The organism is Pseudonocardia sp. ICBG1034 (assembly GCF_020131375.1).
Lineage (GTDB): Bacteria > Actinomycetota > Actinomycetes > Mycobacteriales > Pseudonocardiaceae > Pseudonocardia > Pseudonocardia alni.
Window position 1 is genome coordinate 56305 of the sequence record NZ_JAHLEK010000017.1, and the last position, 56502, is coordinate 112806.

The following is a 56502-nucleotide window of genomic DNA, read 5'->3' on the forward strand; positions in this document are numbered from 1 at the left end:
TGAACGTGGCCGCGGCGCGGCTGGCCCGCGAGGCCGCCGACGAGGCCGAGAAGGCCACCGGCGAGCCCAAGTGGGTGGCCGGCTCCATCGGTCCGCTGAACGTCACGCTGTCGCTGTCGCCGAAGGTCGACGACCCCGCCTACCGGGCGGTGTCCTACGAGCAGGTCTACGACTCCTACGCCCAGCAGATCGCCGCGCTGGACGACGGCGGCGTCGACATCCTGCTGATCGAGACCATCTTCGACACGCTGAACTCGAAGGCCGCGCTGCAGGCCGCGCACGACGTCGCCCCGCACCTCCCCGTGTGGATCTCGGTGACCATCGTCGACCGCTCCGGGCGCACCCTGTCCGGGCAGACCGTCGACGCGTTCTGGACCTCGGTGCGCCACGCCGCGCCGCTCGTCGTCGGGCTGAACTGCGCACTGGGCGCCGACGAGATGCGCCCGCACGCCGTCGCGCTGGCCGAGATCAGCGACGCGTTCGTCGCCACCTACCCCAACGCGGGCCTGCCGAACGCCTTCGGCGGCTACGACGAGACCCCCGAGCAGACCGCGGACTTCCTGAAGGAGTTCGCCGAGTCCGGGCTGGTCAACATCGTCGGCGGCTGCTGCGGCACCGGCCCGGAGCACATCCGCCACATCGCCGACCGGGTCAAGGGGCTGCCGCCGCGGGTGCCGGCGCAGGCCCCGCAGCGCACCCGCTTCTCCGGCCTGGAGCGCTTCGAGATCGGCCCCGACACCGGGTTCGTGATGATCGGTGAGCGGACCAACGTCACCGGCTCCAAGCGGTTCCGCAGGCTCATCGAGTCGAAGGACTACAACGGCGCGCTCGACGTCGCGCTGGACATGGTCCGCGGCGGCGCGAACATGCTCGACGTCAACATGGACGCCGACCTGCTCGAGTCCGCCGACGAGATGCGCACCTTCCTCAACCTGCTGGCCACCGAGCCCGAGGTCGCCCGGCTGCCGATCATGATCGACAGCTCGCGGTGGTCGGTGATCGAGGCGGGCCTGCAGTGCGTGCAGGGCAAGGGCGTCGTCAACTCGATCAGCCTCAAGGAGGGCGAGGAGCCCTTCCTGGAGCAGGCCCGCAAGGTCAAGGCCTACGGCGCGGGCGTGGTGGTCATGGCCTTCGACGAGACCGGCCAGGCCGACACCGCCGACCGCAAGGTCGAGATCTGCGGCCGCGCCTACGACCTGCTCGTCGAGAAGGCCGGGCTCGACCCGCACGACATCATCTTCGACCCGAACATCCTCGCCATCGCCACCGGCATGGAGGAGCACAACGACTACGCGAAGGACTTCATCGAGGCCTGCCCACGGATCAAGGAGCGCTGCCCCGGCGCCCACATCTCCGGTGGTGTCTCGAACCTGTCCTTCGCCTTCCGCGGCAACAACGTCGTCCGCGAGGCCATGGACTCGGCCTTCCTGTTCCACGCCATCAAGGCCGGTCTGGACATGGGGATCGTCAACGCCGGTCAGCTCGCGGTCTACCAGGACATCCCGGCCGACCTGCTCGAGATGGTCGAGGACGTCCTGTTCAACCGCCGCCCCGACGCCACCGACCGGCTCGTGGAGAACGCCGACCGGTTCAAGGGCGAGGGCACCCAGCGCAAGGTCGACCTGTCCTGGCGGGAGGCCGACGTCCGCGCCCGCCTGTCGCACGCGCTCGTGCACGGCATCGTCGACTTCGTCGAGGCCGACACCGAGGAGGCCCGCGCGCAGGCCGCGCGGCCGCTCGACGTCATCGAGGGCCCGCTGATGGACGGCATGAAGGTCGTCGGCGACCTGTTCGGCGACGGCAAGATGTTCCTGCCCCAGGTCGTGAAGTCCGCCCGCGTGATGAAGCGCGCCGTCGCCTACCTCGAGCCCTTCATGGAGAAGGAGAAGGAGGAGGCCAAGGCCCGCGGCGAGATCGACGCCCGCGGCCACGGCAAGGTCGTCATGGCCACGGTCAAGGGCGACGTGCACGACATCGGGAAGAACATCGTCGGGGTCGTGCTGGGCTGCAACAGCTACGAGGTCATCGACCTCGGCGTGATGGTGCCCGCGCAGACCATCCTCGACACCGCCGTCGCCGAGGGCGCCGACGTCGTCGGGCTGTCCGGCCTGATCACCCCCTCGCTCGACGAGATGGTGAACGTGGCCACCGAGATGGAGCGGCGCGGCCTGAAGCTGCCGCTGCTGATCGGCGGGGCCACGACCTCCCGCCAGCACACCGCGGTGAAGATCGCCCAGCAGTACCAGGGCGACGTCCTGCACGTCCTGGACGCCTCCCGGGTCGTGGGGGTCGTGTCGGACCTGCTCGACGACGACCGCGCCGAGGCCCTGTCCCGGCGCAACGACGCCGACCAGCAGCGGCTGCGCGAGCAGCACGAGGGCCGGCAGGCCAAGCCGCTGCTGCCCTTCGCCGACGCCGTCGCCAACCGCGAGAGCATCGACTTCGGCGAGCTGCCCGTCCCGGAGTTCACCGGGGTCCGCCCGTGCGAGCCCACGATCGCCGAGCTCCGCGAGCTGATCGACTGGCAGTTCCTGTTCCTGGCCTGGGAGCTGAAGGGCAAGTTCCCGCAGATCCTGAACTCGCCGGTCGCCAAGGAGCTCTACGACGACGCCAACGCGATGCTCGACCAGATCATCGCCGAGGACCGGTTCACCGCCCGCGGCGTCTACGGCTTCTGGCCGGCCCGCGCCGAGGGCGAGGACATCGTGATCTCACCCGACGGCGGCGACGTGCGGCTGCCGATGCTGCGCCAGCAGACGGTCAAGCCGCAGGGGCGGGCCAACCGCAGCCTCGTCGACTACGTGGCGCCCGACGGGGACCACCTCGGCGCGTTCGCGGTGTCCATCCACGGCGCCGAGGACATGGCGGCCGAGTTCGAGACCGCGCTCGACGACTACAAGGCGATCATGGTGAAGGCGCTGGCCGACCGGCTCGCCGAGGCCTTCGCCGAGTACGCCCACCGGCAGGCCCGCCGCGAGTGGTTCGAGCCCGACGCGAACCAGGCCGTCGAGGACCTGCACGCCGAGCGGTTCCGGGGCATCCGGCCCGCGTTCGGCTACCCGGCCTGCCCGGACCACACGCTCAAGCGGCCGCTGTTCGACCTGCTGGGCGCCGAGGAGACCGGCGTGGGGCTCACCGAGTCCTTCGCCATGACCCCGGCGGCCGCGGTCAGCGGCATGATGTTCGCCCACCCGGAGTCGCGGTACTTCACCGTCGGCCGGATCGGGCCCGACCAGGTCGCCGACTACGCCGGCCGGCTCGGTGTGGACGTCGCCGTCGTCGAGAAGTGGCTGCGCCCGAACCTGGGGTACACCCCCGATGCCTGAGCCGACGACGCCCCGGCCCGCGGGTGTGCTGCTGGACATGGACGGCACCCTGATCGACTCGGAGAAGGTGTGGGAGGTCGCCCTCAACGACCTCATGAAGCACCTCGGCGCCCCGGAGCTGAGCCTCGCGGCCCGGCTGGAGTCGGTCGGCGGCTCGCTCGACTCGTCGCTGCGGATCTGCTTCCGGGAGGCCGGGCGCGACCCCGGCACGATCCCCGCCGACGAGTACCGCGAGACCGGCGAGTGGCTCTACGACCGCGCCGGGGAGCTGTTCTCCCACGGCGTGCCGTGGCGGCCCGGTGCCCGGGAGCTGCTCGGCGCCCTGCGCGAGGCGGGCATCCCCGCCGTGCTCGTCACCAACACCATCCGGGTGCTGGTGGAGCGGGCGCTGGACACCCTGGGCCGGGAGCACTTCACCGCCGTCGTGCCCGGCGACGAGGTGCGCGAGCCCAAGCCGCAGCCCGAGCCCTACCGGCGCGGCGCCGAGCTGCTCGGGGTCGAACCGGGCGACTGCGTCGCGGTGGAGGACTCGCCGACGGGTGCGCTGTCGGCCGAGCGGGCCGGCTGCGCGGTGCTGGTGGTGCCCTGCGAGCTCGAGGTGCCGGCCGGTCCGCGCCGGGTGCTGCGCGAGACCCTCGCCGGGATCGGGCCGGCCGAGCTCGGGGCGGTCCTCGCGGAGGTCCGGGCCCGCTGAACGGCGCAGGCGCCGGTGTGAGCGGGCCGTTCGCGGCGACGAGCGGCACCCCGACCTGGTCTTGCTCACTCCGGGTGAACCATCCGGCGCGGTCCGTTGCCCACACGGCTTACCGCCCCGGATGCGCCCGGCGTGCGGCGTGGGTCACCGTTCACACTGGTACCCGTGAAGACATTCGACGACTTGTTCGCCGAGCTGCAGGCCAAGGCCCAGGAGCGGCCGGCCGGCTCGGGGACCGTCGCCGCGCTGGACGCCGGGGTGCACGCCCAGGGCAAGAAGGTGCTCGAGGAGGCCGGTGAGGTCTGGATCGCCGCCGAGTACCAGGGCGACGACGAGCTGGCGGAGGAGATCTCGCAGCTGCTGTACCGGCTGCAGGTGATCATGCTCCAGCGGGGGCTCACCCTCGAGGACGTGTACAAGCATCTGTAGGTCGACCCGACCCACCGACACCACCACCGACGACGACCGTCAGGAGAGCGGAAATGCTCCGCGTGGCACTGCCGAACAAGGGCACCCTGGCCGAGCCCGCCGCGACGATGATGCGCGAGGCGGGGTACCGCCAGCGGACCGACTCGCGCGACCTCAGCGTGGTCGACGACGAGAACGAGATCGAGTTCTTCTACCTGCGGCCCAAGGACATCGCGACCTACGTCGGCAAGGGTGACCTGCATCTGGGCGTCACCGGCTTCGACCTCATGGAGGAGTCGGGCAGTCAGACCCAGGAGATCATCCCGCTCGGCTTCGGCAGGTCGCGGTTCCACTTCGCGGCCCCGGCCGACGCCGACTGGAAGATCGAGGACCTCGACGGCCGCAAGATCGCGACCTCCTACCCCCGTCTGGTCCGCTCGTACCTGTCCGGCAAGCGGATCGGCGCGGAGATCGTGAAGCTCGACGGCGCGGTGGAGATCTCCATCCAGCTGGGTCTGGCCGACGCGATCGCCGACGTCGTGTCCTCCGGCCGCACCCTGCGCCAGCACGGTCTGCAGATCATCGGCGAGGCCATCGCCACCTCGCAGGCCACGCTCATCGAGCGGGAGAAGCGGCACGACCGCGCCGAGGACGCCGAGACCACCCGTCTGAAGAAGGTCTTCGCCGACCGGCTGCAGGGCGTCGTCGTGGCCCGCGAGTACCTGATGATGGACTTCGACTGCCCGGAGGGGCTGCTGGAGGCAGTGGAGAAGGTCGCACCGGGCCTGCAGGCGCCGACGGTCTCGCCGCTGTCGAAGAAGGGCTGGGTCGCGGTCCGCACGATGGTGCGCACCAAGGACACGAACCGCGTCATGGACAAGCTCGCCGACATCGGCGCCACCGCGATCCTCACCTCCGAGATCCGGTCCTGCCGCGCGATGACGGTCAACGGCCACGGCCACTGAGCCCACCCCGTCCGACGTCCGTTCCCCCCACGGCGGCCCGCCCCGGTGACTCCGGTGGCGGGCCGCCGTCGTGCGGCCCGGGGCGGTGCCGGCGGCCGTACGGCTAGCGGGCCCGGACGGTCAGGGCCTGGGCGATCCGGCCGGTGTGCCCGTCGTCGTCGAACAGGGTGGCCGAGCAGGTGCCCAGCCCGTCCGGCCCGACGACGGTCGCGGCGTCGACGCCCATCCACTCGCCGGCCGGGGCCCGGTGCAGGTGCACCGTCAGCTCGGTGTTGACGAACAGCCAGCGCGTCACGTCCAGCGGTGCGGCGAGCCCGTTCGCACAGTCCGCGGCGACCATCAGCCGCTGCGCCGGGCTCGGCTCCTCGCCCTCGACGAGCGGGACCCGCATCCGGATCCAGCCGCGCCCCGGGCCCTCGTCGCCGAGGCGGCCCCCGTCGAGCCAGGCCCACTCGATCGCGTCGAGGAACCCGGGCAGCCAGCCGTCCGGCCGCTCGGTGCGCACGACGGCGGCGTCCCGCCCGGGCAGCGCGACGGCCTGCCCCTGCGCGACGACGGCGGTGTCGGACGCGGCGAGCCGCCAGGCCCGGGCCCGGAGCACGTCCCGGTCACCGGCGCGCATCGTCGCCGACAGCAGCTCGATCGTCCGTCCGGGCCGTTCGACGCCCGCGGTGACCGTGACCGGCCCGGCGGGCACCGCCCCGAGCACCTCGACCGTGACGCGGGCGATCCGCCACCCGGCCCGGGCGCCGCCGGGGCGGGACTCGGGCAGCCGTTCCAGGGCGCGGACCAGCAGCGCCGAGGGCGGGCCCATGTGCTGGGCGTCGGCGAACCAGGGGCCGGTCGTCGACGGCGTCGCCTCGAAGGCGGCGCGGGTGACGCCGTCGGCGGTCTGCTCGCCGCGGGGCAGGTAGAACGGGCCGGGCGGGATCGGGGGCGGTGCGCTCACCCGTCGATCATGCCGCGCCGCCCGGCCAGCCGGGGTACGGCGGGGGAGTGCCGCCCCAGGCGGGGCAGTGGATCTTGTGGTCGCAGGTGCGGCAGGCCGGGCCGGTGCGGGGCCGGAAGTCCCCGGTGGGGGCGGCGAGCCGGATGGCGGTCCACACCGCCTCGAGCAGGCGCCCGAAGCGGGTGAGCTCCTCGGCGTCGGGCCGGTAGGTCAGGGCGGTGCCGTCGGCCAGGTAGAGCAGGCGCAGCTCGTCGGGGACGCGGCCGTGGGTCAGCAGGACGGCCAGTGCGTAGAACTTGAGCTGGAACAGCACGCCGGACTCGTAGCCCTCGCCGGGCGTCGCGCCGGTCTTGTAGTCGACCACCCGCAGCCCGTCGGGACCGTCGTCGAGCCGGTCCAGGATGCCGCGCAGCGGCACCGGCGCCGTGCCGCCGGCACCGGGCAGGGCCGCCTCGATGCGGGTCTCCACCGCCGTCGCGGTGACGCCGGCCGGGTCCTCCAGCGCGAAGTAGCGGTCGAGCAGCGCCGAGGCCGAGTCCAGCCAGAGTGCGAGCTGCGGGTCCTCCGGGCCGCTGAACAGCGCCGCCGCGGCGGGCTCCGCGGCCGCGAGGTCGTCCCAGCAGGGTCCGAGCAGCCCCCGTGCGGCCTGCGGGGTCCGGTCGGCCGGGTCCCGGGCGAACAGCCGCTCCAGCACCGCGTGCACCAGTGTCCCGCGGACCTGCGCCTGCGACGGCGGCTCCGGGAGCCGGTCGACCGCACGGAACCGGTAGAGCAGTGGGCAGCGGCGGAAGTCCGCCGCACGCGACGGGGACAGGGCGGGGGGACGCGGTGCGGTGGCGGCCGGGGACGCACCGGCCCCGGCCGCGTGGGCGGACGGGGGCTCCTCGACGGTCACGACGGGCAGGCTAGCCGTGCCCCCCGACGATTCCGGGATCCGATCAGCCGGGCGGCGCGGTCGTCGCCGGGTCGGGCTCGCCCTCGGGCACGGCCGGCGCTGGCGGGGCCGGCTCCGGGGGTGTGGAGGCGGGGTCCCCGGGCGCGGCCGGGTCGGCCGAGCCTTCCGGCACCGGAGTCGCGCCGGGTGCCGGTGACGGTGCGGCCGCCGGTGGCGTCGCGGCGGGGGCCGGTGCCGTGCACGCGGTCAGGAGGTCCTCCGGGCCGGCGTCCGGACAGGTCGCGCCGTCGGCGAGCCCGCCGTGCAGCAGGTCCGGCACGCGCGGGTTCTCCGGTCCGCCGAGCAGGGTGTCGGCTCCGGCGCCGCCGTACAGCCGGTCGGCGCCGTGCCCGCCGGAGAGACGGTCGTCGCCGTCGCCGCCGAGCAGCACGTCGTCCCCGGCCCCGCCGTCGAGCACGTCGTCCCCGCCCGCCCCGACCACGCAGTCCCGCCCCGCGGACCCGGTGATCCGGTCGGGTCCGGGGGTGCCCACGACGAGCAGCGGCCCGGTGGCCCCCGGCCGGTCGGTGCGGGCGTCGAAGACGGCGCCGTCCCCGCTCAGGACGACGGTCTCGGTGACCGAGGTGATACCGGCGTCCACGCACTCGGCGGGCGGGGCGGCGACGGCCGGGGCGACGCTCGGCGCGGCGACCCGCAGCGAGCGGGCCCCGAGCAGGGTCGTGCCGATCCGCAGGGTCCCGTCCACCCGGTCGGTGAACCCGCCCGAGACCCGCAGCCGGAGTGTCGCGCCCTCGGTGCGGGGCAGGAGCACGACCGGGCCCACCGCGACGGTCAGCGGGACCGTCACCACGGTGCCGGGGGCGAGTGTGGTGACGATGCGGTCCTTCCCGTCGAGCAGCGCGCAGTACGACTCGGCGGCCCGCGACCCGATCCGGACCGTGAGCGAGCCGACGTTCAGGCCGTCGAGCAGCCCGCCGACCCCGCTGGTGCAGGCGGTCGAGGAGTACGCCGGCAGCGACACCGACAGCGTCGCCGGCACCGAACCGCGGTAGTCCACGGTCACCGAGGTGGTCGTCGTCGAGTTCGCCCGCAGGCCGGTCAGTGCGACCGCGGGCGGGGTCGCCCGCCCGCCCAGCACCACCGTGCCCGCCGAGGTCGAACCCGCGGCACCCGGGTCGCTGTCGGTGAACACGGCCCAGGTGCCCCAGGCCGCGGCCGAGACCGCGACGATCACGGCCGCGGCCCCCAGCGCGAGCGCTGCCCGCCGCCGGGGGACCGCCGGGCTCACGACTGGTTCAGGGTGAACGTCGACCCGACGGTGATCCGGTCGCCCTGCACCTTGTTGTCCGCCGACGGCGGCAGCGCGAAGGTCAGCGTGTAGGTACCGGTGGCCCCGGCGCCCAGCGGCCCGGACGGCAGCGGGCTCTGGACGAAGGTGCGCAGCGGTACGGCCGCCCCCGTGGTGCCCACCCCCGGCCCGGAGACGACCTGGACGGTCATCTCGTCCTGCAGGTTGCCGCCGGCGGCGCAGGCGTTCGCGGCCACCTTCTCCGCCTCCGCCTCGGGCTCGGTGCAGGTGACGTCGGACCCGGTCGCGGTCAGCGATCCGGTGACGGTGCCGGGGACGGAACCGGCGTTGCGGACGTCGACGGTGACGGTGGTGGAGAAGCCGGGGGCGATGTTGGCCTGGTTGAAGAGGACCTTGTCGGCGTTGGAGCCGACGGTGAGGTCGAGGGTGCCGGAGGAGACCTGCCCACCCGGCCCGTCCTCGGTGTCGGTGAAGGCGGCGTAGGTGCCGAGGCCGATCGCGAGTACCGCGACCGCGACCGCGGCGACGCCGATCCCGAGGCGTGTGCGTGTGTCCATGCGCGTGGACGTTCCCGCTGCATCGGCGCAGCTCACCGCACGATCGTGTACGTCACGTGCCCGGACGCCGACCTAGGGTGATCCGATGGGCCGAGACCCCGCTGCACCCTCGCGCACGTCGTGGCCGGCACCGGCCGGCCTCCGCCCGTCGCCGTGGCGCCGGATCGGCGGTGCGCTCGTCACCGTCGTCGTGCTCGGGCTGGTCGGGCTGGCCGTGGCGGTCGCCGTCGTCCCCGCGGTCACCGGGTCCCGCGCGTACACGGTGCTGTCCGGGAGCATGGTCCCGACCCTGCCGGTCGGGTCGCTGGTCGTGTCCCGCCCGGTGGACGCGGACGGCGTCGTCGTCGGTGACCTGATCTCCTTCGTCGACCGCGACCGGGCCAGCGGCGAGACCCGGACCGTCACCCACCGTGTGGTCGCGGTCGATCCCGGCCCCGTGTTCACCACCCGCGGCGACGCGAACCCGGCGCCGGATCCGCATCCGGTGACGGCGCAGGACCTGCTGGGCCGGGTCTGGTACCACCTGCCCTGGGTCGGTGGCGCAGCCGGGTTCCTGCGGACCGGCCCGGGCCTGGTGGTCGGTGGGGGCGCGGTGCTCCTGCTGCTGGGGCTCTGCCTGCTCGTGCCGCGCCGCCGACGCCCCGGCGACCGGGCCGTGCGGGAGCGCGGATAGCGTCGTCGCCCGTGCACGACGCCCTCCCGACCTCCGACGGTGCCACCGGTCCCGTCGACGCCGACCTCCCCGACGCCGACCCCAGCGCCGCCGACCCGGCCGACGCCGGCCCGGCCGACGCCGGCCCCGCCGGCGACGACCACGTCGCCGGGAGCGCCGACGTCGTCTGGGAACCCCCGCGCCGCGGCGGGCCGTTCCGCGAGGGCGACCGGGTGCAGCTCACCGACCCCAAGGGGCGCCGCTACACCGTCGTCCTCCAGGCCGGCGGGGCGTACCACACCCACCGCGGCCAGATCGACCACGACGACATCATCGGCTCGCCCGAGGGCGGGCTCGTGCACTCCGCGGCGAACACGCCGTACCTGACCATGCGCCCCCGCCTGGCCGACTACGTGCTGTCGATGCCCCGCGGCGCCCAGGTGATCTACCCCAAGGACTCCGCGCAGATCCTCATGTGGGGCGACGTGTTCCCCGGCGCGCGGGTGCTGGAGGCCGGTGCCGGGTCCGGCGCACTGACCTGCTCGCTGCTGCAGGCCGTCGGGCCGACCGGCAAGGTGATCTCCTACGAGGTCCGCGACGACCACGCCCCGCACGCGGTCACCAACGTCGAGACCTTCTTCGGCCACCGGCCCCCGCACTGGGAGCTGACCGTCGGTGACGTCAGGCAGCACCGCGGCGAGGTCGACCGGGTCGTGCTGGACATGCTCTCGCCGTGGGACGTGCTCGACACCGTCCGCGACTGCCTGGTGCCGGGCGGGATCCTCGTCGGCTACGTCGCGACCACCACCCAGCTGTCGGTGCTCACCGAGGCGCTGCGGGAGATGCAGTGCTGGACCGAGCCCGAGTCCTGGGAGGCGATGGTCCGCCCCTGGCACGTGGTGGGTCTGGCCGTCCGTCCGGAGCATCGGATGATCGCCCATACGGCCTTCCTGCTGACCACCCGGCGGCTCGCCGACGGCGTCACGCCGCCCCGGCAGCAGCGACGGCCGACCGGCCGCTGACCTGTGCGTTCTGTCCGGTTTCGACCGGATCACGGCCGCGACGCGCCGGAGCGCGGAACGAGAACGTTACGAACTACCCTCCGTGTGGACGTGGCGGTGACGCCCGTGAAGCCGCAGAGTGACCACATGGTGCCGACCGGCTGAGGCCCGGATCACCGGTTCGACGCACCGTCGCGGTCACCCGTCACGGGTACCGTGGTGAGACGGAACACGGAGGGAGGCTGCCGTGAACCACCCCTACGACGACGGTCCCGGCAACCAGGGTTTCCAGTCTGACCGCGACCTCAGCCCCGCTGAGGCCGCCGAGCACATCCGTCATCTCGAGCACGAGATCTCCACGCTGCGTCAACGGCTGACCGAGACGCCCCGGCACGCCCGAGTGCTGGAACAGCGGCTCGCCGAGACCACGAGCCGGCTCTCCGCGCTCAACGCTCGGAACGAGAAGCTGACCGAGACCCTCAAGGAGGCCCGCGGCCAGCTGGTCGCGCTCCGCGAGGAGGTCGACCGGCTCGCGCAGCCGCCGTCCGGCTACGGGGTCTTCCTCGGCCGGTACGACGACGACACGGTCGACGTCTTCACCTCCGGCCGCCGGATGCGGGTCCCCGTGTCCCCGGCGGTCGAGGGCGAGACGCTGCGCAGCGGCCAGTCCGTCCGGCTCAACGAGGCGCTCACCGTGGTCGAGGCCATGGGCTTCGAGCAGGTCGGTGACCTCTACTCGCTGCGGGAGATCATCTCCCGTCCGGGTGAGGACGGCTCGGCCGGTCGCGGCCTGGTCGTCGGCCACTCCGACGAGGAGCGGGTCGTCTGGCTGGCGGCGCCGCTGTTCGAGCTCGGACAGGAGGAGGGCACCAGCCCGCTCAAGTCCGGCGACTCGGTCATGGTCGACTCGCGGGCGGGCTACGCCTACGAACGGGTCGCCAAGGCCGAGGTCGAGGACCTCGTGCTCGAGGAGGTCCCGGACATCGCCTACTCCGACATCGGCGGCCTGTCCCGGCAGATCGAGCAGATCCAGGACGCGGTCGAGCTGCCGTTCCTGCACACCGAGCTGTTCACCCAGTACGAGCTGCGCCCGCCCAAGGGCGTGCTGCTCTACGGGCCGCCCGGCTGCGGGAAGACGCTCATCGCGAAGGCCGTCGCGAACTCGCTGGCGAAGAAGATCGCCAAGCAGCGGGGCGACGACCCGGACGAGGGGCGCGCGTTCTTCCTCAACATCAAGGGCCCCGAGCTGCTCAACAAGTTCGTCGGCGAGACCGAGCGGCACATCCGGCTGATCTTCCAGCGCGCGCGGGAGAAGGCGAGCGCCGGCACTCCGGTGATCGTGTTCTTCGACGAGATGGACTCGATCTTCCGGACCCGTGGCTCGGGTGTGTCCTCCGACGTCGAGACGACGATCGTCCCCCAGCTCCTCGCCGAGATCGACGGCGTCGAGGGCCTGGAGAACGTCATCGTCATCGGTGCGTCGAACCGTGAGGACATGATCGACCCGGCGATCCTGCGGCCGGGCCGGCTCGACGTGAAGATCAAGATCGAGCGCCCGGACGCCGAGGGCGCGATCGACATCTTCTCCAAGTACATCACCGACACCCTGCCCATCCACGAGGACGACCTGGCCGAGTTCGGCGGCGACCGCACGGCGTGCACCACCGCGATGATCCAGCGGATCGTCGAGCGGATGTACGACGAGTCCGAGGAGAACCGCTTCCTCGAGGTCACCTACGCCAACGGGGACAAGGAGACCCTCTACTTCAAGGACTTCAACTCCGGCGCGATGATCCAGAACATCGTCGACCGCGGGAAGAAGTCCGCGATCAAGGCGGTGCTCGAGTCCGGCCAGCCGGGGCTGCGGGTCCAGCACCTGCTGGACGCGATCGTCGACGAGTTCGCCGAGAACGAGGACCTCCCGAACACCACCAACCCCGACGACTGGGCGCGGATCTCGGGCAAGAAGGGGGAGCGGATCGTCTACATCCGCACCCTGGTCACCGGCAAGAACGACGCCACCGGCCGCGCGATCGACACCGCGTCGAACACCGGCCAGTACCTGTAGGCACGCTCCGCGCGCACGGGCCCCGCCGCATCCTGCGGCGGGGCCCGTCGCGTGTCCGTGGATCGTCACCCGGTGGAATGATGTCCGGACGAAACGGGCATCCTGTGCACGGAGCCGTGCACGTCCGTGTCGCGGCCCGCCACCACGGAGGTCCTCATGGCCGGCATCATCGGGCGCATCAGCGCATTCCTGAAGAGCCCGCAGGGGCGTCGCTACAGCGACCAGGCCAAGCGGATGGCGAGCGATCCGCGCAACCGGAAGCGGGCGCAGGACATGCTGCGCCGCTTCCGCGGGAAGCGCTGAGCACTGTCCGATCCGTTCACGACGCCGGGCCGCCCGCGGCCTAGCGTCGTGGGCATGGACACCTCGATCGGCGCCGAGCTCGACATGATCGGCATCGTGGTCACCGACATGACCCGCTCGCTGGCCTTCTATCGCCTGCTGGGGCTGGAGTTCCCCGAGGGCTCCGAGACCGAGGCGCACGTGGAGACCACGCTGCGCGGCGGCGTGCGTCTGGCCCTGGACCTGCAGTCGATGGTGGAGGGCTTCCACCCGGGCGTCGCCCCGGACGGCCACGGACGGGTCGGGCTGGCGTTCCGGCTGCCGACCGCCGCGGCCGTCGACGACGCCTGGCGCCGGGTCACCACGGCCGGTCACGCCTCGGTGCTGGACCCGTTCGACGCGCCGTGGGGGCAGCGCTACGCCACCGTCGCCGACCCCGACGGCTCGTCGCTGGACCTGTTCGCCTGGGCCTGACCCGCGGCGCCTGTCCCGCTCACCGCGGGCCGGGCGGCGGCGGGAGCGCCAGTGCCAGCAGCCGCGACGACAACGACTTGCCGTGCGTGTCCAGCTCGGTCGACACGGTGACCCCGCCGCCGCGGATCCCGGTGCAGACGAACTGCAGGCAGCTCACCCGGGACAGCTCGTGGCGGGTGACCTCGCCGCCGACCCAGCGGTCCAGGCCCGCCCGCACCAGCTGCGGGGTCAGCACGGCCACGAGCAGCGGGTAGGACGCGTCGTCGTACGGGACCACGGTCAGCGTCGCCACCGTCCCCTTGTCCCCCGCGCGGCAGTGCGCGATCTCATGCAGCAGCACAGCCGGCCTCCAGGACGGTGACCCGCGGGACGACGGCCGCGCGGGGGACGAGGGTGGACAGCACACCGACGACCTCGTCGAGCCGGGTGCGCACACCGCCCCCGCCCGCCGGGCCGTTGGTGTAGAGCGCCTCCACCTCGTGGGCGAGGACGTCGAGCACGTCCGGGTCGTGGTGCAGCGCCGCGACCCGCAGCCGCGCGTCGGTGTCGCCGCCGCGGACCTCGATCCGGGGGGCGACGGCGAGGCCGCGGACCCGCTCGGCGACGACGTCGGCGGCCAGCCGGGCCCGGGCCGCGGCGTTCGGGCCCACGTAGGAGATCCCGGCCTCGACCCGGTGCCCGGCCCGGTAGCCGACGCTGACCTTGAGCTCGTCCGGGCGGGCCCGGCCGGTGGCGCCGGCGACGCGGACCCGGTCGGGCCCGTCGTCGTCGACGGACACGCCGCGCAGGTCCAGGACGACGTCGGGGGTGCGGTAGCCGGTCGGGTCGGTCACCTCGTAGAGCAGCTGCTCGCGGACCGTGTGCCGGTCGAGGCGCCCGCCGGTGCCGTCGAGCTTGCCGTAGCGCGCGGTCCCGTCGGCGGCGACGTCGGCGAACGGGAACCCGAGCTCGGCGAGCCGGGGGACGTCGAGGTGCCCGGGGTCGGCGGCGTACCCGCCGGTCAGCTGCCCGGCGCACTCCAGCAGATGACCCACCAGGGTGCCCGCGGCGGCCTGGTCAGGGTGGTCGAGGTCCCAGCCGAGCCGGTGCGCCAGCGGCGCGAGGAACAGCGACGGGTCCGCCACCCGCCCGGTGACGACCACCGCGGCCCCGGTGTCCAGCGCGGGCGCGATCGCGTCGGCGCCGAGGTAGGCGTTGGCCGACACGAGCTCGCCGTGCTCGCCCAGCGGGCGGCCGTCCTCGGCCGCGGGCGCCGCCGGGTCGATCGCGTCGAGCACGTCGTCGCCGGTCACGACGGCCACCGGCGCGGCCGACCCGAGGCGGTCGAGGTGCTCGCGCACGACACGACCGGCCGCCGGTGGGTTGGCCGCCCCCATGTTGGTGAGCAGCCGGACCCCGCCCGCGAGCAGGTCCGGCAGCAGCGCGGTCAGCCGCTGCCCGAGCCGGGGGTCGTACCCGGTGGCCGGGTCGGCGAGGCGCCGGCGGTGGCCGAGGGCGATGGTGCGCTCGGCGAGGCACTCCAGGACGAGGTCGTCGAGCCCGCCGCGGCGGGCCAGGTCGACCGCGGGCCCGATGCGGTCACCGGCGAAGCCTGCACCGCTGCCGATCCGGGTGGTGGCCGAGGGCATCGGGGTCTCTCCTCAGAGGCTCAGGGCGCCGGTGAGCAGCGCGACGACGGTCATGACGGCGGTGGTGCCGAACGCCCACCCGAAGACGAACCGCTGGTGGCGGCCCAGCTCGACGGCGGTGAGCCCGAGCAGGATGAAGGTCGAGGCGGTGAGCGGGCTGAGCGGGAACCCGGTGGTCATCTGACCCAGGATCGCGGCCCGGGCGACCTCCGCGGGGTCGCCGCCCAGCGCGGCCGAGGTCTCCGCCAGCACCGGCAGGACGCCGAAGTAGTACGCGTCCGGGGTGAACACCAGGCTGAGCGGCATCGAGGTCAGCGCCACCGCGACGGGGAGCACGCCGCCCGCGCCCTCGGGGACGAGCCCGACCAGCGACTGCGCCATCGCGGTGATCATCCCGGTGCCGCCCAGGACGCCGGTGAACACGCCCGCCGCGAAGATCATCGCCGTCACCAGCACGACGTTGTGGCCGTGCTTCTCGAACAGCGCGCGCTGGCCGTCCCAGGTCGGCCGGTTGACCAGCAGTGCGACGACGAAGGCGCAGAGGAACACCACCGGCAGGTCGGCCAGCTGCAGGAGCAGCACGACGACCAGGGTCAGGGTGAGCACGACGTTGACCACGAACCGGACCCGGTCGGCCCGCGACCGCACGGCGGGCGCCCCGGCGGCCCCGGGTGCGTCGGCGGGCTCGGGCAGCGCGACGACGCCGAGGCGGGCGCGTTCGCGGCGGCCGATGACCCAGGCCGCGAGCAGCACCCAGGCGATGCCGGCGGCCATGGCGGGCAGCAGCGGCACGAACACGTCGGAGGCGGTGAGGTCGAGCGCGGCCATCGCCCGCGCCGTCGGGCCGCCCCACGGGATCATGTTCATCACCCCGGCCCCGAGGCACACCAGCGCCGCCAGCACGATCCGGCGCATCCCGAGCCGGTCGTAGAGGGGCAGCATGGCGCTCACCATGATCAGGAAGGTGGAGGCGCCGTCACCGTCGAGGGCGACGAGCACGGTCAGCGCGGCCGTGCCGACGCAGATCTTCAACGGGTCCCCGCCCGCCCACCGGACCACCCGGCGGATCGCCGGGTCGAACAGCCCGGTGTCGAGCATCAGGCTGAAGTACAGGATCGCGAAGGTGATCATGATGGCGACCGGGGCGACGGTCTCCAGACCGGTCGCGACGTACTCGCCCAGCCCGCCGCCCAGCCCGGCGGCGACGGCGGCTGCTGCCGGGACGACGGTCAGGGCCAGCAGCACCGACACCCGCCCGGACAGCACGGCCGCCAGGAACACGGCGATGGTCAGGAATCCGATCGCGGCGAGCATCGTCGACCTCCTCGTCGGCGTCCGGGCCGGCATCGGCCCGGACGTACGGTGCGGGCCGGGACCTATGATCGTCAAAGACCGAATCCGGATCGACTGATGCGGTGGCGACATGGATCTGACGTTGCAGCAGCTCAGGACGGTGGTCGCGGTGCACGACGCGGGGGGATTCACCGCGGCCGCGGCCGTGCTGCGGACTGCGCAGCCCTCGCTGAGCCGCACGGTCGCCGAGGTCGAACGGCTTCTCGGGGCGCGGCTGTTCGAGCGGACCACCCGCCGCCTGGAGCCGACCCCGGCCGGCGCGGCGGTCGTCGCGGCCGCACGCCGCGCCCTCGACGGGGTCGCGGCGGAGCTGCGCCACGTCGAGCACGTCCTGGACGGGCAGGCGGGCACCGTGCGGATCGCGACGCTGCCGTCGCTCGCGGCGATCCTGCTCCCGGGGGTGGTGTCGGCGTTCCTGCGCCGCCGCCCGGGGGTCCGCCCGGAGATCTCCGACGCCCTCGCCGACGAGGTCACCGAGCGGGTGCGTTCCGGCCGGGCCGACCTCGCCGTCACCGTGGTGCACGGCCGGGCCCCCGAGGACCTCCTGGTCACCCCGGTGGCCGCCGACCGGTTCTGCGCCCTGCTGCCTCCCGGTCACCCGCTCGCCGGGCGCCCGGAGCTGCGCTGGACCGACCTCGACGGCGAGGAGTTCGTCGACTTCGACGCGTCCACGAGCATCCGCCAGCACGTGGACCGGGCGCTGGCCGAGTCGGGCAGCCGCCCCGGGCGCGGCGTCGCGGCCCGCAACATCGCCGCGGTCGCCGGGCTCGTCGCGGCCGGCCTCGGCGTGACGGCCGTGCCCGGGCTGGTGGTGCCGCTCACCGGTTTCGCGGGACTGGCCGCGGTCCCGCTCGCCGATCCGGTCGTGCGGCGGCGGATCGCGCTGGTGCTCCCGCGCGGACGCCGCCCCGTCCCGGCCGCGTCCGCGTTCGCCGGGCTGCTGACCGGGGCGTCGGTACGGCCGCCCCTGCCGGCGCACGCGCGGTGGGCGGCACCGGTCGGGCCTCCCGGCACGGGGGACCGGGCCTAGGAGCCCGGCCGGGCGGCGACCGGGAGGGCACCGGGGGACACCCCGGCAAGGGCCCGGACCTCGCGGGACAGGTGGGGCTGGTCGGCGTAGCCGGTGCGGGCGGCGACCGCGGCCGGGGGGACGCCGTCGTACAGCAGCGCGGCTGCGGCCCGGAAGCGCAGCACCCGCCGTGCGACGGCCGGCCCGTACCCGAGGGTGGCGACGCAGCGGCGGTGCAGGGTGCGTCCGGTGACGCCGAGCCGGTCGGCCAGCTCCGCGGCGGGCATGCCGCCGGCCAGGGCGCGCAGCGCGGCACGGGGGAGCGGGGCGGGCGTCCGGTCGTCCACCGCCGCCGCCTGCAGGGCGAGGGCCAGCCGGGCGAGCCACGCGGCGTCGTCGTCGCCGGCAGGGGTGGGCCGGAGCAGCCCGCGTCGGCCGGAGTCGAGCACGTCGGCGAGCGGGACCCGGCGGTCGCGCAGCGCGTCGGCCGGGACGCCCAGCAGGGCCGGGAGGGCGCCGGGGCGGAAGCGCAGGCCGGTGGTCACGCCGCCCGCGCGCGAGCCGGCGAGGTGCGCCGTGGTGTCGGGACCCGCGACGACCGCCCGGCCGCCGGACAGGAGCAGGTCCATGCAGCCGTCGGGGAGGACCCGCTGGACGTGCGGCGCAGTTCCGGCGTGCGCCCGCCAGGTCACCTCGACGACCGCGCGCAGCGGTCCGGCGGGGGCCGTCTCGGCGTAGCTGCGCACGGCACCAGCCTACGGACGCGGCACGGCCCCGGTACCGGCGTCGCCGGTCCGGGGCCGTGGCCGCGGGTGCGGGGTCAGGAGGCGCGCAGGACCGCCTGGATCTCCAGCTCGACGCCGACCTTCTCGCTGACGACGACGCCGCCGCCGTCCATCGGCAGCTCGATGTCGACACCGAACTCCGAGCGCTTGACGGTGGTCTTGGCGGTGAACCCGGCGCGGGTGCCGCCCCACGCGTCGGGGCCGAAGCCGTTCAGCTCGAGGTCCAGCTCGACGGGCTTGGTGACGCCCTTGAGGGTCAGGTCGCCGGTGAGCACGTAGTCCTCGCCCTTCGCGGCGATCCCGGTGGACCGGAAGGTCCACTCCGGGTACTTCTCGACCTCGAAGAAGTCGGCGGAGCGGATGTGGCCGTCGCGCTGGTCGTTGCCGGTGGTGATCGAGGAGGCGTCGATGGTGGCGGTGACGGTGGAGTCCTCGAGCCGCTCCGCGGTCACGAGCTCGCCGGAGACCTTCTCGAAGCGGCCACGGACCTTGCTGACCATCATGTGACGGACGACGAACGCCACGTCGGAGTGCACCGGGTCGATGTCCCAGGTGCCGACGACGTAACCGGGGATGGTGGTGGCGGCGGTCATGGTGGTGACTCCTCGAAATAGTTGAACTCTCACTTGTTGAGAGCGATACTAGGTGCAACGAATGCCACGCCCCAATGTTTCGGAGGGTGCTATGAGTCACACACGCTGGTTGGACGACGAGGAGCAGCGCACCTGGCGCGCCTTCCTGGCCGCGCAGCGGCTGGTCTCGGAGAAGGTGGAGCGACGCCTGCAGGCCGGGGCGGGGATGCCCCAGGCGTACTACGAGATCCTGGTCCGCCTGTCCGAGGCGCCGGACCGCACTCTGCGGATGAGCGTCCTCGCGGACTCCGCGCTGTCCTCGCGCAGCCGGGTGTCGCACGCGGTGGCCCGGATGGAGGAGGCGGACTGGATCGAGCGGCGGTCCTGTCCCACCGACCGCCGCGGCCAGCTGGCCCGGCTGACCGACCGCGGCTTCGAGGTGCTGGCCGGTGCGGCCCCCGACCACGTCGAGAGCGTCCGCGAGGCGGTGTTCGACGGGCTGACCCCTGCCCAGCAGGCCGGGCTGCGCGAGGCGTGCGAGGCGGTCGTCGCGCACCTGTCCGGTGGCGGGGAGTGGCCCGTGACCCGGGACTCGGGACCGGACGGCCCGGACCCGGCCCAGGCGTCCTAGGCTGGGCACATGCCTCATTTCGACGTCGTCGTACTCGGAGCCGGACCCGGTGGATACGTGGCGGCCATCCGTGCCGCCCAGCTCGGCCGCAGTGTGGCGGTGATCGAGGAGAAGTACTGGGGCGGTGTCTGTCTCAACGTGGGCTGCATCCCCTCCAAGGCGCTGCTGCGCAACGCCGAGATCGCCCACATCGTCACCAAGGAGCAGAAGACCTTCGGTCTGTCCGGTGAGGTGTCGCTCGACTTCGGCGCCGCCTTCGACCGCAGCCGCTCGGTCGCGGACGGGCGCGTCAAGGGCGTGCACTTCCTGATGAAGAAGAACAAGATCACCGAGTTCGACGGGTTCGGCCGCTTCACCAAGCCGGGCGAGATCGAGGTCGAGCTGTCGAAGGGCGGCAACGAGACCGTCACCTACGACGACGTGATCATCGCCGCGGGCTCCACCGTCAAGCTGCTGCCGGGCACCGAGCTGTCCGACCGCGTGGTGACCTACGAGGAGCAGATCCTCACCCGCGAGCTGCCGGAGAGCGTGATCATCGCCGGCGCCGGTGCGATCGGCGTCGAGTTCGCGTTCGTGCTGGCCAACTACGGCGTCGACGTCACCATCGTCGAGTACCTGGACCGGCTGCTCCCGCTCGAGGACGCGGACGTGTCCAAGGAGCTGCTCAAGGCCTACAAGAAGCTCGGCGTGACGGTGCGGACCTCCACCAAGGTCGAGTCCATCACCGACGACGGCAAGGGCGTCACCGTCTCGGTCTCCTCGTCCAAGGGCAGCGAGGAGCTCCGCGCGGACAAGGTCGTGCAGGCGATCGGCTTCGCCCCGCGGGTCGACGGCTACGGTCTCGACAAGCTCGGCGTGAACCTCACCGAGCGCGGCGCCATCGAGATCGACGACTACATGCGCACCAGCGTGGAGCACGTCTACGCCATCGGTGACGTCACCGCGAAGCTCATGCTCGCCCATGTCGCCGAGGCGCAGGGCATCGTCGCCGCCGAGACCCTGGCGGGCGCCGAGACCCAGGAGCTGAACTACAAGATGATGCCGCGCGCGACCTTCTGCAACCCGCAGGTGGCGTCGTTCGGCTACACCGAGGCCGAGGCCCGCGACCTGGCCGACGAGAAGGGCTGGAAGGTCAACACCGCGACCTTCCCCTTCACCGCGAACGGCAAGGCGCACGGCATGGCCGAGCCCGCCGGCTTCGTCAAGCTGATCGCCGACGACACCTACGGCGAGCTGCTGGGCGGACACATCATCGGCGCCGAGGCGACCGAGCTGCTGCCCGAGCTGACCCTGGCCCAGAAGTGGGACCTGACCGTCCACGAGATGGCGCGCAACGTGCACGCGCACCCGACCCTGTCGGAGTGCCTGCAGGAGGCGATCCACGGCCTGGCCGGCCACATGATCAACTTCTGATCACGGCCGCGACGGGCCCGCGTCCCACCCGGGGTGCGGGCCCGTCGCGCTGCCCGGCCCCGCCTCCGGGTGCACGGGGACCCCCCGGCGGGGCGGGGAGGGTCAGGACCGGCGGGAGTCCGGCTCGCGTCGGGCGGTGTGCTCGCGACGCGTGGTGGAGCCCGCGGCGGCGCGCTGCTCGTGGCGCTCGGCGGCCAGTGCCGCCTCCACCGCGGCCTGCACGGCGGCGGTGTTGACGTCGGGATCGATCAGCCTGGCGGCGGCGAGGGAACGGGCCGAGACCGAGATGCTGACCATGGGTGACTCCTGGGACTGTCGCGTGGTGGGCGTGGTGGGCGTCGGGGGAGGCTCCACGCTGGGCCCTTCCCGGGGTGGCGTCGCGCGACCCGCCCGGTGTCGACCGATCAGGCACCGATGTGGGTGACGTATGTTACCCACTGGTAAACGCGCTGGCCCGAGGACCTTAACGGACGAGGTCGGCCAGCAGCAGGCGGGTGACGTACAGGCCGTCGGGGACCCAGGCCCGGTCCGGCGCGCCGATCCGGGCCGCCAGCTCGTCGAGGGTCCACCAGCCCCCCTCGGCCACCTCCGAGGGCTGGTGGGTCACCGGGCCGTCGGAGAAGGCGCGGTAGACGTGCACGTGGGCCCGCAGACCGTCCGGGCCGGTGCCGGGCCCGGTGTCGACACCCAGCGCGGCGGCGTCGAAGGCGACCACGGCCAGCTTCTCCAGCGGCACGCCGGTGACGCCGAGCTCCTCGCCCAGCTCGCGGGCGGCGCACGCGTCGGGGGTCTCGCCCTCGTCGAGGACCCCGCCGGCGAGGCAGTCCCACATCCCGGCCATGACCAGCTTGGTGTCGGTGCGACGGTGCACGTAGACCCGCGTGCCGTCGGCGGAGCGGAGCAGGACCGCCGTCGTGGCGTGCCACAGCGAGCGCGCGTAGACCTCGCCGCGCTCGGCGACGCCGGTGGGCGTGCCCCCGGCGTCGAAGACGGTCAGGCGCTCACGTGCGGGATCGGTCACGCCACGATGATCCCGCCGGGCCGCGGTGCACCCCGGGTGGGGGCGCGGACGGTTAGTCTCGTGCAATGCACTCTCGCGCAGGGGGCCGGTCGTGACGGCCCGCCGGATCATGGGCACCGAGGTGGAGTACGGCATCGCCGTGCCCGGTGACCCCACCGCGAACCCCGTCGTCACCTCGACGCAGGTGGTGCTGGCCTACGCCGCCGCGGCGGACGTGCCCCGCAACCGCCGGGCGCGCTGGGACTACGAGGTGGAGTCGCCGCTGCGCGACGCCCGGGGGTTCGACCTGTCGGCGCCGTCGCTGGCGCCGCAGCTCGACACCGACCTCGACGACCTCGGCGCGGCCAACGTCATCCTCACCAACGGCGCCCGGTTCTACGTCGACCACGCCCACCCGGAGTACTCCACTCCCGAGGTCCTGTCCCCGCGCGACATCGTGACCTGGGACAAGGCCGGCGAGCGCATCATGCTGGAGGCGGCGAACCGCGCGGCCACCGTGCCGGGCGCGCCGCGGATGCAGCTCTACAAGAACAACGTCGACGGCAAGGGCGCCAGCTACGGCTCCCACGAGAACTACCTGATGGCCCGGACGACGACGTTCCCGTCGATCGTCACCGGCCTCACCCCGTTCTTCGTGACCCGCCAGGTCGTCTGCGGCGCCGGCCGGGTCGGCCTCGGCCAGCAGGGTGACGAGGCCGGCTACCAGATCGCCCAGCGCTCGGACTACGTCGAGGTCGAGGTCGGGCTGGAGACCACGCTCAAGCGCGGCATCATCAACACCCGCGACGAGCCGCACGCCGACGCCGACAAGTACCGCCGCCTCCACGTCATCATCGGCGACGCGAACCTGTCCGAGATCTCGACGCTGCTCAAGGTCGGCACCACCGCCCTGGTCCTCGACATGATCGAGAAGGGGCGCTCGTTCGAGGACCTGCGCCTGGCCGAGCCGGTGAAGTCCGTCTCGCGGATCAGCCACGACCCGACGCTGCAGCGGACCGTCCCGCTGGCCGACGGCCGTCACCTCACCGCGGTGCAGATCCAGCAGGAGTACCTGGCCCGCGCGGTCGAGCACATGGAGCAGACCGTCTCCCCGCGCCGCGAGGAGTGGGACCCCGACACCCGCGAGGTCGTCGAGGAGTGGGAGTCGGTGCTGGTCGACCTGGAGCGCGACCCGATGCTGACCGCCGACCGGCTCGACTGGACGGCCAAGCTCAAGCTGCTCGAGGCCTACCGCGAGCGCGACGGCCTGACCTGGGCGTCGGGCCGGCTCGGGATGGTCGACCTGCAGTACTCCGACGTGCGGCTGGCCAAGGGTCTCTACAACCGGCTCGTCACCCGCGGGTCGATGCGCCGGCTGGTCACCGAGGAGCAGGTCGCCGCGGCGATGACCGAGCCGCCCGAGGACACCCGCGCCTACTTCCGCGGCACCTGCATGGGCCGGTTCCCGGTCGAGGTCGCCGCCGCGTCCTGGGACTCGGTGATCTTCGACCTGGGCCGCGAGTCCCTGGTGCGGATCCCGACGCTGGAGCCGCTGCGCGGGACCCGCAAGCACGTGGGGGAGCTGTTCGAGGCGGTGTCGACGGCCGAGGAGCTGGTCGACAAGCTCACCGCCTCCTGAGCCCGCCCGCCGGGGGAGCGGATCACACGCCGCTGCGCAACAGGCGATTTTGTCGCCCCCGGTGGGTAGGGTGAACCTGCAGGCAACTCTGCGAGGAGGAGGCGTCATGTCCCAGGAGCAGACCAAGCGCCAGGGTGGCGGCGACGGAGACGACGAGTCCGGGGAGAACGCGTCCGGATCCGGTCAGGAGCGCCGCGAGAAGCTCGGTGAGGACGTCGACACCATCCTCGACGAGATCGACGACGTGCTCGAGGAGAACGCGGAGGACTTCGTGCGGTCCTACGTGCAGAAGGGCGGTGAGTGAGCCCCACGGGGCCACTCACCCTGCCGCACCCCGGCACCAGCAGTACCGTCCCGGCCGGGTCCGCACCTGCGGGCCCGGCCGTGCCGGAAGGGCCGCGGACCCCGCCGACGTGGGGGAGCGGGACCACCGGCGCACGCAGTTCGAACGAAAGGCACGTCCGAGAGATGGAGTTCCGGCCGTCGGTCACCTCCGGGCTGGTGCCCGGGCACCACACGGGTCAGCTCGGCACCTTCCTGACCGGGTCGCAGTCGTTCTCCGACTTCGTCGGCGGCGCGGCCCCGCACCTGCTCCCCGGCGCGGGCCTGGACCGGACAGCCGGTCCCGGCACCTCCGCCGACGCCCTGGGCGTCCCGCACGGCACCACGATCGTCGCGCTGCTGTTCGCCGGCGGCGTCGTGATCGCCGGTGACCGCCGCGCGACCGCGGGCAACGTGATCGCCCAGCGCGACATCGAGAAGGTGTTCGTCACCGACACCCACTCCGCCGTCGGCATCGCCGGCTCCGCGGGGATCGCGCTGGAGATGGTCCGGCTGTTCTCGGTCGACCTCGAGCACTACGAGAAGCTCGAGGGCGTCCCGCTCTCGCTCGACGGCAAGGCCAACAAGCTCGCCGGCATGGTCCGCCAGAACCTGGGCGCGGCGATGCAGGGCTTCGTCGTCGTCCCGCTGTTCGCGGGCTACGACACCGACGCCGCCGACCCGGCGCAGGCCGGCCGGATCGTCACCTTCGACCCGACCGGCGGCCGGTACGACGAGAACCTCGGCTTCCACGCGGTCGGTTCCGGCTCGGTGTTCGCGAAGTCGTCGCTGAAGAAGCTGCACGACCCGGCCGCGGACCTCGACGGCGCGGTGCGCACCGCGGTCGAGGCGCTCTACGACGCCGCGGACGACGACACCGCCACCGGTGGGCCGGACACGGTGCGGCGCATCTACCCGGTGGTCGTCGGCATCACCGCCGAGGGCGCCGTGCGCCGCGACGACGCCGAGATCGCCGCCGTCGTCGACCAGGTGATCGCCGGGCGCCGGGAGCGCCCTGGCGGTCCGTCCCGCTGACCCCCTCCCCGCACGAAGCACGAGCCTGGAGCGCCTCCCCATGACGATGCCGTTCTACTCCTCCGTCGACCAGCTGCTGCGCGACCGTTCCGAGCTGGCCCGCAAGGGCATCTCGCGCGGCCGCAGCGTGGTCGTGCTGACCTACGCCGGTGGCGTGCTGTTCGTCGCGGAGAACCGGTCGACGGCGCTGCACAAGGTCTCCGAGATCTACGACAAGATCGGCTTCGCCGCGGTCGGCCGGTACAACGAGTTCGAGAACCTGCGTACCGGCGGGATCCGGATGGCCGACTTCCGCGGGTTCACCTACGACCGGCGCGACGTGACCGGCCGGATGCTGGCCAACGCCTACGCCCAGGCGCTGGGCACCGCGTTCGTGGAGCAGCAGAAGCCCTTCGAGGTGGAGCTCTGCGTCGCCGAGGTGGGCGTCGAGGCGGCCGGGGACCAGCTGTACCGGATCACCTACGACGGGTCGATCACCGACGAGCCGCGGTTCGTCGTCATGGGCGGTCAGACCGAGCCGATCTCGCAGAAGCTGTCCGAGACCTACTCCCACGGCCTGGAGCTGGGCGCGGCGATCGAGGTGGCGCTGGGCGGGCTGCAGGTGCCGGGCGCGGACCCGGCGTCGCCCGGCAACGGCGCGAACGCGCAGCCGCGGGTCCTGGGCGCCGAGGCGCTCGAGGTCGCGGTGCTCGACCGGACCCGGCCACGGCGGACCTTCCGCCGTCTCGAGGGTGCGGCGCTGGCCGACCTGCTCCCGGCCGCGAACCGCGGCACCGAGGAGCCCGAGCCCGACGTGGCGGGCGGGGACGACACCCCGGCCGCCGGTGGGGCACTGGGCGGGGACGGGGCGTCCTGACCCGCTTCTCCGCGACCACCGCGTCCGAGGCCGTCGTGACGGCCTCGCGAGACGACGTCTGGCGCGTCCTGACCGATCCCGATGTGCTGCCGACGCTGACGCCGCTGCTCAACCGGATCGACGCCGACTCCGCGCGGGACGCGGCCGTCGACGGCTACGAGCTGTGGCGCTGGCACATGGTGCGGATCGCGGTGCTCGGGGTGGGCATCAAACCGGTGTTCACCGAGCGGATGACCTTCGTCGAGGGCAAGCGGATCGAGTTCACCCATGCGCCGCCCACCGGAGTCAGCGAGTGGGCGGGCGCGGAGGGCTACTACGCGCTGAGCGACGCCGACCCGGAGCCGGACGGCTCGCCGGCGACGCATCTGGAGATCTCGCTGACCGTCGACGTCGACATGCCGCTGTCGCGGCTCGCGGCGCCGGTGGTGACCCGGACGATGAAGGCGACGATGGACGCGACCGGGGACCGGTTCGCGGCCAACCTGCTGCGTCGCCTCGGGGCGCGCGAGCGCTGAGCGGGTTCAGCCGCGGTCCGGGTTGTCGACCGGGAGCTCCAGGGTGATCGACCCGGCGCGCTCGAAGGTGAGGGTGACCGGGTAGGTCGGGCCGACCGACAGTGCCTGGCGCAGGTCGTCGAGGGTCACCGTGGCCCGGGTGACCGACGCCGCGCCGGCGGGGACGGTGGACCCGGTGTCCCCCACCAGCAGCGTCGCGCCGCCGAGCAGGGCCTGCTCGCCGCCGACGGCGACGTCCTCGGCCAGCGGGGAGCTCGCCGAGACCAGCCGGTCGGCGGTGTCGCCGCTGTTGACCGCGACGAGGCGCAGCCCGACGTCGGAGCCCGCGGGGTGGGCGATCCCGCCCTCGGCGTCGTCGGCGGGTGCGATGGCCGCGTCGCGGATCTCGATCGTGCCGATCGAGGCGACCGCGTCGCCCGCGGTGCCCATCGGGTCGTCCAGGTCGACGGTGGGTGCGGCGGTGCCGCACCCCGCGAGCAGGAACAGGGCCAGCAGTGCGGGCGCGGTACGTCGCATGTGCCCGGGTTCCCCGTTCCGGGCCCCGTCCACGCACGGTCCGTCTCCGTGGCATGATGGTTGAAGAATCAACCATATTGGGGGAGCGGATGAGCGACATCGTCTTCGGCATGGACACCTTCGGCGACGTGCCGGTGGGCGACGACGGCACGCCGCTGTCGCACCCGCAGGCCATCCGCCAGGTCGTCGACGAGGTGGTGCTGGCCGACGGGGCCGGCGTCGACGTCGTCGCGCTGGGGGAGCACCACCGCCCCGAGTACGCCATCACCACCCCGGAGACGGTGCTCGCCGGGATCGCGACCCGCACCTCCCGGATCCGGCTGTCCTCCGGCGTCACCGTGCTCAGCTCGGACGACCCGGTGCGGGTGTACCAGCGCTTCGCCACCCTCGACGCGCTGTCCGACGGCCGTGCCGAGGTCATCGTGGGCCGCGGCTCGTTCACCGAGTCCTTCCCGCTGTTCGGCTACTCCATGAACGACTACGAGCAGCTGTTCGAGGAGAAGTTGGAGCTGTTCGTGCAGCTCCTCGACGAGAAGCCGGTGACCTGGCGGGGCGCCACCCGCGCCGCGCTCGACGGCGTCGAGGTCTTCCCGACGACCGGCCGCCGGCTGCCCGTGTGGGTCGGTGTCGGCGGCTCGCCGGAGTCGGTGGTCCGCACCGCCCGCCACGACCTGGGCCTGATGCTCGCCATCATCGGGGGCCCGGCCGGACGCTTCGCGCCCTACGTCGACCTCTACCACCGCGCCGTCGAGCAGTTCGGGCACGCGGCGAAGCCGGTGGGCATGCACTCGCCGGGCTTCGTCGCCGACACCGACGAGGAGGCGAAGGAGATCTTCTTCGCCCCGTACAAGGCGCAGATGGACCGGATCGGCGCCCAGCGCGGCTGGCCGCCGCTGGACCGCGCCCGGTTCGAGGCCGAGGTCTCCGGCGGAGCGCTGCACGTCGGGTCCCCCGAGACGGTGGCCCGCCGCATCGCCGACTCGATCCGCTCGCTGGGCGCCCAGCGCTTCGACCTGATCTACACCGTCGGACCGCAGCCGGTGTCGGCCCGGCTGCGCGCGGTCGAGCTGTACGGGACCCGGGTCATCCCGATGGTGCGCGACATGCTCGCCTGAGCGGCTGCGGCCCGGGGTCAGGCGGGGATGATGCGGGCCGCCGCAGCGCGCAGGCCGTCGACCAGGGCGCGCAGGGCGGGGAGGTCGGCGTCGGACCCGCGGGTGGCCAGGACCAGTGAGCGGCCCGCCGCAGGCCGGCAGGGCAGCAGGCGCACTCCGTCGTCGGCGGTGACCGGGACCGGGCCGGTGCCGCCGGGGACCGCGGACCCCGCCACCGCCATGCCCGGGACCAGCGCGATCGCGAGCCGCGCGCGGACCAGCGCCAGCTGGGTGGCGAAGTCGCCGACCCGGTAGCGGATGTCCGGCTCGGTCCCGACGCCGCGCAGCAGCTGCAGCAGCGCCTCGTAGGGCTCGGTGCCGACCGGGCCGGAGGTCCACACCCGACCGGCCAGGGTGCGCAGCGGCACCGGGTCGGGCCCGGTGAGCGGGTCGTCGGCGGGGACGGCGAGCATCGCGGGCTCGGTGGCCAGCGCGGTCACCCGGATCCCCGCGGGCAGCCGGGCCGGACGCTGGGTCCAGCTCTCCATGAGCACCGCGTCCAGGTCGCGCGACTGCAGCGCGGGCAGCAGGTCGACGACCTCGCCGTCGTCGACGGTGGGGACCAGCCGGGGGTGCGCGGCGGCCAACCCGTCGATGACCTCGGGCAGCAGGGTCCGCAGGGCGCTCGCGACCGAGCCGATCCGCAGGGGTCCGGCGGCGTCGTCGTGCAGGGCGGCGAGGTCGCGCTCGGCGCCGGCGACGGTCGCCGCCGCGGTGGCCGCGTGCCCGGCCAGCACGTGCCCGGCCGCGGTGAGCCGGATGCCCCGCCCGGCCGGCTCGACGAGCCGGGTGCCGGTCTCGCGTTCGAGCTTGCGCAGCTGCTGGGTCACCGCGGGCCCGGTGATGTGCAGCGCGGCCGCGGCGGCGCCGACCGAACCGTGCTCGGCGACGGCGTCGAACACCCGCAGCCGGTCCCAGGAGATCACACAGCACAGCTTATCGGTACCGGGTAGGAACAATCATTGGAGCTTCGCGGTGTCGGCGGGGATCGTGGATCACGTGAACGCACGCACCACCCCCGATCCGCACTCCGCACTCCTTCTCGTCGCCGGCGCCTCGGTCCTGGCCTGGACCGGCATCCTCGTCGCGCTCGCGGGCGCCGACCCGGCGACGGCGTCGGTCTGGCGGTGTGTGCTCGCCCTGGTCGTGCTGGGGCCGTGGGCACTGGCCGAGTACCGCCGCGCCGGTGGCCTCCCACCGGCGACGGTCGGCTGGTCCCTGCTGTCCGGGGTGTTCCTGGGTGCGGACTTCCTGCTGTGGACCCGCGCGGTGCTCGACGCGGGCGCCGGGATCGCGAACGTGGTGCTCAACATCCAGGTGCTGGCGCTGCCGCTGATCGCCTGGGTCGTCGCGGGGGAGCGGGTCCCGCGCCGGCTGGTGTACGCGGCGCCGCTGCTGCTGGGCGGCATCGCGCTGGCCGGCGGGGTGCTCGGCGCCGGGGTCGGCGGACCGGAGCCGGTGCGCGGCGCGGTGCTCGGCACCCTCGCCGGGATCGCCTACGCCGGGTTCCTGCACCTGAACCGCTCGGTGTCGCGGGGCCGTCCGCGTCACCTGGTGACCCCGGTCGCGCTGGCGACCGTCGGGGCCGGGGTGACCTGCGGGATCGTCGGCGTCGCCGGCGGCGGGATCGCGGTCGCCCTGCCCGCGACGACCTGGGCCTGGCTGATCGTGCTGGCCCTGGCCGGGCAGGTGGTGTCCTGGGTGCTGATCGGGCGCGGCTCGGCCGGGCTGGCGCCGGGCACCGCGGGGGCGCTGCTGCTGGTGCACCCGGTGCTGTCGGTGGTGCTCGGCATGCTGGTGCTCGGGGAGACCCTGACCGCGTGGCAGGTCGCGGGCTGCGCGCTGGTCGTCGCCACCGTCGCCGCGCTGGTCGGTCCGGCCGGGACCACGGGGCGGCTGCGCCGGGTGGTGGACCGCCACGAACGGGCCTGGGCCACGCTCACCCCGCGGGCCTGACCCGCGTGGTCAGAGCTCGATGCGCTCGGCCCCGGTGTAGACGTTGCCGGTCCGCCCGCGCAGGAACCCGACCAGGGTCATCCCGGACTCCTCGGCCAGCTCGACGGCCAGCGACGACGGCGCCGACACCGCCGCGAGCATCGGCACCCCGGCCATCACGGCCTTCTGCACCAGCTCGAACGACGCCCGCCCCGACACCATCAGCACGGTGCCGGTGGCGGGCACCCGGCCGTCCATCACCATCCGGCCCAGCACCTTGTCCACCGCGTTGTGCCGGCCCACGTCCTCCCGGGCGGCGAGCAGGCCGCCGTCGGCGTCGAACAGGGCGGCGGCGTGCAGCCCGCCGGTGGAGCCGAACACCTTCTGGTGCTCGCGCAGCCGGTCGGGCAGCTCCAGCAGCAGCTCCCGGCCGATCCGCAGCGGGTCCGCGGCCGGGGAGTGGCGGGTCTTGAGCTTCACCGCGTCCAGCGAGGCCTTCCCGCACACCCCGCACGACGAGGTGGTGTAGAAGTTCCGCTCCACCGACGCGTCCGGCGGGGCGACGCCCTCGGCCAGGTCGACGTCGAGCACGTTGTAGGTGTTGCGGCCCTGCTCGTCGACGGAGTTGCAGTAGCGGGCCCCGGCCAGGTCCAGCCCGGAGCCGATCACACCCTCGGTCAGCAGGAACCCGTGCGCGAGCTCCACGTCGTGGCCGGGGGTGCGCATCGTCACCGACAGCGCCTTCCCCCCGACGCGCAGCTCCAGCGGCTCCTCGGCCACGAGGGTGTCCGGCCGCGAGCGGGTGCTGCCGTCCGCGTTCAGGTGCAGCACCGGTCGCCGCACGGTGAGCCGTCCCATTCCGATCCCCTCCCGCTGTCGACCCCCAGGGTAGGAGGAGGATCGGCCGCGTGCGCGGGTACGGGGGTCGGCGGCCGGGGGCGGGGATCGTGCCGGCGGGCGGTGCGTCCTCACGGATGGGGACGGCGAAGGCGTCGCTGGACTGGCACGGGGCGGCGCTGCTGACCCGCACCGTCGCCGTCCTGGGCCGGGCGGTGGACGGGCCGCTGGTCGTGGTGCGTGCCGCCGGGCAGGAGCTGCCGGAGCTGCCGCCGGGCACCGAGGTCGTCGACGACCCGGTCCCCGGGCTCGGCCCGCTGCCCGCGATCGGCGCCGGGCTGGCCGCCGTCGCGGGCCGGGCGCAGGCGGCGTTCGTCGCGTCGGTCGACCTGCCGCTGCTGCACCCCGCCTTCGCCGCCCGCGTGCTGGACCTGCGCGGGGAGCACGACGTCGCGCTGCCCGAGGCGTTCGGGCACCACCAGCCGCTCGCCGCCGCCTACGCCACCGCGCTCGCCCCCGTGATCGACGGGCTGACCGCGGCCGGGCAGGGCCGCCCGCCGTCGCTGTTCGACCGGGTCGCGGTGCGCCGGATCGGCGAGCAGACCCTGCGCAGCGACCCGGTGCTGGCCCGCCTCGACCCGGACCTGGCGTCGCTGACCAACGTCAACACCCCCGCCGAGCTGGCCGCGGCCCGGGCCCGTCCGCTGCCCGCGGTGCGCCTGCACGACGGGGGGCGCGTCCGCACCGTCCGCGCCCGTACGGCGGGGGAGCTGGGTCGCCCGGTGGCCGTCGCGGGCGGGACGGCGCCGCTGCCGCCGTGGTTCCCGCTGGTGACCGGCGACGAGCTCGAAGGGGTGTGACGCGGGTCTCGACCTTGCTACGGTGCGGGAGCCGAGGGAACCACCACGCCGGAGGCCGACGATGACCGCCACCCGCCCGCAGGGATCGCGCCGGGGCTTCCGGCCCCGCCACGTCCGCCTCACCGAGCCGCTGGTCCGCGAGAACGGGGTGCTGCGCCCGGCGTCCTGGGACGAGGCCCTGGACCGCGCCGCGGCCGGGTTCGCCGCCGTCCCGGGGGACCGCTTCGGCATGTTCAGCTGCTCCAAGGCGACCAACGAGATGAACTACGTCGCCCAGAAGTTCGCCCGGGCGGTGATGGGCAGCAACAACGTCGACAGCTGCAACCGCACTTGACACGCTCCCAGCGTCGTCGGTCTGACGGCAGTGTTCGGTGCCGGCGGCGGCACCTCCGCCTACGTCGAGGCGGAGAACGCCGACCTCCTCGTCCTGTGGGGCAGTAACGCCCGCGAGACGCACCCGATCTTCTTCCACCACGTGCTGCAGGGGATCCGCAAGGGCGCCCGGATGTTCTCGGTCGACCCGCGCCACACCTCCACCGCGCACTGGGCGGACTCCTGGCTCGGGCTCGACGTGGGCACCGACATCGCGCTGGCCAACGCGGTCGGCCGCGAGATCATCCACGCCGGGCTGGTGAACCACGCGTTCGTCGAGCGCTCCACCACCGGCTTCGAGGACTACCGGGCCGCGGTGGAGCCGTACACGCTGGAGCGCGCCGAGGAGATCACCGGGGTCCCGGCGTCGTCGATCCGGGAGCTGGCGCACGCCTACGGCCGCGCCGACCGCGCCCAGATCTGCTGGACCCTGGGCATCACCGAGCACCACAACGCCGCCGACTACGTCTTCGCCCTGATCAACCTCGCGCTGCTGACCGGGCACGTCGGCCGCTACGGCTCCGGGCTGGTGCCGCTGCGCGGGCAGAACAACGTGCAGGGCGGCGGCGACATGGGCGCCATCCCGGCCAAGCTGCCCGGCGGCTACGACGTCGGCGACGCCGAGGCCCACGCCCGTTTCCACGCCGTCTACGGCGGCGTCGAGTTCCCCGACCGTCCCGGTCGGCACCTGTCGCAGATGTTCGAGGCGATGGAGGCCGGGCAGATGAGCGCGCTGTACTGCATCGGGGAGAACCCGGCCGAGTCCGAGGCCGACGCGACCCACGCCCGGCACCTGCTGTCCTCCCTCGACCACCTCGTCGTCCAGGACATCTTCCGCACCGCCACGGCCGAGCTCGCCGACGTCGTGCTGCCCGCCGCCGCGGACTGGTGCGAGTACGAGGGCACCGTCACCAACTCCGAGCGCCGCGTCCAGCGGGTCCGCAAGGCCCTCGACCCGCCGGGCCTGGCCCGCCCCGACACCCACATCATCTGCGGCGTCGCGCAGCGGCTCGGGCACGACTGGGGCGAGCCGACCGCCGAGCAGGTGTGGGACGAGTTGCGCTCGGTGTCGCTGAACTGGCACCACGGCATGAGCTACGACCGCCTCGACGCGCTCGGCGGCATCCAGTGGCCCTGCCCCGCCGAGGACCACCCGGGCACCCCGCTGATGCACACCCGGCTGTGGTCCGACGACCCGGACGAGCGCGGCGCGCCGGCGCCGTTCACCCCGGTCGAACACGTCCCGCCGGCCGACGAGCTCACCGAGGAGTACCCGATCCGGCTCACCACGGTGCGGTTGCTCGACGCCTACAACTCCGGGGTGCAGACCGGCGGCTACGCCTCGCCGCTGCGCCGCCGCGAGTCGCTGCGCATCGACGCGGCCGACGCCGCCGCGCTCGGCGTCACCGACGGCGACCGGGTGCGGGTCACCAGCCGTCGCGGCAGTGTCGAGGCGCCGGTGTGGGTCGACCCGTCGCTGCGGCCGGGGCTGGCGTCGTTCACCCCGCACTTCACCGAGCAGGTCGACGTCAACGCGCTCACCAACGACGCCTGGGACCCCAAGTCGGGCACCTCGGAGTTCAAGGCGACCGCGGTGCGGATCGAGAGGCTGTGAATGGATCTCCACATCTCCACCGCCGCACCGACCGCGGCCGAACGGGACACGATCGACGCCGCGTTCGCACTGCTCGCCCCCACCGCCGCGGACGCCACCGCCGGGGACCGGCCGACCCGGTCGGCGCACGCCGGGCACGCCGCCCGCTCGCGGCGCCACCTGCTGCTGCCGCTGCTGCACGCGGTGCACGACGCGGCGGGCTGGCTGTCGGAGGGGTCGCTGAACCACGTCGCGCGGACGCTGCAGGTCCCGCCGGCCGAGGTGTACGGCGTCGCCACGTTCTACGCGATGTTCTCGGTGGAGCCGCGCGCGCCGCGGGTGGTGCACGTCTGCGACGACGTGGCGTGCGGCCCGTCCGGCGGCGAGGAGATCGTCGCGGCACTGGAGCGCGACCTCGACGGCGGGCGCGCCTGCGTGGTGCGCAGCCCCTGCCTGGGACTGTGCGAGCGGGCGCCCGCGGTGCTGCACCAGCGCGCGGGCGAGCCCGACCTGTCACAGGCCCCCGCGACCCCGCAGGCCGTCCTCACCGCGGCGCACGCGCCCGCCGACCCGGCCGGGGAGCAGGCGGCCGAGGCCGACCGGGCCTTCGCCGACACCACCGTCTCGGCCCCGCAGACCCGGACCGGGGAGCACCTGCGGCTGCTGCGCCGGGTCGGCGTCGTCGACCCCACCTCGCTCGACGACTACCGCGCCCGCGGCGGCTACGCGGCCCTGCGCCGCGCGGTCCGCCTCGGCGCCTCCCGGGTGATCGCCGAGCTCAAGGACGCCTCGCTCACCGGGCGCGGCGGCGCCGCGTTCCCCACCGGCGTCAAGTGGGAGGGTGTGGCGCAGTCCCCGGAGCGCCCGCACCACCTCGTCTGCAACGCCGACGAGTCCGAGCCGGGCACCTTCAAGGACCGGGTGCTCATGGAGGGCGACCCGTTCGGCCTGGTCGAGGCCATGACCATCGCCGGCTACGTCACCGGCGCCACCGTCGGGCACCTCTACATCCGCGGCGAGTACCCGCTGGCCACCCGCCGGCTGCAGGACGCGATCGCCGCGGCCCGGGCGCGCGGCCACCTCGGCGACGACGTGATGGGGGAGGGCTTCGCCTTCGACATCGACCTGCGCCGCGGGGCGGGCGCCTACATCTGCGGTGAGGAGACCGCGCTGCTGGAGTCGATCGAGGGCTACCGGGGCGAGCCGCGGAACAAGCCGCCGTTCCCGGCGACCTCCGGGCTGTTCGGGAAGCCGACCGCGATCAACAACGTCGAGACCCTCTACAACGTGCTGGAGGTGCTGAACATCGGCGGCGGGGCGTTCGCCGCGGTCGGCGGGGGCCGGTCCACCGGGTCGAAGCTGTTCTGCGTGTCCGGTGCCGTCGGTGCCCCCGGGGTGTACGAGGTCGACTTCGGCACCACCCTGCGCGAGCTGCTCGACCTCGCCGGGGGCACCCGCGGCACGCTGCGCACCGTGCTGCTGGGCGGCGCCGCGGGCGGGTTCGTCCTCCCGCAGGACCTCGACGTGCCCCTCACCCTGGAGGGGGCCCGCGACATCGGCGCCACCCTCGGGTCCGGCGTCGTGCTCGTGCTCGACGACCGTGCCGACCTCACCGCCACCCTCCGCCGGATCGCGGCCTTCTTCCGCGACGAGTCCTGCGGGCAGTGCGTGCCCTGCCGGGTCGGGACGGTGCGCCAGGAGGAGGCACTGGCCCGGCTGGAACGCGGTGCCCCGCTCGGGTCCCGGGAGACCGAGCTGGCCCTGCTCGACGACCTCGCCCGGGTCATGCGCGACGCGTCGATCTGCGGGCTCGGGCAGACCGCGCCGTCGGCCGTCGCCTCGGCACTCGACCTGGGGCTGATCGCGGCGCCGTCGCACTCGTCGAACGGACACGGGGGGCGTCGATGACCAGGACCGGCGGGAAGGGCCCGATGGGGCCGGGCGGCGGCTCGCGCGCGCCCCGGGCCGGGGAGGTCGACGGCGCGCCCGAGGCGGACGCCTCGTCCGGCGACGGCACCCCCGGCGACGGGCCCGGCGCGGGGGAGGGCGTCGCCGCCCTGCACCGCACGAACGGGGCCGGCGCGGTCGGCGTGACCGTCGCCGACCCGGCGGGCTCCGGTCCCGGACCGGCCGAACGGCTCGCCGGCGGCCCGGTGATGCTCGGCGCGATCCGGCGCACCGTCACCGTCTCCCTGGACGGCACCGAGGTCCGGGTCCCGGAGGACGCGACGATCCTCGACGCCCTGCACCGCGAGGGCTCGCCCGCCCAGGCCGACACCCCCACCCTGTGCTGGGCGCCGAACATGGACCCGGTGAACGCCTGCCGGGTCTGCGTGGTCGAGGTCGAGGGCTCCCGCGCGCTGGTGCCCTCCTGCGCGCGGCGCTGCGAGGACGGCATGGAGGTGCGGACCGACACCGACAAGGTCCGGCACAGCCGCCGGATGGTCCTCGAACTGCTGGCGTCCTCGGTGGACATGACCCAGGCGAGCGCCGACGTGGCGCGCTGGATGACCGACTACGGCGTCGACCCCGACCGCTACGGCCCACCCGCCCCGCCGGCCGCGGCGGGGGAGCGCGACCGCCGCCACGCCGGTCACCACCCGGCCCCCGACGGCGCGACCCGGGCCACCGTCGCCCAGCCCGTGAAGATCGACAACGAGCTCTACGTGCGGGACTACTCGCGGTGCATCATGTGCTACAAGTGCGTCAACGCCTGCGGGACCGACGCCCAGTTCACGTTCGCGATCGCCGCCGCGGGACGCGGGTTCGACGCCCGCATCGCCACCGAGCACGACGTCGAGCTGCCCGGCTCGGCCTGCGTCTACTGCGGCAACTGCATCGGGGTCTGCCCGACCGGGGCGCTGAAGTCCGTCGCCGAGCACGACCGCCGCGAGGCCGGCGACTGGCACCCCGACGAGGAGACCGTCACGACGACGATCTGCTCGTTCTGCGGGGTCGGCTGCAACCTGGAGCTGCACGTGCAGCGGGGCGAGATCGTCAACGTCACCAGCCCGGCGGACCACTCGGTCACTCACGGGCACCTGTGCATCAAGGGCCGGTTCGGGTTCCGGCACGTGCAGAACCTGCCGGAGGCGTGAGCACCGCGGCCACGAACCGGGTCAGCTCGCGCTCCACGTGCTCGGCCACCGGCAGCCGGGGGTCGAAGCTCCACCACAGCAGGGTGCCCTGCCAGTGGGTCGCCAGCAGCGCGCCGGCGCCGTCCGGGGCGCCCGGGGTGCCGGCCAGGCACGCGTCGAGGACGTCGGTGAGCGCCTGCCGCCAGGCGGCGCCCCGCCGCCGGACGTCGGGGTCGAGGAGGTCCTCGCGCAGGACCAGCAGTGCGTCGGCGTAGCTGTCGATCCCGCCGTACTGCCCCGACAGCCCGACCAGGAACGCGACGGCGCCCTCCGGCGTGCGCTCCGCCTCGGCGCCGCTCCCGGCGGTCTCGCGGTCGAGCCGGTCCCACGCGTGCAGCAGGGTCCGGCGCAGCAGGTCGGACTTGCCGCCGAAGCGCTGCACGAGCGTGGCCGGGGCCAGACCGCTCGCCCCGGCCAGCGCGGCGAAGGTGAGCGCCTGCGGCCCGCGGGCGTGCAGCACGTCGAGGGCGGCGTCGAGGACGTCCGCGTCGGGGACCTGCTTGCGACGGGGCACGGCTCACCCTCTCAGGCGGGCGGCGCCGTCGGCGCCGCGGACCCGGCGAGGCCGGCCGGGTCGGGGCTGTAGGCGACCATCCAGGTCGGCTCGATCCGGTAGAAGACGACCTCGTCCCAGACGAACCCCTCCGGTCCGTAGCAGCGCTGCAGGTGGTCGAGGGCCGCGGGCCACCGGGGGTGCGCGGGCGCGCCGGCCGGGTTGAGCGGGTGCGCGGTCCCGTGCGTGAAGATCCCGAGGTCGTCGCCGCGCAGGTGGGCGGCGCTCACCGCGGGGCGGTCCGCGAGGTGACGTGCCTTCACGGCGCCGGGGTCGGTGCCGACGACCCACGCGCCGTGCAGGAAGTGTCCGTCCACACCACTGACCCGGGGCTGTCCGCGCCGCGTGGTGGTGGCCAGCGCCAGGGTGCAGATGCCGGTGGCGACCCGGACGAGCTGCGCGGCGGTCAGCGTCCGTTCCCCGGGGGTGACGATGCTGCGCAGGTGGTCCCCGGCTCCGGAGACGGAGGCGTCCAGCAGTCGCTGGAGGTCGGTGAGCTCGGTGGTCGTCTCGAACATGCCGGTGGTCGGTCCCCTCGTCGGCTCGGGTCGGCTCCGACGAACATAACCGAATGCTCGTTTACAAACAACTCGGTCCCTGGCAGGCTGCCCGGTGTGACGGACCTGAGGGACAGGGTGGCGCTGGTGGCGGGCGCGACGCGCGGCGCCGGGCGGGGGATCGCGGTCGAGCTGGGCGCGGCCGGCGCGGTCGTGTACTGCACCGGCCGCAGTACCCGCGCGGCCCGGTCGGAGTACGACCGGCCGGAGACGATCGAGGACACCGCCGACCTCGTCACCGCCGCGGGCGGCACCGGCATCGCCGTGCCCACCGACCACCTCGACCCCGACGCCGTCGCGGCGCTGGTGGCGCGGGTCGAGCGCGACCACGGCCGGCTCGACGTGCTGGTCAACGACATCTGGGGCGGCGAGATGATGGTCGAGTGGGACGTCCCGGTCTGGGAGCACGACCTGGACAACGGGCTCCGTACGCTGCGCCTGGCGGTCGAGACCCACCTCGTCACCGCCCACCACGCCCTGGGGCTGCTCTCCCGCACGCCCGGCGGCCTCGTCGTCGAGGTCACCGACGGCACCGACGCCTACAACGCCGAGCACTACCGGCTCAACGTCTTCTACGACCTGGCCAAGATCGCGCCCATCCGGCTGGCCCGGTCCTGGGCGCACGAGCTGCGCGGGCACGGCGGGACCGCGGTCGCGGTCACCCCGGGCTGGCTGCGCTCGGAGATCATGCTGGAGCAGTTCGGGGTCACCGCCGACACCTGGCGCGACGCGTGCGTGACCGAGCCGCACTTCGCGATCTCGGAGAGCCCGCGGTTCGTCGGCCGCGGGATCGCCGCGCTGGCCGCCGACCCCGACCGGCACCGCTGGAACGGCCGCTCCACCTCATCGGGCGAGCTCGGGCGGGTCTACGGGGTCGACGACGTCGACGGGTCCCGGCCCGACGCCTGGCGCTACGTCACCGAGGTCCAGGACGCGGGACTGCCCGCCGACACGACCGGCTACCGGTGAGGCTCACACGGACGCGCGCGCGTCGCGCCGCCGGATGACCAGCAGCGCCGCCAGCGCCAGCAGCGCGAGCACCGCGGCCGCGACGCAGAACGCGATCCCCGCGGTCCGCAGCCCCCACGCCTGGCTCGACGCCCCCAGCCCGACGACCGGCAGCGAGATCGCCACGTAGACCACCACGAAGTACGACGACGTCGTCCCCGCCCGCTGGTGGGCCTCCACCCGCGCGTTCACCGCGGCCAGGCCCTTGGAGAACGTCATTCCCTGACCAACCCCGGCGACCACCGCGCCGGCCACCAGCTCGGCCATCGACCCCTGCGCCACCGACAGTGCGACGAGCGCGAGACCGGCCGCCAGCAGCACACAGCCCAGGGCGAGGATCCGCTCGGTGGGCGCGGTGCGGACCGCGAGCTGTGCGAGCACCGAGGCGCCCAGCAGCAGCAGCGACATCGCCCCGGCGACGGCATGGTTCGGGATCCCGATCAGGTCCGACACGATGCGCGGGGACAGCGCGGTGAACAGGCCCAGCACCGCGAACCCGGCGAACCCGGCCGTCGCCGCCGGCACGAACACGGCGCGCACCGCGGGCGGCACCTCGGGGACCTGCGGCCGCAGGGCCGGGTGCGCGGGCCGGTCGGTCACCGTCTCCGGGGCGCCCAGCACGAGGAGCCCGCACAGCGCGACGGCGACCGCGTGCACCGCGAAGGACAGGTGCAGCGGCGCGGGCAGGTACTCCACGGCCACCCCGGCGAGCGCGGCGCCCAGCCCGAGCCCGCCGATGTTCGCGACGGTCGCGACCGCGGCCCCGCGTTCGCGCCACGACTCCGGTGCGGCCTCGATGACCGCGGCGGTCGCCGCCCCCGCGAAGATCCCGGCGGAGAACCCGGACAGCAGCCGCCCCACCAGCAGCACCCACACCGGACCCGCGACCAGGAACACCAGGCTCGACGCCAGCGACAGCGCCACACCGGCCAGCAGCACCGGTCGCCGCCCCAGCTGGTCCGACCACCGGCCGGTGACCAGCAGCGCGGCGAGCACACCGACCGCGTAGAGCGCGAAGACCACGGTCTGGACGGTGGGGGAGAACCCGAGCTCGCGCTGGTAGAGCGCGTACATCGGGGTCGGCATCGTCGCCCCGAGCATGACCACGGCGAACGTCACGGCCAGGCCGGCGAAGGCGGCGGCCCGAGGCAGGCGGAGGATGGCGGAACCCCTTCCGGTGGACGTTGCGCGGTGCACCGCCATGATCGCAGCCGGTCGGTGCGACGGCATCCGCACCTTGGCCGCCCCCGGCCGGACGGTCAGGGACGGCGCAGGACGTGCAGGTCCACCCCGCCCGGCAGCCTGCGGGATGTGACCGTCCAGGTCTCCCGGGCCGCGTCGAGCCAGCGGGGCGCCTCGGGCCGCCCCGGGTCGGCCAGCCACACCTGCCCGTCCGGGCCGGTCACCTGCGGCAGCAGCGCGGTGAGCGCGTCCGCGGCGGCCGCACCGTAGAGCACGTCGGCGGCCAGGACCAGGTCCCAGCCGCGGCCGGTCAGGGCGTCGCCGGAGCCGTCGAACGCGGCGACCGCCGTCGCGACCCGCAGCCCCGCGCGGCGCGCGGTCGCCGCCACCCAGCCCGGTGCGGCGGGCGAGCGGTCGGTCGCGAGCACCGGGTGCGCCCCGGCCCGGGCGGCCACCAGCGACGGCAGACCCAGCTCGCAGCCCAGCTCCAGCACCGAGCGTCCGGCCAGCAGGTCGGGACCGGCGTCGTCCAGCGCCGCCGCCAGCGCCCGCCCGGACGGCCACAGCCGCGCCCAGTGCGGCGGGTGCAGCTCCTCCACGCCCTCGTCGACGGCGACCGGGTCGAACGCGACGGCGTCCGGGTCGGCGGGACGCAGCAGGTCCAGCGGCCCGCCCGGGAGCCGAACCCGCTCGTGCGCCCCCGGGTCAGACACCGGCGCGGTGGGTGAACCGGCCGCCGACGAGCGTCGCCGCGACCGGCATGGCCCGCAGCGTCGCCGGGTCGCAGGTGGTCGGGTCGGCGTCGGTCAGTACGAGGTCGGCGGGCGCGCCCACGGCGACCGCGGCGGCCGAGCCGTCGACCACCCCGAACGACGCACCGAGCGCGGTCGCGCGGTCGATCTCCTGCTCGGGGTGCCAGCGGTCCCGGTCGTCGGCGGTGCGGTGCACGGCCGCGGCGAGCGCGATCCACGGGTCCAGCGGCGCCACCGGGGCGTCGGAGCCGAGCGCGAGGCGGGCTCCGGCACGGTGCAGCGTCGCGAACGCGAACGCCCGGCCGGTGCGGCCCGCCCAGAGCCGGTCGGCGACGTCGCGGTCGTCGAGGGCGTGCTCGGGCTGCACGCTCGCGACCAGGCCGAGCCCGGCGAAGCGGGGCACGTCGTCGGCGGTGAGCAGCTGGGCGTGCTCGACCCGCCCACGGGCGCCGGTCTCGGCGAACGCGTCGAGGACCAGGGTGTTGGCGTGGTCGCCGATGGCGTGCAGGGCCGCGGTGAGGCCGGCCGCGTGCGCCCGGGCCAGCAGCGGCCGCAGCTGTGCCGGCGGGACGAGCAGCAGCCCGCACGGGTGCTCCAGGGGGTTCTCCGCCGGCGCGGGGTAGGGGTCGTAGCAGTAGGCGGTGCGGGTGTTGAGCGACCCGTCGGTGATCACCTTCAGCGGGCCCGCGGTCAGCAGGCCCCCGGTGCCCTCGACGACGTCGCCGCTGCGCAGCCCGGAGGCCAGGGCGTCGTCGAGGCGGTCGGGCCACACCGACGCCTCGACCCGCAGCCCGGTCGTGCCGCCGGCGATCCGGCGCCGCCAGTCCGGCAGCGACCACGGAGCCTCGAAGTCGACGACGCCGACCACCCCGCGCGCCGAGGCCGCGGCGACGGCGTCGGCGACGAACCCGTCGAGGGCCTCGGTCGGTGCGTCCTGGAGCGCCGGGGAGACGACGGCGAAGAACTCCGACTCCCGGATCCGGCCGGTCGGGTGCCCGCCGTGCCCGAAGCGGGCCAGCGCGGCGCCGTTGAGCCACCCCTGGTGCAGGTCCCCGGACACCAGCACGACCGGGGTGTCACCGGTGACCGCGTCGAGCAGCGAACGGTGCGCCTCGTCGGGCCACAGCGCGTCGCGGAACCCGAACCCGACCAGCACCTCACCGGCGGCGGGCGGTGCGGTCGCCATCCGGGCCGCGACGAGTGCCGCGGCGCCGGCGGCCGAGCGGGCACCGGACACGTCGAGCCTGCGGCGGGCCAGCGCCCACTGGGCCATGTGCACGTGGTGGTCCCACAGCCCGGGGAGCAGCGCCCGCCCGTCGCACGCGACGACCTCGGCGCCGCCCGGGTCGAGCCCGGCGCCCACGGCGCGCACCCGGCCCCCGGCCACGAGCACGTCGACGGGGTCGCCCAGGCCGTCGCAGCCGGGCCGCAGCGGCCGCACCGACCGCAGCAGCACGGTGTCCGTCGGCAGGGTGTCCGTCGGCACGCCGCTCATCCCTGGAACGGGCGGTCCCGCCCGGTCCAGCGGTCCTCGTCGCGGCGGTAGACCGGGATCGGCTTCTCGGCGACCCGGAAGGTGTAGCGCCCGGCCTCCTCGACGACCTCGCCGTCGGTGGCCAGCATGCTCGGCTCCAGCAGCTCGACGTCGAGGCTGGGCACCTCCCGCTGGTGGTAGACCCGGCTGTGCCCCAGTGCCCCCAGGATCAGCGCGAGGACGACCCGCAGCCGGGAGAACCGCACGTCGGCGCGCAGCCAGCGGACGTCGAGCAGGCCCGAGTCCAGCGTCGGACGCCAGGCGGGCACCGCGCCGCGCGGGTGGTACGGGCCGTTGCCCACGAACAGGAACCAGACCTTGTACCAGCGGTCCCCGATCCGGACCGAGATCTTCTCCGAGCGCTGCAGCACCGTGATCAGTGCCGCGGCGAACGCCGGCCACTTGCCGTAGCGCGGCTGCCACTGCTCGCGCAGCCGCACGAGCTCCGGGTAGGAGCCGATCGAGGCGGTGTTGATGAAGTAGCGGGTGCGGGTGACCGAGACGTCCTCGGGGTCGTCCAGGCGGCCCGGATGGGCCTCGACCAGTGCCAGGTCGACCGCGACGGCCTCGCCGGCCTGGGTGGCGTCGACGGCCTCCTGGGTGTCGTAGACACCGACGTCGCGGGCGAAGTGGTTCAGGGTCCCGCCGGGCACCACGACCAGCGGCAGACCGTGCCGGTCCGCGACCGCGGCGGCGGTGGCGACGGTGCCGTCCCCGCCCGCGACGCCGACCGCCTGCACCCAGGAGCCGAGCCGGTCCAGGGCGTCGGTCAGCATGTCCTCGACCTTCACCCCGTCACCGACGACGAGGTGGTGCGCGGCGGGCAGCCGCTCGCGGACCTCCTCGGACACGTCCTGGTCGGGCGGCCCGGAGAACGGGTTCGAGACGATGACCAGGCCCTCGCCCTGCGGCAGGACCGGGACGGTGTCGATCGGGCGGGCGCGGGCCTCGTCGCTGGGACGCACCGGCCACCAGCGGTTCGTCAGCTTCGCCACGCCGGTGCCGATCGCTGCCCCGACGAGCACGTCGGAGGTCCAGTGCACGCCCACGTGCACCCTCGACCAGCCCACCAGCGCCGCCAGCGGCACCACGACCGGTGCGGCCCGGCGGTTCTCCATCACCACCGCGGTCGCGAACGCCGCGGCCGAGGCGGCGTGCCCCGACGGGAACGACGACGACGACGGCGGGTCGGCCACCGTCCGGTAGACGGGCAGCTCCGCCGCGGCCGGCCGCCGGCGCGGCAGCAACGGCTTGAGCAGCGCGTTCGCGGTGAGGCTGGTCAGCGCGATGGAGGCGATCCCGCGCATCGCCGCCTTGCGCCCGGCGCCGCGGCGCACCGCCATCAGCGCCGCGATGGTGAACCACAGCACGCTGTGGTCGGCGGTGCGGGTGAGCCGGCGCAGCGAGGTGTCCACCCGGCTCGGTGGACGGCTCGCGATGAACTCGGTCACCGCCCGGTCGGCCCGGGAGACCGAGTCCACCCCGCGGTCCAGACGACGGGACCTGCGGGCGACGCGTTCGAACCATCCACTCACAGTCGTGACAGTAGAGGGGGTCGGGCGCCTACCCTGAACGGCATGCAGCGTCGGATCTTCGGGGTCGAGACGGAGTTCGGTGTCACGTGCACCTTCCACGGGCAGCGCCGACTGTCCCCGGACGAGGTGGCGCGCTACCTCTTCCGCCGGGTGGTGTCGTGGGGCCGGTCCTCCAACGTCTTCCTCCGCAACGGTGCCCGTCTCTACCTCGACGTCGGGTCGCACCCCGAGTACGCCACGGCGGAGTGCGACTCGCTGACCCAGCTCGTGTCGCACGACAAGGCCGGTGAACGGATCCTCGAGGACCTCCTCGTCGACGCCGAGCGACGCCTGGTCGACGAGGGCATCGGCGGGGACATCTACCTGTTCAAGAACAACACCGACTCCGCGGGGAACTCCTACGGCTGCCACGAGAACTACCTCGTCGCGCGGCAGGGCGAGTTCTCCCGGATCGCCGACGTGCTCCTGCCGTTCCTGGTCACCCGCCAGCTCATCTGCGGGGCCGGGAAGGTCCTGCAGACCCCGCGCGGCGCCGTGTACTGCCTGTCCCAGCGGGCCGAGCACATCTGGGAGGGCGTCTCCTCGGCGACGACCCGGTCCCGGCCGATCATCAACACCCGCGACGAGCCGCACGCCGACGCCGAGCGCTACCGGCGGCTGCACGTGATCGTCGGCGACTCGAACATGTCCGAGGTGACGACCCTGCTCAAGGTCGGATCGGCCACCCTGGTGCTGGAGATGATCGAGGCCGGCGTCCAGTTCCGGGACTTCACCCTGGACAACCCGATCCGCGCGATCCGCGAGATCAGCCACGACCTCACCGGGCGCCGCCCGGTGCGGATGGCCGGCGGCCGGGAGGCCTCCGCGCTGGACATCCAGCGCGAGTACCACGCCCGCGCCGTGGAGTACCTGGAGGCGACCGGGCACCCGGACCCGGCGATGGCGCGCGTGGTCGAGCTCTGGGGCCGCACCCTCGACGCCGTCGAGTCCCAGGACCTGTCGATGATCGACCGGGAGATCGACTGGGCGATCAAGCACCGGCTGGTGGAGCGCTACCGGGCCAAGCACGACCTGGAGCTGTCCAGCGCCCGCGTCGCCCAGCTGGACCTGGCCTACCACGACGTCCGCCGCGGTCGCGGCCTGTTCGACATGCTGCAGCGCAAGGCGCTGGTCGACCGGGTCACCGACGACGGCGAGATCGAGGCGGCCAAGGACACCCCGCCGCAGTCGACCCGGGCCAAGCTGCGCGGGGACTTCATCGCCGCCGCACAGGCGGCCGGACGGGACTTCACCGTCGACTGGGTGCACCTGAAGCTGAACGACCAGGCCCAGCGCACCGTGCTGTGCAAGGACCCGTTCCGCGCCGTCGACGAGCGGGTGGACCGCCTGATCGCCTCGCTCTGACCGCGGCCCCGGGGTGGGTGGACACCCACCCCGGGGTACGGCTCAGTCGGGCTGGGCGATCCGGCCGAACCGCGACTCCTGCGGGTCGGCGAACACGTGCAGCCCGAACCGCGACGACAGCTCCCGGCAGACCGCGACGCCGCGCACCGAGTTGCCGTGCCGGTCCAGGCCGGGGGAGTACACGCCGAGCCCGAACCAGCGCGGCAGCACCCCCATGATCCCGCCGGACACCCCGCTCTTGGCCGGGATGCCGACGTCGTGCGCCCACTCGCCGGCGGCGTCGTACATGCCGCACATGCTCATCACGCTGACCACGGTGCGCAGGTGCTCGCTCGGCAGTGCGCGCTCGCCGGTCAGCGGGTTGACCCCGCCGTGGGCCAGGGTGGCGCCCATCACCGACAGCTCCGGCGCGGTCACCGTGATCGAGCAGGCGGCGAGGTAGACGTAGAGGGTGTCGTCGATGTCGCCGTGCAGCATGCCCAGGCTGCGCATCAGGTAGCAGAGCCCGAGGTTGCGGTCGTTGGAGACCAGCTGCTCGTCCAGCACGTCCTGGTCGATCTCCAGCGACGGGTTGCCGGTGAACAGCCGGTTGCGCTCCAGCAGCCGCCCCGCCCGCTCCTCCTTCGTGGCGCCCTGCACCAGGTTCGCCGCGACCAGCGCCCCGGCGTTGATCATCGGGTTGAACGGGCGGTTGCCCGCCTGGTCGAAGGTGATCGAGTTGAACGGGTCCCCGGACGGCTCGACCCCCACCCGGCGCAGCGTCTCGGTCAGCCCGTTGTCCTCCAGGGCGACGCCGTAGGTGAAGACCTTGGAGATCGAGTGCAGCGGGAAGCGGACGTCGCAGTCGCCGACCTGCCACTGCGTGCCGTCGACGTTCGTGCCGGCCAGGCCGAACTCCTCGGCGCGGGCCTCCATCTCCGGCGGGTAGTAGCTGACGACCTCCTCGCCGGGCAGCAGGATGCCGCTGCCGGCGGTGCAGGTGCTGCGGAGGTCCTCGAACTGCTGCTGGACCAGTTCGCGTTCGGCCTGCGCGACCATCGGTGTCCCTTTCGTCGGGGGTGTCCGGACGCACCGTAGCGAGCGCGCGGCTCAGGCGTGGCGCAGCGGCCAGGGCGCCCACACGACCGGATCGTCACCCGGGCCCGCGCACGCGGTCGCCCCACGGCCGTCGGACGTGGTGCCGGCGACGGTCTCCCCGGACGACGACCTGCCGCGGTGCGGTCCGAGCGCGTGCCCGACCCACGTGACGCCGTCGCGACGGGTGCACCACTCCCGGAACGTCCCGGCGACGACCGCCGCGACGGTGTGCTCGAGCTCGTCGGCGACCTGCTCCCAGGTGTCGTCGCAGGCGTCGCACCCGCACGGCGGCAGGTGCGCGGACAGCAGGTGCCCGGCCCGGACCACGACGCCCGGGAAGCCCGTCCGGACCAGCGTCACCGTGGCCGCGTCCGGGGCGCGCGGGCGCAGCGTCGTCACCCGGACCGCGACCGGGGTTTCCCGGGCGGGGTCGTCCTCGTGCTCGACATCGACGTCGTAGCGGGCGGCCAGGTGCGCGACGACGGCGTCGGCGACGGTGTGCAGCGGCCGGAACCGCTCGGAGTGGGTCACCACCGAGTAGCTGTCCTCCGGCGGGCCGTCCGGACCCCAGCGGCTCCCGTACGGGACGACCGCGCCGGTGGCGTCGTGGAACACGGCGGCCGGCACGTCCGGTCGCCGGTAGGTGTCCATGCCCCGCAGGGTGCCGGACCCCGCGGGCCGGGCGCACCCGGAATCCCCGGGCCCGGCTCGGCGACGCCACCGGGGCGTCCGGTCACCGGACCTACGGCCCGGGCCGCCGCGGGGCCGGGATCCGGGCCGCGGGTCGCCACAGCCGCTCCCAGCCCATGTCCGCGAAGCAGGGACCCTGGGTGGCCTCGGAGAACTTGATGTCGTTGTGCCCGGCGTTCCACTCCAGTACGACGGGCCGCTCGTCGGCGTCGACGGCCAGGTCCCACCCGACGCAGCGCGCGAACGGCATCCCCCGGTGCAGCTGCAGCACCGCGGCGACGCACCCGTCGAAGCCCGGCACGGTGGTCCCCGTGAACCCCGCGCCGGAGTCGGGGTGGGCGTCGACGCGCGTCCAGCGCGGGGTCAGGCCGTGGTCGGCGAGCCGGCCGGTCGTGGTGTCCACGGCGACGCGCACGTGGCTGGCGGAGCGCACGTGGGTGTCGGCGGCGCGCCCGAACCGCAGGTAGGCGGCCCGGACCGAGGCGGCGCCGTCGTCGGTCACGACGGTGGTGACCCGCATCGTCGCCACCGAGCCCGGGGTGAACCCCGCGAGCAGCGGGTGCTGGTCGACCCAGCTCTGGAACACCCCCGACGGCAGCCCGCCGAGCTCGGCGGGGTCGAACCCCGACCGGTGCAGCACCCGCACCCCGGCGCCCTGGATCGAGTCGTCGGACTTGAACACCGCCCGGTCGGAGCCGGCGAACAGCACCGACGCGAGCCCGGCGCGGTCGAGGTGGCGCAGGTCGCGGTCGTAGAGGCCGCCGTTGACCCAGTAGGCGACGTCGGCGATGAGGTCGGACTGCAGCAGCCGCCGCGACAGCGGCTTGAGCTTCGAGACCTCGCCGTAGGGCCCCTGCACGGCGGGGAGCACGACCCGGCCGTAGTAGTTGTCGGGGATCCAGCCCTCCCGGAACCCCCCGGCCACCGCGGCGTAGACCCGCAGCCAGGGGGCGTAGCCGCGCCACCCCAGCACGTCGCCGGCCCAGGCGTCGCACGCCCGGGTCGTCGCCGGGTCGGACGGACCGCGCTCGGCCTCGATCGCGGCGAGGAGCGCCGCAGCCTCCCCGCGGTGGCGGCGGTGGAACCGGATGGCCCCGGCCCGGCGCAGCGCCCGGTCCGCGACGACGTCCAACGTGGCCATGCGTGCCCTGCTCCCGGTGTCGACGACGATGTCCCGCAGAGGACTCGTCCGCCGCGCCGGATCGTTAGAGCCCGTCGGGCAGCCAGCCGTCGCCGGAGGGGTACATCTCGGTCGCCTCCTCCCGCCGGCCCGGGCGCACGATCCGGCCCAGCCGCGACTCCGACGGGTCGGCGAACACGTGCAGCCCGAACCGGTCGGACAGCTCGCGGCACACCGCGACCCCGCGCACCGAGTTGCCGTGCCGGTCCAGCCCGGGGGAGTAGACGCCGACCCCGATCGCGTCCGGGATCGCCGCCAGGATCGCCCCGGACACGCTCGACTTGGCCGGGATCCCGACCTCGTAGGCCCACTGCCCGGCGGCGTCGTACATGCCGCACATGCTCATCACGCTGAGCACGTCACGGGTGTAGGTCCGGGGCAGCGCAGGCACCCCGGTGAACGGGTTCGCCCCGCCCCGGGCCAGGGTCGCCGCCATCGTCGACAGCTCCGCGGCGGTGACGGTCACCGAGCAGGCCGCCAGGTAGACGTACAGGTTGTCCTCGATGTTGCCGTGCAGCACCCCAGGCTGCGCATCAGGTACGACAGCGCGACGTTGCGGTCGTTGGAGACCAGCTGCTCGGCCAGGACGTCGTCGTCGACGGCCAGGTCGGGGTTGCCCGCGTAGATCCGCAGCCGGGTCAGCAGCCGCTCGACCTTCTCCTCCTTGGTGGCGCCGTGCACCAGGTTCACCGCGACCAGCGCCCCCGCGTTGATCATCGGGTTGAACGGGCGGTGGTTGACCTCGTCGAAGCTGATCGAGTTGAACGGGTCGCCGGAGGGCTCGACCCCGACCCGCAGCAGGACCTCCTCACGGCCGTTGTCCTCCAGCGCCAGGCCGTAGGTGAACACCTTGGAGATCGAGTGCAGCGGGAAGCGGACCCCGGCGTCGCCGACCTCCCACTGGGTGCCCTCGATGTCGGTGGCGGCCAGCCCGAACAGCTGCGCCTGCCCGGCCATCGACGGCGGGTAGTACGCGACGACCCGCCCGTCGGGCACCCCGCCGGGGCTCCCGACCGCACGGTGCAGCTCCTCGAGCTGCCGCTGCACGATCGCGCGCTCGGTCTGCTGCTCCATCGGCGCCCCTCCTCGCGGACCGGTCCGTCCGGTGCGGAGCGCAAACTAGATCACCGCTGCCGGGTCACTCGATCCCGGGCATGATCCGGCGGCGCAGCTCGGCCAGCTCGTCCTGTACCTCCGGGTCGGCCGGACCCGCCTTCTCCGGCGCCGGGGCGACCCCCATCGACCGCAGCAGCCCGGTCGCGGCCGCGGCCGGGTCCCCGGTCTCGCCGAGCACCGGGTGCAGACCCTGGTCGGCCAGGTGGTGGAACACCAGGTTCACCACGGTCCACGGGTTGAACGTCTCCTGCTCACCGGACATGCGCCACCTCCACGTGCCGGTACGGCCGCGGCGCCGCACCCGGGGTCGAGCCTTTTCCGTACACGCGCCGCCGTCAACGACCCTGTCGCAGGATGAGACACCCCGGCGCGGTCCCGGGTGCCCGCGGCCCGGGGCGCCCGATCCGTCCCGTCCGGCCTGGCTACGATGCCCGTCGTGTCCTCCGCCCGCGCCGAGCGACTGGTCAACCTGGTGCTCTGCCTGATGTCGACGCGCCAGTACCTGTCCGCGGAGCGGATCCGGTCGATCGTCCCCGGCTACGCCGACGGCGCCGGCGACGAGGCGTTCTTCCGGATGTTCGAGCGGGACAAGGCGGAGCTGCGTGAGCTGGGCGTGCCGCTGGAGACCGGCCACAACTCGGTGTTCGACACCGTCGAGGGCTACCGGATCGCCCGGGCCGACTACGAGCTCGGCGAGATCCACCTCGACCCGGACGAGGCGACCGTCGTCGCGCTGGCCGGGAACCTGTGGGACTCCCCGGAGCTGGCCGGCGCCGCGCACGGGGCGCTGGTGAAGCTGCGCGCCGCGGGCGTCGAGGTCGCCGAGACCCCGGCCGCGGCGATCCGGCCGGGCGCCGCCGCGGGTGAGCCGGCCCTCGCGCCGCTGCTGGGCGCGGTGCGCACCGGCCGCGTGGTCACCTTCCACCACCGCCGCGGCGGCCCCACCGGGGAGCTGGTGCGGCGGACCGTCGAGCCCTGGGGCGTGGTGTCGTTCCGGGGCCGCTGGTACCTGGTGGGCCACGACCGCGACCGCGACGACGTGCGCTGTTTCCGGCTCTCCCGCGTCGAGGGCCCGGTGCGTGCCGTCGGACCGGAGGGCGCGGTCACCGTGCCCGACGGTGTCGACCTGCGGGCGCTGGTGCGTGCCTCGGCGGGCCCGCAGCCGGTGTCGGGCACCGCACGGGTCTGGGTCGCGGCGGGACGCGCGGCCGGGCTGCGCCGCACCGGCCGCGAGCGCGGGCCACGCGAGCACGCCGGACGGCCGGGCGTGGAGATCGAGCTGGACCTGCGCGACCGGGGCACCGTCGCGCGGTGGCTGGCCGGGCACGGCCCGGACGTCGCCGTCCTCGACCCGCCGGAGCTGGCCCGCGCGGTCCGCGAGCTGTGGGAGGCCGCGCTCGGTGCCGGTGCCCTCGGGACCCGCACGTGAGCCGCCAGGGCGTCGCCCAGCGCCTGCCCCGGCTGCTGTCGCTGGTGCCCTACCTGCGGGCGCACCCCGGGGTGCCGGTCGCCGAGGCCGCCGCGGACTTCGGCGTCGACGAGCGGCAGCTGCGCAAGGACCTGGAGCTGCTGTGGATGTGCGGGCTGCCCGGCTACGGGCCGGGTGACCTGGTCGACCTGTCCTTCGCCGGGGACACCGTCGACGTCGTCTTCGACGCCGGGCTGACCCGGCCGCTGCGCCTGACCACCACCGAGGCGACCGCGCTGCTCGTCGCGCTGCGGATGCTGCACCAGACCGCCGGGGTCGTCGACTCCGACGCCGTCGGGCGGGCCATCGCGAAGGTCGAGGCCGCGGTGGGGGAGGCTGCCGGTCCGGGCGGTCTGGTCACCGTCGAGTCCGGGATCGGCGAGCGCGACACCACCGCCGTCGTGCGCCGGGCGCTCGACCGCGGGCGCGCGCTGCGCATCGTCTACTTCACCGCGGGCCGTGACGCGGTCTCCCGCCGCGACGTCGACCCCATGCGGCTGGTCGTCAGCGGCGGGCGCGGCTACCTGGAGGCGTGGTGCCGCCGCGCCGAGGACGTGCGGATGTTCCGCCTGGACCGGGTGGAGCAGGCCGAGGAGCTCGACGAACCGGCCCGCGCCCATCCCGAGGCCCGGCCCGTCGACGTCTCGCACGGGCTGTTCAGCCCGCGCGCCGAGCACCGGTACGCGGTCCTGGAGCTCGACCCGGACGCGCACTGGGTCGCCGAGTACTACCCGGTCGACGAGGTACGCACCGGCGCCGGTGAGCTGGTCGAGGGCGACCCGCCGCCCGGCGCGCCGGACCCGGTGCCCGCCGCGGCGGGCGGCGACGACCGGCTGCGGGTGCTGCTCCGCTTCGCCGACGACGACTGGCTGGTCCGCCTCGTGCTGGGGCTCGGTGGCGCGGCCCGCATCGTCGAGCCCCCGGAGCTGGCGACGGCGGTGCGCGAACGGGCCCGTGAGGCCCTCCGGATCGCCGACGCATCACCCTGAGTCACCCCGACTGCCCCGCGAGGGGGAATGCGACAGGATGACGACGACGGGATGAACACCGGGTGACCGGAGCCACGTCCCGGGACGGGGGGACCGGGCGACCGATTCGCCCGTGTCTACACTCGGTGTCGACCCGGCCCGATCGACGCGAGGTGGACCCATGCCCGGTGGCTACGAGTGGCTGATCATCATCGCCGTTCTGCTCCTGCTGTTCGGCGCGAAGAAGCTGCCCGAGATGGCGCGGTCGGTCGGTCAGTCCGCCCGCGTGTTCAAGGGCGAGATGAAGGGCCTCAAGGACGACGACGCCCGCAGCCGGCAGACCGAGGAGCCCAAGCCCGCCCAGGAGCTGCCCGCCGCCGCACCGGCGCCGCAGCAGACCACCCCGGCCCCGCAGCAGACGCCGCAGCAGCCGCCGGCACAGGCCACCGACCGGCCCGCCGGTCCGACCGCCTGAGGCACCTCCTCCCGTGAAGGCGCCGTTCCGTCGGAAGCGCAGGCTCAACCCCGACGGGACCATGACCCTGATCGAGCACCTCTACGAGCTGCGCAACCGGCTCGGCATCTCGCTCGCCGCGATCGTGGTGACGACGGTGTTCGGCTACATCTGGTTCGAGGTCTCGTTCTTCGGTTTCCCGAGCCTGGGTGAGCTGCTCAAGGAGCCGTACTGCTCGCTGCCGCCCTCGGCGCGCGCGTCGCTGACGGCCGACCCGAACGCCTGCACCCTGCTCGGCACCACCCCGTTCGACCAGTTCATGCTGCGCCTGAAGGTCGGGGCGACGGCCGGGGTGATCCTGGCCTGCCCGATCTGGCTCTACCAGCTGTGGGGCTTCATCACCCCGGGCCTGCTGAAGAAGGAGCGCCGCTACGCGCTGGGCTTCGTCTCGGTGGCCGCGGTGCTGTTCGTCGCCGGCGCGGTGCTGGCCTACCTGATCATCCCGCAGGCGCTCGGCTTCCTGCTGACCATCGGTAGTGAGATCCAGACGACGGCGCTGACCGGCACGTCGTACTTCTCGCTGGTCGTGAACCTGATCGTCATCTTCGGGGTCAGCTTCCTGATCCCGCTGCTGGTCGTCGCGCTCAACGCGGCGGGGGTCGTGTCCTACGACATGCTCCGCCGCTCCCGGCGCGGGCTGATCTTCGGGCTGTTCTGCTTCGCCGCGATCGCCACGCCCGGCCAGGACCCGATCTCGATGCTGGCGCTGGCGTTCGCGCTGACCCTGCTGTTCGAGGGTGCCATCCAGGTCTGCCGGATCACCGACCGCCGCCGGGCCCGCCGTCGCGCCGCCGAGGGCTGGGACTCCCTGGACCCGGACGAGCCCTCGCCGCTGGACACCACGCCGTCGCCGATCGAGGGGCCGTCCCGGATCGAGCCGTCCCGGATCGAACCCCCCGCGCCGGTGTCGACCACCCGGGCACCCGTCGTTGCCCCGGACGGCGGCACCGCGGGTGCGGGGAACGGCCGCACCGGGGGTGCCGTGACGAACGGGACCGTCCCCGGGCCGCCCCGCTACGACGACATCACCTGACCGGGGCGGGGCCGCGGATCCCCCCGCGGCCCCGCCCGGCACGGCTCCGTAGGCTTGCCCCCCGGATCGGGTCGGGCGGCACTGAGGAGCGGGTCGGGACAGATGAAGTACAACCGGGTGGTCATCAAGCTCAGCGGACAGGCGATGGCCGGTGCCGACGGCTTCGGGTTCTCCGCGCAGGCCCTGTCCCACCTCGCCGACCAGATCCGGCAGATGCGCGCGCTGGGGGTGCAGGTCGCGGTCGTCGTCGGCGGCGGGAACGTGTTCCGCGGCAACCGCTCCGAGACCTGGGGGATCGACCGCGTCGAGGCCGACAACATCGGCATGCTCGGCACCGTGATCAACGGTCTCCTGCTGCGCGGGAAGCTCTCCGCGGGCGGTGAGGAGAACGTCCGCGTCATGACGGCGATCCCGATCAACGCCGTCGCCGAGCCGTTCCTGCGGCTGCGCGCCAAGCGGCACCTGGAGAAGGACGCGATCCTGATCTTCTCCGGCGGCAACGGGCAGCCGTTCATCACCACCGACTACCCGAGCGTGCAGCGCGCCCTGGAGATCGGCGCGGACGCGCTGCTGGTGGCCAAGCACGGCACCGACGGCGTCTACGACACCGACCCGCGCACCAACCCCGACGCGCGCCGCTACGAGCGCCTGCCCTACGACGAGGTCCTGTCGCGCCGGCTGGCCGTGATGGACCAGACCGCGTTCATCCTGGCCCGCGACCACGGCCTGCCGCTGCACGTGTTCGACATCGAGAAGGACGGCCTGATGGCCGCGATCTGCCGCGGTGAGCACCACGGCACGGAGATCAACCCCGACATCGTCGAGGCGGAGTTCGCCCACCCGGAGTAGGCCGGCGGTGCCACGTGGCCCGGCTCACCCTGTGACGGAGCAGGGTGTCGGTGCCGTGTGACAGCCTGGGGCCGTGAATGGTTCCGCCGCCGACCCGGCCGCCGCGTACGCGGCGGCGAAGGCCCGCGCCGCCTATCCGCGGCTGGCCGAGTTCACCGGTCTGATGCCCTTCGACCTGGACCCGTTCCAGCGCGAGGCGTGCGAGGCCCTGGAGGACGGCCACGGCGTCCTGCTCTGTGCGCCCACCGGCGCCGGCAAGACCGTCGCGGGTGAGTTCGCCGTGCACCTGGCCCTGTCCGAGGGCCGCAAGTGCTTCTACACCACGCCGATCAAGGCGCTGTCCAACCAGAAGTACGCCGACCTGGTCGCCCGCTACGGCGCGGACGCGGTCGGCCTGCTCACCGGTGACACCGCGGTGAACGGTGACGCCCAGGTGGTCGTGATGACCACCGAGGTGCTCCGCAACATGATCTACGCCGACTCCGACAAGGCGGCGAACCGGCGGCTGGACCACCTCGGCTACGTGGTGATGGACGAGATCCACTACCTGGCCGACCGGTTCCGCGGCGCGGTCTGGGAGGAGGTCATCCTCCAGCTGCCCGAGCACGTCGCGGTCGTCGGGCTCTCCGCCACGGTCAGCAACGCCGAGGAGTTCGGCGACTGGCTGGTCGAGGTCCGCGGTGACACCCGCGTGGTGGTCGACGAGCACCGCCCGGTGCCGCTGTGGCAGCACATGATGGTCGGGAACCGGTTGTTCGACATGTTCGGTGAGCGGAGCACTCCCGGCGGGCCCGGTGAGGTCGTCGTCGATCCGGAGCTGGTCCGCTACACCCGCGAGATGGCGCGGCGGGACTTCACCACCTCACGCGGCCCGGACCGGGCGGGCGATCGCGGGCCGCGCGGCCGGGGTGGTCCGCAGCGCGGCCGCACCCGGGGCGGGAAGACCGACTCCACGGCCGTCGTCGGGCGGGGGCCGCGCGGGGGCGGGCCGTCGCGCGGTGGGTTCCGGCCGCCGTCGCGGGTGCAGGTGATCGACCGGCTCGACCGCGAGGGGCTGCTGCCCGCGATCACGTTCGTCTTCTCCCGTGCCGGCTGCGACGCCGCGGTCGGCCAGTGCGTGCGGGCCGGGGTGCGCCTGACCGTGCCCGAGGAGGTCGACGAGATCCGCCGGATCGTCGAGAAGCACACCGGCGACCTGCCGCAGGCCGACCTCGGCGTGCTCGGGTACTGGGAGTGGCGCGAGGCCCTCGAACGCGGCGTCGCCGCCCACCACGCCGGGCTGCTGCCGGCGTTCAAGGAGACCGTCGAGGAGCTGTTCGTCGCCGGCCTGGTGCGCTGTGTGTTCGCCACCGAGACCCTGGCGCTGGGAATCAACATGCCCGCCCGCACCGTCGTGCTGGAGCGGCTGGTCAAGTACAACGGCGAGGCCCACGTCGACCTCACCCCCGGCGAGTACACCCAGCTCACCGGGCGCGCCGGGCGCCGCGGGATCGACGTCGAGGGCCACGCCGTCGTGCTGTGGGCACCCGGCATGGACCCGGAGCAGGTCGGCGGGCTGGCCTCCACCCGCACCTACCCGCTGCGCAGCTCGTTCCGGCCGGTCTACAACATGTCGGTCAACCTGGTCGGGCGCCTGGGCACCGACGCCGCCCGCGAGCTGCTGGAACGCTCCTTCGGGCAGTTCCAGGCGGACCGGTCGGTGGTCGGGCTGGCCCGGCGGATCGACCGCAATACCGAGGCCCTGGACGGCTACCGGGAGGCGATGAGCTGCCACCTCGGCGACTTCGCCGAGTACGCCGACCTGCGCAGGCGCATCGCCGACCGGGAGAAGTCGCTGCGCCGCCAGAACACCGTCGCCGCCCGCGACGAGGCCTCGGAGTCGCTGCGCGAGCTGCGCCCCGGCGACGTGATCGCGGTGCCCTCGGGCAAGCGCGCCGGGATCGCCGTGGTGCTCGACCCGGGGATCGGGGCGGTGTCGGCCGCGGGCCGCGACGCCGAGGTCCGGCCGCTGGTGTGCACCGAGGACCGCTGGGCGGGACGGTTGTCGGCGGCGGACTTCCCGGACGCGGTGGAGGTGCTGGGCCGGATCAAGCTGCCGAAGCGGGTCGAGCACCGGTCACCGCAGGTCCGCCGGGACCTGGCCTCCTCGCTGCGTGCCTCCCGGCTGGGGGAGGGGCGCGCCCTCGGGCGCCGTCGCCGGCCCGGGGTGCAGGACGACCCGGAGCTGTCGACACTGCGACGGGCCCTGCGCGCGCACCCCTGCCACGGCTGCGACGACCGCGAGGCGCACGCCCGCTGGGCGGAGCGGCACGCGAGGCTGGAGCGGGAGACCGAGACGCT

At 74.2% G+C, this 56502-nt stretch carries 55 protein-coding genes and 1 pseudogene (2 of these 56 cut by a window edge); 31 read left to right on the plus strand and 25 right to left on the minus strand.

What is annotated here, in order from left to right; genetic code table 11:
- The 4 genes from metH to hisG form a co-directional block, all read left to right on the plus strand.
- Positions 1–3326 carry the 3' portion of a methionine synthase gene (gene metH / locus KPF22_RS15165; protein ID WP_224402464.1) on the plus strand. It extends 370 nt beyond the left edge of the window, so 3326 of the gene's 3696 nt are visible here — the last part of the coding sequence; the start codon falls outside the window, past its left edge; it ends in the stop codon at positions 3324–3326.
- Positions 3319–4020 carry an HAD family phosphatase gene (locus tag KPF22_RS15170; RefSeq protein WP_208820906.1) on the plus strand — a complete coding sequence of 234 codons (702 nt, stop codon included), beginning with the start codon at positions 3319–3321 and terminating at the stop codon, positions 4018–4020. The genes metH and KPF22_RS15170 overlap by 8 nt, the downstream gene beginning before the upstream one ends.
- Positions 4021–4185: 165 nt before the next feature.
- Positions 4186–4449, plus strand: a complete 264-nt coding sequence (locus KPF22_RS15175) for a phosphoribosyl-ATP diphosphatase (protein WP_062395155.1) — start codon at positions 4186–4188, stop codon at positions 4447–4449.
- Between the two features lie 53 nt (positions 4450–4502).
- Positions 4503–5393: an ATP phosphoribosyltransferase gene (gene hisG, locus KPF22_RS15180; RefSeq protein WP_062395153.1), complete on the plus strand. Its 891-nt coding sequence runs from the start codon at positions 4503–4505 to the stop codon at positions 5391–5393.
- Between the two features lie 103 nt (positions 5394–5496).
- On the opposite strand, the gene KPF22_RS15185 is transcribed toward hisG, so the two are convergent.
- The 4 genes from KPF22_RS15185 to KPF22_RS15205 are packed head-to-tail and all read right to left on the minus strand — an operon-like array spanning position 5497 to position 9103.
- Complete coding sequence (locus KPF22_RS15185; protein ID WP_208820908.1) at positions 5497–6342, minus strand: thioesterase family protein; 846 nt, start codon at positions 6340–6342, stop codon at positions 5497–5499.
- Between the two features lie 7 nt (positions 6343–6349).
- On the minus strand, positions 6350–7237 hold the full coding sequence (locus KPF22_RS15190; RefSeq protein ID WP_224402465.1) for a PD-(D/E)XK nuclease family protein: 888 nt from the start codon (positions 7235–7237) through the stop codon (positions 6350–6352).
- A gap of 43 nt (positions 7238–7280) precedes the next feature.
- On the minus strand, positions 7281–8525 hold the full coding sequence (locus tag KPF22_RS33160; RefSeq protein ID WP_308010400.1) for a calcium-binding protein: 1245 nt from the start codon (positions 8523–8525) through the stop codon (positions 7281–7283).
- The gene (locus tag KPF22_RS15205; RefSeq protein WP_224402466.1) at positions 8522–9103 is read right to left on the minus strand and encodes a TasA family protein; all 582 of its coding nucleotides are present in this window, start codon (positions 9101–9103) and stop codon (positions 8522–8524) included. Before KPF22_RS15205 ends, KPF22_RS33160 begins: the two co-directional genes overlap by 4 nt.
- 85 nt (positions 9104–9188) lie before the next feature.
- Here KPF22_RS15205 and KPF22_RS15210 point away from each other — a divergent pair, with 85 nt between their 5' ends.
- The 5 genes from KPF22_RS15210 to KPF22_RS15230 all read left to right on the plus strand — a co-directional run bounded on the left by KPF22_RS15210 (position 9189) and on the right by KPF22_RS15230 (position 13580).
- Entirely contained in the window at positions 9189–9776 is a 588-nt protein-coding gene (locus KPF22_RS15210) for a signal peptidase I (protein ID WP_208823761.1), read from the plus strand.
- Positions 9777–9787: 11 nt separating this feature from the next.
- Positions 9788–10777: a tRNA (adenine-N1)-methyltransferase gene (locus KPF22_RS15215; RefSeq protein ID WP_224402467.1), complete on the plus strand. Its 990-nt coding sequence runs from the start codon at positions 9788–9790 to the stop codon at positions 10775–10777.
- A gap of 226 nt (positions 10778–11003) precedes the next feature.
- Positions 11004–12824, plus strand: coding sequence for a proteasome ATPase (gene arc, locus KPF22_RS15220; RefSeq protein ID WP_178373760.1), 1821 nt, complete (start codon positions 11004–11006; stop codon positions 12822–12824).
- A gap of 156 nt (positions 12825–12980) precedes the next feature.
- A complete protein-coding gene (locus KPF22_RS15225; RefSeq protein WP_224402468.1) occupies positions 12981–13127 on the plus strand; it encodes a hypothetical protein in 147 nt (48 codons plus the stop codon).
- Positions 13128–13181: 54 nt separating this feature from the next.
- Positions 13182–13580, plus strand: a complete 399-nt coding sequence (locus KPF22_RS15230; protein ID WP_208823759.1) for a VOC family protein — start codon at positions 13182–13184, stop codon at positions 13578–13580.
- Between the two features lie 19 nt (positions 13581–13599).
- On the opposite strand, the gene KPF22_RS15235 is transcribed toward KPF22_RS15230, so the two are convergent.
- Genes KPF22_RS15235 through KPF22_RS15245 form a run of 3 tightly spaced genes read right to left on the minus strand, consistent with a single transcriptional unit; the run spans position 13600 to position 16522 of the window.
- Complete coding sequence (locus KPF22_RS15235; RefSeq protein ID WP_208823757.1) at positions 13600–13920, minus strand: hypothetical protein; 321 nt, start codon at positions 13918–13920, stop codon at positions 13600–13602.
- Positions 13907–15208 (minus strand): acyclic terpene utilization AtuA family protein, encoded by a 1302-nt coding sequence (locus tag KPF22_RS15240; protein WP_208823756.1) that lies wholly within the window; start codon positions 15206–15208, stop codon positions 13907–13909. The genes KPF22_RS15235 and KPF22_RS15240 overlap by 14 nt, the downstream gene beginning before the upstream one ends.
- A gap of 12 nt (positions 15209–15220) precedes the next feature.
- The gene (locus tag KPF22_RS15245) at positions 15221–16522 is read right to left on the minus strand and encodes a CitMHS family transporter (RefSeq protein ID WP_208823755.1); all 1302 of its coding nucleotides are present in this window, start codon (positions 16520–16522) and stop codon (positions 15221–15223) included.
- Between the two features lie 109 nt (positions 16523–16631).
- Here KPF22_RS15245 and KPF22_RS15250 point away from each other — a divergent pair, with 109 nt between their 5' ends.
- Entirely contained in the window at positions 16632–17591 is a 960-nt protein-coding gene (locus tag KPF22_RS15250; protein ID WP_224402469.1) for a LysR family transcriptional regulator, read from the plus strand.
- Here the strand turns inward: KPF22_RS15250 and KPF22_RS33165 are convergent.
- Together KPF22_RS33165 and KPF22_RS15260 are read right to left on the minus strand one after the other, a co-directional pair.
- Entirely contained in the window at positions 17588–18316 is a 729-nt protein-coding gene (locus tag KPF22_RS33165; RefSeq protein ID WP_224402470.1) for a helix-turn-helix domain-containing protein, read from the minus strand. The two genes, KPF22_RS15250 and KPF22_RS33165, sit on opposite strands and share 4 nt — an antisense overlap.
- A gap of 74 nt (positions 18317–18390) precedes the next feature.
- On the minus strand, positions 18391–18948 hold the full coding sequence (locus KPF22_RS15260; protein WP_062395132.1) for a YceI family protein: 558 nt from the start codon (positions 18946–18948) through the stop codon (positions 18391–18393).
- A 91-nt stretch (positions 18949–19039) separates the two neighbouring features.
- Between KPF22_RS15260 and KPF22_RS15265 the strand changes: the two genes are divergently transcribed.
- Together KPF22_RS15265 and lpdA are read left to right on the plus strand one after the other, a co-directional pair.
- Entirely contained in the window at positions 19040–19558 is a 519-nt protein-coding gene (locus tag KPF22_RS15265) for a MarR family winged helix-turn-helix transcriptional regulator (RefSeq protein ID WP_224402471.1), read from the plus strand.
- A 9-nt stretch (positions 19559–19567) separates the two neighbouring features.
- Positions 19568–20971 carry a dihydrolipoyl dehydrogenase gene (lpdA, locus tag KPF22_RS15270; protein ID WP_208823752.1) on the plus strand — a complete coding sequence of 468 codons (1404 nt, stop codon included), beginning with the start codon at positions 19568–19570 and terminating at the stop codon, positions 20969–20971.
- 102 nt (positions 20972–21073) lie between these two features.
- On the opposite strand, the gene KPF22_RS15275 is transcribed toward lpdA, so the two are convergent.
- Entirely contained in the window at positions 21074–21268 is a 195-nt protein-coding gene (locus KPF22_RS15275) for a hypothetical protein (protein ID WP_062395124.1), read from the minus strand.
- Between the two features lie 166 nt (positions 21269–21434).
- Complete coding sequence (locus tag KPF22_RS15280) at positions 21435–21992, minus strand: NUDIX domain-containing protein (protein WP_062395122.1); 558 nt, start codon at positions 21990–21992, stop codon at positions 21435–21437.
- Positions 21993–22101: 109 nt separating this feature from the next.
- Between KPF22_RS15280 and dop the strand changes: the two genes are divergently transcribed.
- The 5 genes from dop to KPF22_RS15305 all read left to right on the plus strand — a co-directional run bounded on the left by dop (position 22102) and on the right by KPF22_RS15305 (position 26337).
- Positions 22102–23610, plus strand: coding sequence for a depupylase/deamidase Dop (dop, locus tag KPF22_RS15285; RefSeq protein ID WP_178373948.1), 1509 nt, complete (start codon positions 22102–22104; stop codon positions 23608–23610).
- Positions 23611–23716: 106 nt separating this feature from the next.
- On the plus strand, positions 23717–23914 hold the full coding sequence (locus KPF22_RS15290; RefSeq protein WP_020626587.1) for a ubiquitin-like protein Pup: 198 nt from the start codon (positions 23717–23719) through the stop codon (positions 23912–23914).
- A 164-nt stretch (positions 23915–24078) separates the two neighbouring features.
- Positions 24079–24966: a proteasome subunit beta gene (gene prcB, locus KPF22_RS15295; RefSeq protein ID WP_083474099.1), complete on the plus strand. Its 888-nt coding sequence runs from the start codon at positions 24079–24081 to the stop codon at positions 24964–24966.
- A 40-nt stretch (positions 24967–25006) separates the two neighbouring features.
- Positions 25007–25822 carry a proteasome subunit alpha gene (prcA, locus tag KPF22_RS15300; protein ID WP_224402472.1) on the plus strand — a complete coding sequence of 272 codons (816 nt, stop codon included), beginning with the start codon at positions 25007–25009 and terminating at the stop codon, positions 25820–25822.
- A complete protein-coding gene (locus KPF22_RS15305; RefSeq protein WP_374107506.1) occupies positions 25819–26337 on the plus strand; it encodes an SRPBCC family protein in 519 nt (172 codons plus the stop codon). Before prcA ends, KPF22_RS15305 begins: the two co-directional genes overlap by 4 nt.
- A 6-nt stretch (positions 26338–26343) precedes the next feature.
- Here KPF22_RS15305 and KPF22_RS15310 read toward each other — a convergent pair whose 3' ends face one another.
- Positions 26344–26853, minus strand: a complete 510-nt coding sequence (locus KPF22_RS15310) for a copper chaperone PCu(A)C (protein WP_208823744.1) — start codon at positions 26851–26853, stop codon at positions 26344–26346.
- Between the two features lie 89 nt (positions 26854–26942).
- Here KPF22_RS15310 and KPF22_RS15315 point away from each other — a divergent pair, with 89 nt between their 5' ends.
- Positions 26943–27968, plus strand: a complete 1026-nt coding sequence (locus tag KPF22_RS15315) for an LLM class flavin-dependent oxidoreductase (protein WP_073574829.1) — start codon at positions 26943–26945, stop codon at positions 27966–27968.
- 17 nt (positions 27969–27985) lie between these two features.
- On the opposite strand, the gene KPF22_RS15320 is transcribed toward KPF22_RS15315, so the two are convergent.
- A complete protein-coding gene (locus KPF22_RS15320) occupies positions 27986–28933 on the minus strand; it encodes a LysR family transcriptional regulator (protein ID WP_224402473.1) in 948 nt (315 codons plus the stop codon).
- A gap of 73 nt (positions 28934–29006) precedes the next feature.
- Here KPF22_RS15320 and KPF22_RS15325 point away from each other — a divergent pair, with 73 nt between their 5' ends.
- A complete protein-coding gene (locus tag KPF22_RS15325; RefSeq protein ID WP_208823742.1) occupies positions 29007–29963 on the plus strand; it encodes a DMT family transporter in 957 nt (318 codons plus the stop codon).
- 9 nt (positions 29964–29972) lie between these two features.
- Here the strand turns inward: KPF22_RS15325 and fdhD are convergent, their stop codons facing one another.
- The gene (gene fdhD, locus KPF22_RS15330; RefSeq protein WP_062395101.1) at positions 29973–30800 is read right to left on the minus strand and encodes a formate dehydrogenase accessory sulfurtransferase FdhD; all 828 of its coding nucleotides are present in this window, start codon (positions 30798–30800) and stop codon (positions 29973–29975) included.
- Between the two features lie 89 nt (positions 30801–30889).
- Here fdhD and KPF22_RS15335 point away from each other — a divergent pair, with 89 nt between their 5' ends.
- The 4 genes from KPF22_RS15335 to KPF22_RS15350 all read left to right on the plus strand — a co-directional run bounded on the left by KPF22_RS15335 (position 30890) and on the right by KPF22_RS15350 (position 36703).
- Entirely contained in the window at positions 30890–31639 is a 750-nt protein-coding gene (locus KPF22_RS15335) for a molybdenum cofactor guanylyltransferase (protein ID WP_224402948.1), read from the plus strand.
- Between the two features lie 61 nt (positions 31640–31700).
- Positions 31701–33626 (plus strand): molybdopterin oxidoreductase family protein, encoded by a 1926-nt coding sequence (locus KPF22_RS15340; RefSeq protein WP_224402474.1) that lies wholly within the window; start codon positions 31701–31703, stop codon positions 33624–33626.
- The gene (locus KPF22_RS15345) at positions 33627–35513 is read left to right on the plus strand and encodes an NAD(P)H-dependent oxidoreductase subunit E (RefSeq protein WP_208823735.1); all 1887 of its coding nucleotides are present in this window, start codon (positions 33627–33629) and stop codon (positions 35511–35513) included.
- Complete coding sequence (locus tag KPF22_RS15350) at positions 35510–36703, plus strand: 2Fe-2S iron-sulfur cluster-binding protein (protein ID WP_224402475.1); 1194 nt, start codon at positions 35510–35512, stop codon at positions 36701–36703. Before KPF22_RS15345 ends, KPF22_RS15350 begins: the two co-directional genes overlap by 4 nt.
- Here KPF22_RS15350 and KPF22_RS15355 read toward each other — a convergent pair.
- Positions 36654–37256, minus strand: coding sequence for a TetR family transcriptional regulator (locus KPF22_RS15355; RefSeq protein WP_062395095.1), 603 nt, complete (start codon positions 37254–37256; stop codon positions 36654–36656). The two genes, KPF22_RS15350 and KPF22_RS15355, sit on opposite strands and share 50 nt — an antisense overlap.
- An 11-nt stretch (positions 37257–37267) precedes the next feature.
- On the minus strand, positions 37268–37813 hold the full coding sequence (locus KPF22_RS15360) for a pyridoxamine 5'-phosphate oxidase family protein (protein WP_224402476.1): 546 nt from the start codon (positions 37811–37813) through the stop codon (positions 37268–37270).
- Positions 37814–37918: 105 nt separating this feature from the next.
- Between KPF22_RS15360 and KPF22_RS15365 the strand changes: the two genes are divergently transcribed.
- Positions 37919–38821, plus strand: a complete 903-nt coding sequence (locus tag KPF22_RS15365; protein ID WP_224402949.1) for an SDR family oxidoreductase — start codon at positions 37919–37921, stop codon at positions 38819–38821.
- Between the two features lie 3 nt (positions 38822–38824).
- On the opposite strand, the gene KPF22_RS15370 is transcribed toward KPF22_RS15365, so the two are convergent.
- The 4 genes from KPF22_RS15370 to KPF22_RS15385 are packed head-to-tail and all read right to left on the minus strand — an operon-like array spanning position 38825 to position 43863.
- Positions 38825–40090 (minus strand): MFS transporter, encoded by a 1266-nt coding sequence (locus tag KPF22_RS15370; protein ID WP_224402477.1) that lies wholly within the window; start codon positions 40088–40090, stop codon positions 38825–38827.
- Positions 40091–40119: 29 nt separating this feature from the next.
- Entirely contained in the window at positions 40120–40755 is a 636-nt protein-coding gene (locus tag KPF22_RS15375; RefSeq protein ID WP_224402478.1) for a methyltransferase, read from the minus strand.
- Complete coding sequence (locus tag KPF22_RS15380; protein WP_224402479.1) at positions 40748–42280, minus strand: amidohydrolase; 1533 nt, start codon at positions 42278–42280, stop codon at positions 40748–40750. The genes KPF22_RS15375 and KPF22_RS15380 overlap by 8 nt, the downstream gene beginning before the upstream one ends.
- A 5-nt stretch (positions 42281–42285) precedes the next feature.
- On the minus strand, positions 42286–43863 hold the full coding sequence (locus KPF22_RS15385; RefSeq protein ID WP_224402480.1) for a phosphatase PAP2 family protein: 1578 nt from the start codon (positions 43861–43863) through the stop codon (positions 42286–42288).
- A gap of 42 nt (positions 43864–43905) precedes the next feature.
- Here KPF22_RS15385 and pafA point away from each other — a divergent pair, with 42 nt between their 5' ends.
- Positions 43906–45267 (plus strand): Pup--protein ligase, encoded by a 1362-nt coding sequence (gene pafA, locus KPF22_RS15390; protein ID WP_224402481.1) that lies wholly within the window; start codon positions 43906–43908, stop codon positions 45265–45267.
- A 42-nt stretch (positions 45268–45309) separates the two neighbouring features.
- On the opposite strand, the gene glsA (KPF22_RS15395) is transcribed toward pafA, so the two are convergent.
- The 5 genes and pseudogenes from glsA (KPF22_RS15395) to KPF22_RS15415 form a co-directional block, all read right to left on the minus strand.
- On the minus strand, positions 45310–46305 hold the full coding sequence (gene glsA / locus KPF22_RS15395) for a glutaminase A (RefSeq protein ID WP_224402482.1): 996 nt from the start codon (positions 46303–46305) through the stop codon (positions 45310–45312).
- Positions 46306–46356: 51 nt separating this feature from the next.
- Positions 46357–46995 carry a DUF6226 family protein gene (locus KPF22_RS15400; RefSeq protein ID WP_224402483.1) on the minus strand — a complete coding sequence of 213 codons (639 nt, stop codon included), beginning with the start codon at positions 46993–46995 and terminating at the stop codon, positions 46357–46359.
- A gap of 91 nt (positions 46996–47086) precedes the next feature.
- Positions 47087–48175 (minus strand): sugar-transfer associated ATP-grasp domain-containing protein, encoded by a 1089-nt coding sequence (locus KPF22_RS15405; protein ID WP_305080332.1) that lies wholly within the window; start codon positions 48173–48175, stop codon positions 47087–47089.
- 64 nt (positions 48176–48239) lie between these two features.
- Positions 48240–49288, minus strand: a pseudogene (glsA, locus tag KPF22_RS33630) (glutaminase A).
- A 64-nt stretch (positions 49289–49352) separates the two neighbouring features.
- On the minus strand, positions 49353–49592 hold the full coding sequence (locus KPF22_RS15415; RefSeq protein ID WP_208823721.1) for a hypothetical protein: 240 nt from the start codon (positions 49590–49592) through the stop codon (positions 49353–49355).
- Positions 49593–49766: 174 nt separating this feature from the next.
- Here KPF22_RS15415 and KPF22_RS15420 point away from each other — a divergent pair, with 174 nt between their 5' ends.
- The 6 genes from KPF22_RS15420 to KPF22_RS15445 all read left to right on the plus strand — a co-directional run.
- The gene (locus tag KPF22_RS15420; protein WP_224402484.1) at positions 49767–50759 is read left to right on the plus strand and encodes a YafY family protein; all 993 of its coding nucleotides are present in this window, start codon (positions 49767–49769) and stop codon (positions 50757–50759) included.
- Positions 50756–51787 (plus strand): YafY family protein, encoded by a 1032-nt coding sequence (locus tag KPF22_RS15425; RefSeq protein WP_062395072.1) that lies wholly within the window; start codon positions 50756–50758, stop codon positions 51785–51787. The genes KPF22_RS15420 and KPF22_RS15425 overlap by 4 nt, the downstream gene beginning before the upstream one ends.
- A gap of 160 nt (positions 51788–51947) precedes the next feature.
- Complete coding sequence (gene tatA / locus KPF22_RS15430) at positions 51948–52241, plus strand: Sec-independent protein translocase subunit TatA (protein ID WP_224402485.1); 294 nt, start codon at positions 51948–51950, stop codon at positions 52239–52241.
- Positions 52242–52302: 61 nt separating this feature from the next.
- A complete protein-coding gene (gene tatC, locus KPF22_RS15435; protein WP_208823771.1) occupies positions 52303–53313 on the plus strand; it encodes a twin-arginine translocase subunit TatC in 1011 nt (336 codons plus the stop codon).
- A 102-nt stretch (positions 53314–53415) separates the two neighbouring features.
- Positions 53416–54162 carry a UMP kinase gene (gene pyrH, locus KPF22_RS15440; RefSeq protein ID WP_062395067.1) on the plus strand — a complete coding sequence of 249 codons (747 nt, stop codon included), beginning with the start codon at positions 53416–53418 and terminating at the stop codon, positions 54160–54162.
- 73 nt (positions 54163–54235) lie between these two features.
- Positions 54236–56502 carry the 5' portion of an RNA helicase gene (locus tag KPF22_RS15445; RefSeq protein ID WP_224402486.1) on the plus strand. The gene runs 640 nt beyond the window's last position, so the window shows 2267 of its 2907 coding nt (coding positions 1–2267); the start codon lies at positions 54236–54238; its stop codon lies beyond the right edge, outside the window.

Bases quoted from the DNA above. Each gene is read 5' to 3' on its own strand.
- KPF22_RS15360 (WP_224402476.1), bottom strand. From the start codon at position 37,813: ATGTTCGAGACGACCACCGAGCTCACCGACCTCCAGCGACTGCTGGAC.
- pyrH (WP_062395067.1), top strand. From the start codon at position 53,416: ATGAAGTACAACCGGGTGGTCATCAAGCTCAGCGGACAGGCGATGGCC.
- dop (WP_178373948.1), top strand. From the start codon at position 22,102: ATGGGCACCGAGGTGGAGTACGGCATCGCCGTGCCCGGTGACCCCACC.
- pafA (WP_224402481.1), top strand. From the start codon at position 43,906: ATGCAGCGTCGGATCTTCGGGGTCGAGACGGAGTTCGGTGTCACGTGC.
- KPF22_RS15225 (WP_224402468.1), top strand. From the start codon at position 12,981: ATGGCCGGCATCATCGGGCGCATCAGCGCATTCCTGAAGAGCCCGCAG.
- KPF22_RS15205 (WP_224402466.1), bottom strand. From the start codon at position 9,103: ATGGACACACGCACACGCCTCGGGATCGGCGTCGCCGCGGTCGCGGTC.
- prcB (WP_083474099.1), top strand. From the start codon at position 24,079: ATGGAGTTCCGGCCGTCGGTCACCTCCGGGCTGGTGCCCGGGCACCAC.
- KPF22_RS15210 (WP_208823761.1), top strand. From the start codon at position 9,189: ATGGGCCGAGACCCCGCTGCACCCTCGCGCACGTCGTGGCCGGCACCG.
- fdhD (WP_062395101.1), bottom strand. From the start codon at position 30,800: ATGGGACGGCTCACCGTGCGGCGACCGGTGCTGCACCTGAACGCGGAC.
- KPF22_RS15275 (WP_062395124.1), bottom strand. From the start codon at position 21,268: ATGGTCAGCATCTCGGTCTCGGCCCGTTCCCTCGCCGCCGCCAGGCTG.
- KPF22_RS15415 (WP_208823721.1), bottom strand. From the start codon at position 49,592: ATGTCCGGTGAGCAGGAGACGTTCAACCCGTGGACCGTGGTGAACCTG.
- lpdA (WP_208823752.1), top strand. From the start codon at position 19,568: ATGCCTCATTTCGACGTCGTCGTACTCGGAGCCGGACCCGGTGGATAC.
- KPF22_RS15315 (WP_073574829.1), top strand. From the start codon at position 26,943: ATGAGCGACATCGTCTTCGGCATGGACACCTTCGGCGACGTGCCGGTG.
- glsA (WP_224402482.1), bottom strand. From the start codon at position 46,305: ATGGTCGCGCAGGCCGAACGCGAACTGGTCCAGCAGCAGTTCGAGGAC.
- KPF22_RS15405 (WP_305080332.1), bottom strand. From the start codon at position 48,175: ATGGCCACGTTGGACGTCGTCGCGGACCGGGCGCTGCGCCGGGCCGGG.
- KPF22_RS15265 (WP_224402471.1), top strand. From the start codon at position 19,040: ATGAGTCACACACGCTGGTTGGACGACGAGGAGCAGCGCACCTGGCGC.
- KPF22_RS15350 (WP_224402475.1), top strand. From the start codon at position 35,510: ATGACCAGGACCGGCGGGAAGGGCCCGATGGGGCCGGGCGGCGGCTCG.
- KPF22_RS15170 (WP_208820906.1), top strand. From the start codon at position 3,319: ATGCCTGAGCCGACGACGCCCCGGCCCGCGGGTGTGCTGCTGGACATG.
- KPF22_RS15230 (WP_208823759.1), top strand. From the start codon at position 13,182: ATGGACACCTCGATCGGCGCCGAGCTCGACATGATCGGCATCGTGGTC.
- KPF22_RS15260 (WP_062395132.1), bottom strand. From the start codon at position 18,948: ATGACCGCCGCCACCACCATCCCCGGTTACGTCGTCGGCACCTGGGAC.
- KPF22_RS15250 (WP_224402469.1), top strand. From the start codon at position 16,632: ATGGATCTGACGTTGCAGCAGCTCAGGACGGTGGTCGCGGTGCACGAC.
- tatC (WP_208823771.1), top strand. From the start codon at position 52,303: ATGACCCTGATCGAGCACCTCTACGAGCTGCGCAACCGGCTCGGCATC.
- KPF22_RS15310 (WP_208823744.1), bottom strand. From the start codon at position 26,853: ATGCGACGTACCGCGCCCGCACTGCTGGCCCTGTTCCTGCTCGCGGGG.
- prcA (WP_224402472.1), top strand. From the start codon at position 25,007: ATGACGATGCCGTTCTACTCCTCCGTCGACCAGCTGCTGCGCGACCGT.
- tatA (WP_224402485.1), top strand. From the start codon at position 51,948: ATGCCCGGTGGCTACGAGTGGCTGATCATCATCGCCGTTCTGCTCCTG.
- KPF22_RS15290 (WP_020626587.1), top strand. From the start codon at position 23,717: ATGTCCCAGGAGCAGACCAAGCGCCAGGGTGGCGGCGACGGAGACGAC.
- KPF22_RS15400 (WP_224402483.1), bottom strand. From the start codon at position 46,995: ATGGACACCTACCGGCGACCGGACGTGCCGGCCGCCGTGTTCCACGAC.
- KPF22_RS15345 (WP_208823735.1), top strand. From the start codon at position 33,627: ATGGATCTCCACATCTCCACCGCCGCACCGACCGCGGCCGAACGGGAC.
- KPF22_RS15370 (WP_224402477.1), bottom strand. From the start codon at position 40,090: ATGCCGTCGCACCGACCGGCTGCGATCATGGCGGTGCACCGCGCAACG.
- KPF22_RS15245 (WP_208823755.1), bottom strand. From the start codon at position 16,522: ATGCTCGCCGCGATCGGATTCCTGACCATCGCCGTGTTCCTGGCGGCC.
- hisG (WP_062395153.1), top strand. From the start codon at position 4,503: ATGCTCCGCGTGGCACTGCCGAACAAGGGCACCCTGGCCGAGCCCGCC.
- KPF22_RS15240 (WP_208823756.1), bottom strand. From the start codon at position 15,208: ATGCCCTCGGCCACCACCCGGATCGGCAGCGGTGCAGGCTTCGCCGGT.